49 protein-coding genes and 3 tRNA genes (1 of these 52 running past the window's edge) are annotated in these 53,158 nt (G+C 51.6%); 6 read left to right on the top strand and 46 right to left on the bottom strand.

Annotated features, from left to right (window positions below; translation table 11 throughout):
• Window positions 1–171: 171 nt before the first annotated feature.
• The 6 genes from ICT70_RS05355 to ICT70_RS05330 form a co-directional block, all read right to left on the bottom strand.
• Window positions 172–248: transfer RNA gene (locus ICT70_RS05355), tRNA-Arg, on the bottom strand.
• A gap of 97 nt (window positions 249–345) precedes the next feature.
• A tRNA-Ser gene (locus ICT70_RS05350) sits at window positions 346–437 on the bottom strand.
• Window positions 438–691: 254 nt separating this feature from the next.
• Window positions 692–777: transfer RNA gene (locus ICT70_RS05345), tRNA-Ser, on the bottom strand.
• A gap of 99 nt (window positions 778–876) precedes the next feature.
• Window positions 877–2,154, bottom strand: coding sequence for a serine--tRNA ligase (gene serS, locus ICT70_RS05340; RefSeq protein ID WP_191154359.1), 1,278 nt, complete (start codon window positions 2,152–2,154; stop codon window positions 877–879).
• Window positions 2,155–2,237: 83 nt separating this feature from the next.
• Entirely contained in the window at window positions 2,238–2,816 is a 579-nt protein-coding gene (locus tag ICT70_RS05335; RefSeq protein ID WP_191154358.1) for an HD domain-containing protein, read from the bottom strand.
• A 71-nt stretch (window positions 2,817–2,887) separates the two neighbouring features.
• Entirely contained in the window at window positions 2,888–3,757 is an 870-nt protein-coding gene (locus tag ICT70_RS05330) for an EamA family transporter (protein ID WP_191154357.1), read from the bottom strand.
• A gap of 118 nt (window positions 3,758–3,875) precedes the next feature.
• On the opposite strand from ICT70_RS05330, the gene ICT70_RS05325 reads away from it, so the two are divergent.
• Window positions 3,876–5,264, top strand: a complete 1,389-nt coding sequence (locus tag ICT70_RS05325; protein WP_191154356.1) for a class II fumarate hydratase — start codon at window positions 3,876–3,878, stop codon at window positions 5,262–5,264.
• 137 nt (window positions 5,265–5,401) lie between these two features.
• On the opposite strand, the gene ICT70_RS05320 is transcribed toward ICT70_RS05325, so the two are convergent.
• The 8 genes from ICT70_RS05320 to ICT70_RS05285 form a co-directional block, all read right to left on the bottom strand.
• Window positions 5,402–6,529, bottom strand: coding sequence for a ribonuclease D (locus tag ICT70_RS05320; protein WP_191154355.1), 1,128 nt, complete (start codon window positions 6,527–6,529; stop codon window positions 5,402–5,404).
• An 11-nt stretch (window positions 6,530–6,540) separates the two neighbouring features.
• The gene (mutY, locus tag ICT70_RS05315) at window positions 6,541–7,635 is read right to left on the bottom strand and encodes an A/G-specific adenine glycosylase (RefSeq protein WP_191154354.1); all 1,095 of its coding nucleotides are present in this window, start codon (window positions 7,633–7,635) and stop codon (window positions 6,541–6,543) included.
• The gene (hisC, locus tag ICT70_RS05310; RefSeq protein WP_191154353.1) at window positions 7,628–8,674 is read right to left on the bottom strand and encodes a histidinol-phosphate transaminase; all 1,047 of its coding nucleotides are present in this window, start codon (window positions 8,672–8,674) and stop codon (window positions 7,628–7,630) included. Before hisC ends, mutY begins: the two co-directional genes overlap by 8 nt.
• 4 nt (window positions 8,675–8,678) lie before the next feature.
• A complete protein-coding gene (mqnC, locus tag ICT70_RS05305; RefSeq protein WP_191154352.1) occupies window positions 8,679–9,731 on the bottom strand; it encodes a cyclic dehypoxanthinyl futalosine synthase in 1,053 nt (350 codons plus the stop codon).
• Window positions 9,728–11,983: a hypothetical protein gene (locus ICT70_RS05300; protein WP_191154351.1), complete on the bottom strand. Its 2,256-nt coding sequence runs from the start codon at window positions 11,981–11,983 to the stop codon at window positions 9,728–9,730. Before ICT70_RS05300 ends, mqnC begins: the two co-directional genes overlap by 4 nt.
• A 4-nt stretch (window positions 11,984–11,987) precedes the next feature.
• Complete coding sequence (gene mqnE / locus ICT70_RS05295) at window positions 11,988–13,055, bottom strand: aminofutalosine synthase MqnE (protein WP_224746829.1); 1,068 nt, start codon at window positions 13,053–13,055, stop codon at window positions 11,988–11,990.
• A 24-nt stretch (window positions 13,056–13,079) separates the two neighbouring features.
• Entirely contained in the window at window positions 13,080–13,682 is a 603-nt protein-coding gene (locus ICT70_RS05290) for a UbiX family flavin prenyltransferase (RefSeq protein ID WP_191154349.1), read from the bottom strand.
• Window positions 13,683–14,026: 344 nt separating this feature from the next.
• Window positions 14,027–14,908: a UbiA-like polyprenyltransferase gene (locus ICT70_RS05285; RefSeq protein ID WP_191154348.1), complete on the bottom strand. Its 882-nt coding sequence runs from the start codon at window positions 14,906–14,908 to the stop codon at window positions 14,027–14,029.
• Window positions 14,909–15,039: 131 nt separating this feature from the next.
• Between ICT70_RS05285 and ICT70_RS05280 the strand changes: the two genes are divergently transcribed.
• The 3 genes from ICT70_RS05280 (at window position 15,040) to ICT70_RS05270 (ending at window position 17,944) form a co-directional block, all read left to right on the top strand.
• A complete protein-coding gene (locus ICT70_RS05280) occupies window positions 15,040–15,495 on the top strand; it encodes a YqaA family protein (RefSeq protein WP_191154347.1) in 456 nt (151 codons plus the stop codon).
• Window positions 15,496–15,629: 134 nt separating this feature from the next.
• Complete coding sequence (locus ICT70_RS05275) at window positions 15,630–17,240, top strand: sensor histidine kinase (protein ID WP_224746828.1); 1,611 nt, start codon at window positions 15,630–15,632, stop codon at window positions 17,238–17,240.
• A gap of 8 nt (window positions 17,241–17,248) precedes the next feature.
• Window positions 17,249–17,944 (top strand): response regulator, encoded by a 696-nt coding sequence (locus tag ICT70_RS05270; protein WP_191154345.1) that lies wholly within the window; start codon window positions 17,249–17,251, stop codon window positions 17,942–17,944.
• Window positions 17,945–18,019: 75 nt separating this feature from the next.
• On the opposite strand, the gene ICT70_RS05265 is transcribed toward ICT70_RS05270, so the two are convergent.
• Window positions 18,020–18,490: a NapC/NirT family cytochrome c gene (locus ICT70_RS05265; protein ID WP_191154344.1), complete on the bottom strand. Its 471-nt coding sequence runs from the start codon at window positions 18,488–18,490 to the stop codon at window positions 18,020–18,022.
• A 75-nt stretch (window positions 18,491–18,565) separates the two neighbouring features.
• On the bottom strand, window positions 18,566–20,083 hold the full coding sequence (locus tag ICT70_RS05260; RefSeq protein WP_191154343.1) for an ammonia-forming cytochrome c nitrite reductase subunit c552: 1,518 nt from the start codon (window positions 20,081–20,083) through the stop codon (window positions 18,566–18,568).
• A 228-nt stretch (window positions 20,084–20,311) separates the two neighbouring features.
• Between ICT70_RS05260 and ICT70_RS05255 the strand changes: the two genes are divergently transcribed.
• A complete protein-coding gene (locus ICT70_RS05255; RefSeq protein ID WP_191154374.1) occupies window positions 20,312–20,512 on the top strand; it encodes a hypothetical protein in 201 nt (66 codons plus the stop codon).
• 131 nt (window positions 20,513–20,643) lie between these two features.
• Here ICT70_RS05255 and ICT70_RS05250 read toward each other — a convergent pair whose 3' ends face one another.
• The 30 genes from ICT70_RS05250 to ICT70_RS05110 all read right to left on the bottom strand — a co-directional run bounded on the left by ICT70_RS05250 (window position 20,644) and on the right by ICT70_RS05110 (window position 52,323).
• Window positions 20,644–21,675: an ABC transporter permease gene (locus ICT70_RS05250; protein WP_191154342.1), complete on the bottom strand. Its 1,032-nt coding sequence runs from the start codon at window positions 21,673–21,675 to the stop codon at window positions 20,644–20,646.
• Window positions 21,672–22,355 (bottom strand): ABC transporter ATP-binding protein, encoded by a 684-nt coding sequence (locus tag ICT70_RS05245; protein WP_191154341.1) that lies wholly within the window; start codon window positions 22,353–22,355, stop codon window positions 21,672–21,674. Before ICT70_RS05245 ends, ICT70_RS05250 begins: the two co-directional genes overlap by 4 nt.
• Window positions 22,356–23,138: 783 nt before the next feature.
• A complete protein-coding gene (locus tag ICT70_RS05240; RefSeq protein WP_191154340.1) occupies window positions 23,139–23,516 on the bottom strand; it encodes an SRPBCC family protein in 378 nt (125 codons plus the stop codon).
• Between the two features lie 275 nt (window positions 23,517–23,791).
• Complete coding sequence (xthA, locus tag ICT70_RS05235; RefSeq protein WP_191154339.1) at window positions 23,792–24,622, bottom strand: exodeoxyribonuclease III; 831 nt, start codon at window positions 24,620–24,622, stop codon at window positions 23,792–23,794.
• Between the two features lie 21 nt (window positions 24,623–24,643).
• On the bottom strand, window positions 24,644–26,461 hold the full coding sequence (gene recQ / locus ICT70_RS05230; protein ID WP_191154338.1) for a DNA helicase RecQ: 1,818 nt from the start codon (window positions 26,459–26,461) through the stop codon (window positions 24,644–24,646).
• The gene (locus ICT70_RS05225; protein WP_191154337.1) at window positions 26,458–27,810 is read right to left on the bottom strand and encodes a UbiD family decarboxylase; all 1,353 of its coding nucleotides are present in this window, start codon (window positions 27,808–27,810) and stop codon (window positions 26,458–26,460) included. The genes recQ and ICT70_RS05225 overlap by 4 nt, the downstream gene beginning before the upstream one ends.
• 95 nt (window positions 27,811–27,905) lie before the next feature.
• Window positions 27,906–29,366, bottom strand: a complete 1,461-nt coding sequence (locus tag ICT70_RS05220; protein WP_191154336.1) for an NADH-quinone oxidoreductase subunit N — start codon at window positions 29,364–29,366, stop codon at window positions 27,906–27,908.
• A gap of 39 nt (window positions 29,367–29,405) precedes the next feature.
• Window positions 29,406–30,965 carry an NADH-quinone oxidoreductase subunit M gene (locus ICT70_RS05215; protein ID WP_191154335.1) on the bottom strand — a complete coding sequence of 520 codons (1,560 nt, stop codon included), beginning with the start codon at window positions 30,963–30,965 and terminating at the stop codon, window positions 29,406–29,408.
• A gap of 49 nt (window positions 30,966–31,014) precedes the next feature.
• Entirely contained in the window at window positions 31,015–32,979 is a 1,965-nt protein-coding gene (gene nuoL, locus ICT70_RS05210; protein WP_191154334.1) for an NADH-quinone oxidoreductase subunit L, read from the bottom strand.
• A 43-nt stretch (window positions 32,980–33,022) separates the two neighbouring features.
• The gene (gene nuoK, locus ICT70_RS05205; protein WP_191154333.1) at window positions 33,023–33,325 is read right to left on the bottom strand and encodes an NADH-quinone oxidoreductase subunit NuoK; all 303 of its coding nucleotides are present in this window, start codon (window positions 33,323–33,325) and stop codon (window positions 33,023–33,025) included.
• A gap of 25 nt (window positions 33,326–33,350) precedes the next feature.
• Window positions 33,351–33,854 carry an NADH-quinone oxidoreductase subunit J gene (locus ICT70_RS05200; RefSeq protein WP_191154332.1) on the bottom strand — a complete coding sequence of 168 codons (504 nt, stop codon included), beginning with the start codon at window positions 33,852–33,854 and terminating at the stop codon, window positions 33,351–33,353.
• Between the two features lie 18 nt (window positions 33,855–33,872).
• Window positions 33,873–34,271, bottom strand: a complete 399-nt coding sequence (locus ICT70_RS05195; RefSeq protein WP_191154331.1) for a NuoI/complex I 23 kDa subunit family protein — start codon at window positions 34,269–34,271, stop codon at window positions 33,873–33,875.
• A gap of 24 nt (window positions 34,272–34,295) precedes the next feature.
• Window positions 34,296–35,357 carry an NADH-quinone oxidoreductase subunit NuoH gene (gene nuoH / locus ICT70_RS05190; RefSeq protein WP_191154330.1) on the bottom strand — a complete coding sequence of 354 codons (1,062 nt, stop codon included), beginning with the start codon at window positions 35,355–35,357 and terminating at the stop codon, window positions 34,296–34,298.
• A gap of 89 nt (window positions 35,358–35,446) precedes the next feature.
• The gene (gene nuoG / locus ICT70_RS05185; RefSeq protein ID WP_191154329.1) at window positions 35,447–37,918 is read right to left on the bottom strand and encodes an NADH-quinone oxidoreductase subunit NuoG; all 2,472 of its coding nucleotides are present in this window, start codon (window positions 37,916–37,918) and stop codon (window positions 35,447–35,449) included.
• A gap of 33 nt (window positions 37,919–37,951) precedes the next feature.
• On the bottom strand, window positions 37,952–39,733 hold the full coding sequence (nuoF, locus tag ICT70_RS05180; RefSeq protein ID WP_191154328.1) for an NADH-quinone oxidoreductase subunit NuoF: 1,782 nt from the start codon (window positions 39,731–39,733) through the stop codon (window positions 37,952–37,954).
• A 40-nt stretch (window positions 39,734–39,773) separates the two neighbouring features.
• Entirely contained in the window at window positions 39,774–40,286 is a 513-nt protein-coding gene (gene nuoE, locus ICT70_RS05175) for an NADH-quinone oxidoreductase subunit NuoE (RefSeq protein ID WP_191154327.1), read from the bottom strand.
• 27 nt (window positions 40,287–40,313) lie between these two features.
• Window positions 40,314–41,492 (bottom strand): NADH dehydrogenase (quinone) subunit D, encoded by a 1,179-nt coding sequence (gene nuoD / locus ICT70_RS05170; RefSeq protein WP_191154373.1) that lies wholly within the window; start codon window positions 41,490–41,492, stop codon window positions 40,314–40,316.
• A gap of 48 nt (window positions 41,493–41,540) precedes the next feature.
• Window positions 41,541–42,023, bottom strand: a complete 483-nt coding sequence (locus tag ICT70_RS05165; protein ID WP_191154326.1) for an NADH-quinone oxidoreductase subunit C — start codon at window positions 42,021–42,023, stop codon at window positions 41,541–41,543.
• Between the two features lie 36 nt (window positions 42,024–42,059).
• Window positions 42,060–42,572, bottom strand: coding sequence for an NADH-quinone oxidoreductase subunit B (locus tag ICT70_RS05160; protein ID WP_191154325.1), 513 nt, complete (start codon window positions 42,570–42,572; stop codon window positions 42,060–42,062).
• Entirely contained in the window at window positions 42,563–42,919 is a 357-nt protein-coding gene (locus ICT70_RS05155) for an NADH-quinone oxidoreductase subunit A (RefSeq protein ID WP_191154324.1), read from the bottom strand. Before ICT70_RS05155 ends, ICT70_RS05160 begins: the two co-directional genes overlap by 10 nt.
• Window positions 42,920–43,291: 372 nt before the next feature.
• The gene (hslO, locus tag ICT70_RS05150) at window positions 43,292–44,191 is read right to left on the bottom strand and encodes an Hsp33 family molecular chaperone HslO (protein WP_224746826.1); all 900 of its coding nucleotides are present in this window, start codon (window positions 44,189–44,191) and stop codon (window positions 43,292–43,294) included.
• Between the two features lie 70 nt (window positions 44,192–44,261).
• The gene (locus ICT70_RS05145; protein WP_191154323.1) at window positions 44,262–45,050 is read right to left on the bottom strand and encodes an ABC transporter permease; all 789 of its coding nucleotides are present in this window, start codon (window positions 45,048–45,050) and stop codon (window positions 44,262–44,264) included.
• Window positions 45,034–45,966, bottom strand: a complete 933-nt coding sequence (locus ICT70_RS05140) for an ABC transporter ATP-binding protein (RefSeq protein WP_191154322.1) — start codon at window positions 45,964–45,966, stop codon at window positions 45,034–45,036. Before ICT70_RS05140 ends, ICT70_RS05145 begins: the two co-directional genes overlap by 17 nt.
• Window positions 45,967–46,110: 144 nt before the next feature.
• On the bottom strand, window positions 46,111–46,782 hold the full coding sequence (locus tag ICT70_RS14875) for a rhodanese-like domain-containing protein (protein WP_224746845.1): 672 nt from the start codon (window positions 46,780–46,782) through the stop codon (window positions 46,111–46,113).
• 132 nt (window positions 46,783–46,914) lie between these two features.
• Window positions 46,915–47,295: a rhodanese-like domain-containing protein gene (locus ICT70_RS14870; RefSeq protein ID WP_224746825.1), complete on the bottom strand. Its 381-nt coding sequence runs from the start codon at window positions 47,293–47,295 to the stop codon at window positions 46,915–46,917.
• Window positions 47,296–47,435: 140 nt separating this feature from the next.
• Window positions 47,436–48,611: an NrfD/PsrC family molybdoenzyme membrane anchor subunit gene (nrfD, locus tag ICT70_RS05130; RefSeq protein WP_191154320.1), complete on the bottom strand. Its 1,176-nt coding sequence runs from the start codon at window positions 48,609–48,611 to the stop codon at window positions 47,436–47,438.
• A gap of 10 nt (window positions 48,612–48,621) precedes the next feature.
• The gene (locus ICT70_RS05125) at window positions 48,622–49,191 is read right to left on the bottom strand and encodes a 4Fe-4S dicluster domain-containing protein (RefSeq protein ID WP_191154319.1); all 570 of its coding nucleotides are present in this window, start codon (window positions 49,189–49,191) and stop codon (window positions 48,622–48,624) included.
• Between the two features lie 3 nt (window positions 49,192–49,194).
• Window positions 49,195–51,399: a molybdopterin-dependent oxidoreductase gene (locus ICT70_RS05120; RefSeq protein WP_191154318.1), complete on the bottom strand. Its 2,205-nt coding sequence runs from the start codon at window positions 51,397–51,399 to the stop codon at window positions 49,195–49,197.
• A 99-nt stretch (window positions 51,400–51,498) separates the two neighbouring features.
• Complete coding sequence (locus ICT70_RS05115; RefSeq protein ID WP_191154317.1) at window positions 51,499–51,981, bottom strand: molecular chaperone TorD family protein; 483 nt, start codon at window positions 51,979–51,981, stop codon at window positions 51,499–51,501.
• A gap of 9 nt (window positions 51,982–51,990) precedes the next feature.
• Window positions 51,991–52,323, bottom strand: coding sequence for a hypothetical protein (locus ICT70_RS05110; RefSeq protein WP_191154316.1), 333 nt, complete (start codon window positions 52,321–52,323; stop codon window positions 51,991–51,993).
• Window positions 52,324–52,636: 313 nt separating this feature from the next.
• Here ICT70_RS05110 and ICT70_RS05105 point away from each other — a divergent pair, with 313 nt between their 5' ends.
• On the top strand, window positions 52,637–53,158 hold the 5' portion of the coding sequence (locus tag ICT70_RS05105) for a UbiD family decarboxylase (RefSeq protein ID WP_191154315.1). The gene runs 1,320 nt beyond the window's last position; the window shows 522 of its 1,842 coding nt (coding positions 1–522); its start codon is at window positions 52,637–52,639; the stop codon falls past the right edge of the window.

The following is a 53,158-nucleotide window of genomic DNA, read 5'->3' as shown; positions in this document are numbered from 1 at the left end:
CACCCTTGCCGTTCGGCTAGCGGTTCCCGTCATCAGGGTCCGCAGAGGACTTTCACCTCCAAGTCACCATTTGGTCACCACAGCCAAATGGATGGTGCTTGAGCACCACGCGCCCTGCCGGGCGCACATAAAAAAAGGACCTAGCCAAAACAGCTAAGCCCTTGATTTTATTGGCGCGCCTCGAGAGATTCGAACTCCCGGCCTTCTGATCCGTAGTCAGACGCTCTATCCAGCTGAGCTAGAGGCGCAAAGAAGTGAGTTTATCGCCCAGAATTGAAAATTTGTCAATAGTTAAGTCAGCGCTCGCTACGCTTCGAATCCTGTCGAACTACTGTGCTAAATAACTGGCGGAGAGGGAGGGATTCGAACCCTCGGTCCCGGTTTCCCAGAACACTCGCTTAGCAGGCGAGCACCTTCGGCCTCTCGGTCACCTCTCCGCAAATCGTAAAATTTTTGAACTTCGCTCTTCTGACATTCAGTCAGATCGCTAAAGCTTCGAATCCTATTCAACTTTTTTGTGCTAAACAATTGGCGGAGGAGGTAGGATTCGCCCACTTTGTCACCGCCATCACGGCGGTTCCTGCGTCGGCTCCCCTGCGCTCGCTGGCGCGGCCATCCTGGCCGCTCTTCTGACATTCAGTCAGCGCTCGCTCCGCTTCGAATCCTATTCAACTTTTTTGTGCTAAACAATTGGCGGAGGAGGTAGGATTCGAACCCACGGAACTTTCGTTCAACGGTTTTCAAGACCGCCGCCTTAAGCCACTCGGCCACTCCTCCGTTTAATCGCTGACGTCTTGCGAAAAACTCTGGAACAGTAACCAACCTTGGCATAAAAAGCAAGCACAAACAGCCCCTCATTCTAACCAGGTAAGAAGCTTACACCGGCGCGACAATCTTCTGCAATCCCCCCATATAGGGCACCAGAACTTCAGGAATGGTTACTGAGCCATCTTCCTGCTGATAATTTTCCAGAACCGCTACCAGGGTACGACCTACGGCAAGTCCGGAGCCGTTGAGGGTATGGACCAGTTCCGGTTTTTTTGCCCCTTCACGGCGAAAACGGATGGCGGCGCGGCGAGCCTGAAAGTCGCGGAAATTCGAACAGGAAGAAATCTCGCGATAGCTATCCTGCCCCGGCAACCAGACTTCGATATCAAAGGTCCGCGCTGCAGAAAATCCGATATCCCCGGTACAGAGATCGATCACCCGATAGGGTAACTTCAATAGCTGCAACACCTTTTCGGCATGCTGCAGCAAGGTTTCCAGTTCAGCATCGGAATCCTCCGGGCGGGTAAACTTGACCAGTTCCACTTTGTTGAACTGATGCTGGCGGATCAAACCACGGGTGTCGCGTCCGTGGGCTCCAGCCTCCTTGCGAAAACAGGGGGTATAGGCGGTGTAACAGAGGGGCAGATCCTTTTCACTGAGGATTTCGTCACGGTGGATGTTGGTCACCGGCACTTCCGCTGTCGGGATCAGGAACAGATCGACATCTTCAGTATGGAACAAATCGGCCTCAAACTTGGGCAACTGACCGGTGCCGGTCATGGAGGCTCGATTGACCAGAAACGGCGGCAGGGTTTCGGTATAACCGTGCTGGTCTGTGTGCAGATCGAGCATGAAATTGATCAGCGCCCGCTCCAGCCGCGCGCCGGCGCCGGTGGACAGACAGAAGCGCGCGCCGGATATTTTGCCGGCGCGTTCAAAGTCAAGAATGCCAAGGTCAGGACCAAGATCCCAATGCGCCTTGACAGTAAAATTGAATTGCGGCTTGTCACCCCAAGTGCGCACCACCGGGTTATCCTCTTCCGACACACCAACCGGCGCCAGTTCATGGGGAATATTCGGCACCCCCATCAGCAATTCATTTAGGCTTTCCTCTACCTGCGCCAGCTGATCATCCAGCTCCTTGATGCGGGCCGAGACCTCCTTCATCCGGGCAATCTCACCCTGCACCTGGCTCTTATCCTTAGTGCGCCCGATGACTTCGGACACCTTATTCTTCTCCGCCTTCAACCCTTCCGACTCGCCGAGCAGTTCGCGGCGCTGCCGATCAAGAGCCGAAAATCCTGACAGGTCAATATTTCCGCCTCGCTGTGCCAACGCCTGCTGTGCCGCCTCGAAATTTTCCCGTAAATATCTGACATCAAGCATTCTTTTCTCCTTGTGATCGATCCTGTTCAGTGCTCAAGGTCAATAGCATTTTGAAGTGTAAAAGGTCAAGATAACCCCACTCCCTATTTCCCGCTACGTCCATTGACCCACCACTGATGATCCTCATCAAACCACCACTTCGACGAATCGGTCTCCCAGATGGTTTCCGCCAACTCCTTGGCAATCTCGGTTTTTAAGCGCAAACGCGAAAAGGGGTACCACTCATCGGCGTAGCGATTGCCCAGATCCTTATGCTCCTTCAGGGACAGCACCATTTCGAGTTGATCAGCATCATGGGCCAGTTGCGCCTCGTAGCTTTCACGAGCAATAAATTCAACCAGGGTAGCTCGGTAATCCTCACCAAAAGGGAGCTCTCGGGCAAGATCCTCGACTGCTTTTTGCTCATCAACCTGAACGTATTTCTTGTTGACATAGTTCAAATCGCCGGTACGTGCTTCCGGAATGTCGTGAAACAGGCAGAGCTGCAACACCCGCGCGACATCGGCCTGGCCATCAAGCTGAGCCAGAGCATAACCGATCATCGCCGTGCGAAAACTGTGCTCCGCCACCGACTGGGCGCCCGATCCAAGAAACTGAAAGCCGGTGCGCGGCGTGCGCTTGAGCATCCCGACTTCAAATAAAAAATTAGCGATATTCTTCATAGATGTTCCTCCCTACTCCCAAGTACCTACTCCCCACTACCTACTCCCAAGTACCTACTTCCCACTCCCCATCACCCCTGCCAGACGCAAAATACTCCCGCCAATATCAACCCCACCGACGTCAGGCGAATCCGGCCGAATGACTCGCCGAGAAACAGCAGACCAATGAGGACACCGATCAACAGACTGATCTGCCGCACCGGTACGGCATAACTGACCGGCGCCAGCACCAGTCCGTAACGAAACGACAGAAACGACGCCAGAATCACCGGCCCGGACCAGATCAGCAGCCAGGGGCTCTCTTGGCGGCCCCCCAGAATCCGACCACGATAGCGCGGGCGCAAGAGGTTCAGGGTCATGTAAACAATCATAAAAAACACCAGCACGTAGGTAAAACCAAAAGGAGAATATCCATCAACTCCGGCTTTATCAATAATCACGCCGATGGAGTACACCAGCCCAGCCAACAGCGCAGCCTGTACCGATGGATTGCCGAGTTGGGTAAAGGGGTAGATAACATCCCGCAACCGTAAGCCCCGCAACTGAATACAGTAGGCCCCCAGGGCAATCAAGCCTATCCCGAGAATCCCCAGCGAACTCAGTTGTTCGCCGAGAAACAACACCCCCCAGATCGGCACATAGAACATGGCGGTCTGAGCCAGCGGGTAGGTGACTGATAAATCCCCCTGGCGATAGGCGAACCCACCAAGCCAGTGATATAAAACAAAACAGAAGGCGGCCAGCGCCGCCAGGGCAATCAAACGTGGCGTCAACACCGGAAACAGATCGAGGCTGATCATCAGCAGATTCATCAGCAGCCACGAGCAGAGGAACATCCACCAGATGAAAATAGTCTTGTCATGACTCTGCTTGACCATCAGGTTCCACAGGGCATGCATCAGGGCGGAGAACAGAATCAATAGTAGAGCGAGGGTTTCCATGGGCGGCATCATAGCCGATGCCCGAGGCGAAGAAAAGCGCCTTTGACTCTGACGACAAGTCGGTTATTCTTAACAGCGAGGGGGCTGATCAAATGTTTCATGATGAAAGGATAACGCCATGACCAGATACCGGACTGAGCAGGATTCATTAGGTGAGATGCAGGTCCCACAAGAGGCTCTATATGGCGCCCAAACAGCGCGTGCCATCGATAATTTTCCTATCTCCGGACAACCCCTCCCGGCGTCCCTGATCCGTGCCCTGGGGTTGATCAAGAAACATGCGGCAACAACCAATCATGGGTTGGGGCTGTTACCAAAGGAGGTTGCTGAGGCGATTCGTGATGCCGCGCACGAAATTGCCGCCGGTGGCCACCTTGAACAATTTCCCGTCGATATCTTCCAGACCGGATCAGGCACCAGCAGCAACATGAACGCTAATGAGGTCATCGCCCACCGTGCCGCCCAACTGCTGGGCAAAGCGATGGGGAGCAAAGCCGTTCACCCCAACGACCAGGTCAACATGGGGCAATCGAGCAACGATGTTTTCCCTAGCGCAATCCACATCGCCTGCGCCGAAGAGCTCCATCGTCACTTGTTGCCGGTACTCGATCAATTTTTTCAGCACTTGAGTGACAAGGCGGAAAAGTTCAACGACATTCTCAAGATCGGCCGCACCCACCTGCAGGATGCGACACCGATCCGCCTGGGGCAGGTCTTTTCCGGTTATGCCCGGCAGGTTGAATTGGCCCAGGAACGCCTGGCGGCGAGCTCCAGCGGCCTTTATGAACTGGCGCTGGGAGGCACCGCTGTCGGCACCGGCATCAACACCCATCCGCAGTTTGCCGCCACCACCGTCTCCGCCATTGCCCGCGAAACCTGCCTGCCGTTTCGTGAAGCGGGGAATCATTTTGAAGCGCAAGGCGCCAAGGATGCCCTGGTAGCGACCAGCAGCAGCCTGAAAGATTGCGCTGTCAGTCTGTTTAAGATCGCCAACGATATCCGTTTTCTTGCCAGCGGGCCGCGCTGTGGCATCGGTGAGCTGATTCTGCCGGCAGTGCAACCGGGCAGCTCGATCATGCCGGGAAAAATCAATCCGGTGATGGCGGAAAGCCTGATCCAGGTGTGTGCCCAGGTGATCGGTAACGACGCCACGGTGTCGCTCGGAGGGTTGTCGGGGAATTTTGAATTGAACGTGATGATGCCGGTGATGGGGTGGAATGTGCTGCAGAGCATCGAACTGCTCAGCAATGCCATTCGTGCCTTCGACGAAAAATGCCTGCAGGGGCTACAGGCCGATGAGCAACGCTGTGGCGATCTGCTCGAACAGAGTCTTGCCCTGGTCACCGCGCTGGTGCCGGAAATCGGTTACGACCGTTCCGCCGAACTGGCTAAAGAGGCACACAAAACCGGGCGGACATTGCGTGAACTGGCTCTGGAGGATGGGGTGGATGAAGAGGTTCTGGATCGCCTGCTTGATCCGGCCGGCATGACCAAACCGACGGCATAAAAACCACGACCGCAGGATCACGGATCACGGATCACGGATCACGGATCACGGATCACGGATCACGGATCACGGATCACGGCTCACGGCTCACGGCTCACGGATTACGGATTACGGATTACGGATTACTGTCCCAGCGATTAAGTCCGCTGCAAGGTCGCGATAATCCCCTTCGCCAACACCTGTTGCTGCCAGCGTTTCAACAGTTCAGCAATAGCCGGATCTTCAAAGCTGCGGGGGTTACGCAGCGCCAATTCTTCCAGCAGGGCATTATTGATCAATACGCCGGGATCAAGCTGTAACTCTGCTGCGATTTTGGTCCGCCACTTTTTCAGGGCGTTAAAACGACCTTCCACCGCCGGATCGACCTCTTTTCTGACGCTACGCGGATAGGTTGGCAATTGCTCTTCGGTCAGCTCCAGAGCGGCACCAATCTGCTGTAGAATAGTACCTCCATAGCGCCCCGCCATACGCGGTGGCAGGCCGTCAATCCCTTCCAGCTGGTTGCGCCCCTCGGGCAGCAACCTCGCCAGTTCGAGCAGCGGCTTGTTGCCCAGCACCTTGTAGTGGGGCGTGTTGCGCCGCCGTGCTTCATCATCGCGCCAGACCAGCATATGTTCCAGCGCCGCCAGCTGGCGCGGCTTAAGGGAACCGGCACCTTTGAAACGCAAAAACAAGGGCCCGTTCTGAGGAGAAAAGCGTACCTGCTCAAGCAGCTCACATTCCTCTTTTACCCACGCCAATCTGCCCTTTTCCACCAGCTTATCTTCAAGTAAACGGGCCAGATCATGGAGATGGCTGGTATCTTCAGCGGCATAGCGGATCATGTCGTCTGACAGGGGTCGCAACGACCAGTCGGCTCGCTGGAAACGTTTATTTAGTTCCACACCATAATATTTTTTTAACACATCGGCCAGGCCAAAACGCTCCTCGCCAAGGAACTGGCAACTGATCATGGTATCGAACAGACCCCTGACGCTAATCTCAAAGTCACGCCCCAAAGAGCGGATATCATAATCGGCGGCGTGAAAAATCTTGCGCTGGTCGGGGTTGGCAAACATCGATTTGAGTGAATCTAAATCAGGAATCGCCAAAGGATCGATCAATACGGTGCGCTGGGGGGTGGTAAATTGCAGCAGGCAGACCTTTTCCTGATAATTGTGCATGGAGTCCGCCTCGAGATCGACGGCGATAGTTTCATGCCCGGCAAGCTCGACGGCAAAATCGGCGACTTCTACGGCGGTTGTTAAAATTGTGGGTAATGACATTCTTGTTATCCTTATTGTTTATGATCTGCAGTCACATGAGGGGCATTTCTCACCTTTTCAAACACCTTCTTGTGCGCGCCATGCAGCGCCAACAGATCCAGTTCCTCTCGGGTTTTCCACTGATTTTGGGTTTCCGCAACCAGCAAATTATCGGCTAAATCCACCAGATACACCAGGGATTCAAGCTTGAAATGACTGTACCTATGGTAACTGATTCCCACCGGGACCGGATCACCGGTCAATCCCATCTGGGACAAAAAGCGATGCACCATAACTTCAGCAGCTGTCCCCTGCTCCAGATCAATGGTTGGAAACTCCCACAATCCACCGAGAAAACCTGCAACCGGTCGCCGACCGACCTGCAACCGCCCCTGCCGCTGCAGCACCACAACCGCCTGATAGCGGATAGGTAGTGAGCTTTTCTTTGTTTTGAGTGGAATATCCTGTTGCAATCCCTGCTTGTACGCCAGACAAAAAGAAGGTACCGGACAATCCTTGCACTGTGGCTTGGTCGGCAGGCAGATCATGGCCCCCAGATCCATCATTGCTTGCGTATAATCGTGAACCTCTTGTTCCGGTGTCAGCAGCTCTGCCCAGGTCCACAACTGTTTTTCTGCCGCGGCAGAACGCGGTGGCTGCTGCAGGGCAAACAGACGACAGAGAACCCGGCGCACATTGGCATCGAGAATCGGCGCGGGACGATCATAAGCAATAGCAACGATCGCCCCGGCAGTAGAACGGCCGATACCGGGAAGTTGCTGCAGGACATCAGGATCTGCCGGGAAAATGCCGCCATAGTCCGTTTGAATCCGACCGGCGGTAGCATGCAGGTTACGCGCCCGCGAGTAGTAACCAAGCCCCGCCCAGGCATCGATTACCTGTTCCACTGGTGCCGTTGCCAGATCAGCCAAGGCAGGAAATTGCTGAAGAAACAGATCATAACGCCCGAGCACTGTGGCCACCGTGGTCTGTTGCAGCATGATTTCGGAAACCCAGATGCGGTAGGGATCACGGATGTTGCGCCAGGGCAGATCCCGCCCCTGCTGCTGATACCAGCCGAGCAGGGTACGGGCAAAGTCAGCCGGATTGAAGGGGAGGTCAGACAAGGGTGGCCAGCACCTTCAGGGTTGCCGCCATCTCTTCCTCGGTTCCGATAGAGATGCGCACGCCATGACTTAAGCGCGGATCGGAGAAATAACGCACCAGGATTTTTTCGGCATAAAGGGCATCATAAATACGCTTGCCGTTGCCATCAGAGGGACTGACAAACAAATAGTTGGCCTGCGACGGGATCACCTGATAACCACAGCTGATCAGTTTATCGCGCATCTCATCACGGTTCCGGCAAATCCTTGCCACCGTGGTGCGCAGGTAGTCCTGATCCTGCAAGGCTGCGCTTGCCGCCACCAGGGCCAGGCGGTCAAGGTGATAGTGATCACGAATCTTGTCCAGCGCCGCCACCACTTCAGGGCGCGCCACCGCCAGCCCCAGACGCATCCCCGCCAGGCCGTAACTCTTTGAGAAGGTACGGGTAACGACCAGATTCTCAAATTGCTGGACCAGTTCCAGCGCTGACTCGCCGGCAAAATCGCCATAAGCTTCATCGACCACCAGCACCCCGCTGCAACGCCGCGCCAGATCAGCGATGGTGTCATTGTCAAAGGCGCAGCCCAACGGGGCATTGGGACTGGTGAAAAAAAACAGTTTGCCGTCATAACGTTCAGGAAAATCGATCCGGCCCTCATCGCTCAAGCTGAAGGTCCGCACGGTTGCCCCCTGGATCTCTGCCAGGGTGGCATAATAGGAATAGGATGGGTGGATATAGGCGATCTCCTCCCCTTCAGCGGCAAAGGCGCGAATCAGGTTATTGAGCAGTTCATCCGAGCCGTTGGCCATGATCACCCAGGACGGATCAACCCCGTACAGCTCTGCCGCAACCCTGCGCGCTTCCTTGCTGCCGGCATCCGGGTATTTACGTAATGCGCCACCATCATCACCCAGCTCCTCCCAGATTGCCGCAACCACCTGCGGCGATGGCGGATACGGGTTTTCATTGGTGTTCAGTTTGATCCAACCCTCGCCATCCGGCTGGAATCCGGGGACATACCCGGCCATTTCGGCGATATTTTTACGTAATGGCAGCATAGGCTTAATATTCCTCCAGAAGCTGATATTCCGTCGTTCGTCGGGCGGGGATAAAGCCGGCGCCGCGCGCCAGGTCGATAATCTCCTGCTGCGACATGCGAAAAGACACGCCGGCAGCGGCGACGACATTTTCTTCGAGCATGGTGCCGCCCAGATCATTGGCACCGAAAAACAGCGCCACCTGCGCCATTGCGGCCCCTTGAGTGACCCAACTGGCCTGAATGTTGTCGATGTTATCAAGAACAATGCGTGACAGCGCCAGCACCTTCAGATATTCGACGCCACCAGCCTTTTCGCCGCCCAATTCGGTGTTATCGGGCTGAAAGGTCCAGGGGATAAAAGCGGTAAAACCACCAGTACGCTCCTGGATCTCCCGCACCCGGAACAAATGTTCGACAATATCCTTGGGCTTTTCGCGGCTGCCGAACATCATGGTCGCGGTTGTTCGCATCCCTAAGCGATGGGCCTCTTCCATGACGCTTGCCCACTGGCGCCAGCCGATCTTGTCGGGGGAAATCTCCTGACGCACCTCATCCACCAGCACCTCGGCACCGCCACCGGGCACCGACGCCAACCCCGCTATCTGCAACCGCCGCAGGCAGTCTTCCATGCTGATGCCGGACAGCTTAGCGACATGGATTACTTCCGCCGGCGACAGGGAATGAATCTGCACCTGGGGGAAACGCTGCCGTAGCCGGCGAAACAGATCTTCAAACCAGTCGATGGTCAGGGTCGGGTGCAATCCTCCCTGCATCAACAGCTGGGTGCCGTCATGATCCACCAGCTCCTGCACCTTGGCAAAGATCGTTTCGTCATCAAGCAGATAGGCGTCAGCATCACCATCATTGCGGTAAAAAGCGCAGAAACGGCACTTTGACTCGCAGATATTGGAATAATTGACATTGCGATCAACGACAAAGGTCACGCGGTTGTGAGGATGTTTGCGCTTGCGGATGGCGTCAGCCAACTTCCCGACTTCCAGCAGATCGGCCTCGGTCAGCAAATAGAGGGCCTGTTCGCGAGTGATTTCTTTACCGCGTTCTCTGTCGAACATCATAAGTTGTCCCGCTTTCGTCCAAAAAAAGCTCCGATACTGTTATCGGCAATGGCTCGCATTAAAGGAATCTGCTTCAAGGGCACGGATCTGTCGGCCACAGTAACGGCAACATAATACATCTGCTCCCAGGAGATCGGCGACTTTAGCGCGGCCCTAAGCCAAAGAGTAGCAACCACCAACCGCTCCTGCCAATTCAGTCGCCGCGATTCCAATATCTTATCAACAACATGCGAAATGGCATACTCAGGATTTTTTGCGAAATTTTTATTGAAATACTTATTGAGCAAATCATCGACTTCGACATCATCCTCGAACCAGCTCGCGGCAAAATCTTGACGAGCCAACCACTGCGATGACTGCTGCAGTGCTTTCTGCTTGTTCATTTCCAGAACAGCAGGGCGTTTTTTCTGTTGCATTTCACGTGTAAGTTGCTGCAGTTCTTTTTCGCAATCTAAGGCCACAGCCTTCCATTGATCACTTCCCAGTTGCTCAGCAATGGCCAGCAACCAGTGGCTCGGCACCTTACCCGCTGCGGCACCATCAGCTAGAGCGTGACAAACACGCTGATTGAGGTAGGACCTTGAAATTTCTAAACTGCCCGTTTCTGCATTCATCACTTGCTTCAGTTCACGAAGATGAGCCTTATCTGCTAATGGCACAATAAAGGCATCAGCGACACCGTGCTGATTTTTCAGTAACAGGGAGCATCCTAAAAATCCCTTAGCTCGTGGAAGGACCACCATAAATGACTGCGCATTGGCGCCATCCATAATCGATGCGTACACCTGCACCTTGACCGGATTAGCCAAAGGTGCACATTCAACCCGTGCCCGTCGGGCATTACTAATTGACTGATCAAGTTTTTTGCGCATATTTTCCGGGAACCAATTGCGCGCAATAATCAAACGACGCAACATAACCGGTGAGAAATCGCCACCGCCGACATCGACAAGCAGCTCTGCGACCTCCTGCCTGACTCTGACATCAGGATGAAACAGCATCAGCACAGCTGCTTCGCGGGCCATATCATTTACTGAGTAAAACATCTGTGTGTAGAGATTGATCTGGACGTCCGGTTCACCTATGGCCATCATCTGCAACAACATATCAGCCATTTCAAACTCGGAAGAGACCCCCATTTTTTCAAACTCACTGAGTAACCCATTAAGAGCTACTTCTTGATCTGCTACTGCCAATTCATCCGGAGGAGAAAGTTCTGCCATTCTACGGCTATTGGCTTCATATAATGGCGGCAGAATGTCAACCCGTGCAGCAAGAAGAGCTTTAGTCACCTCCGCTCCAAGACCGGGGTCAACGTCCACCTGGAAAACCTGTTGTGCCAATGTTGTTTGCAGATGATTCATGGTAGCAGCAGCACCGGGACGTCTGCGCTCCATGTCGGTGCGCAATATGTCCAGCACATCATACAGCAGCTGAGAAATCCCCTGTAGACGGAGATCGTCTTCAGCGCGGTAGCTTTCAACCAGCGCAGAGACCAGTTCCTCAAGAGCATCATCCTGACGCATCAGGGTGCGCAGTTGAGCATCACACTTTTCTCCCAGGTCAAGCCCTGCACTTAGTCTGTTTGAATAAGTACTAATGAGATCAGAAAGCTGCACATCTTCCCTAGACGCAGGGAAAAGGTTGCCCTGACTATGTTCTGTTGTTGAATTTTTTGTTTTTGGTTGTTTTTTGGGACCCTTTTTATCTGCTTTAGTCAATCCGGCAATAAGGTCTTTCAAACCCGCAAAAAATTTCTCTTCATCAACGTCACCTTCATCTTCAAAGGGCTCAACCAATAGTTGAAGATATTTTGAACTGGGAAATCTCTCTCCCACATAGGGTTTCTCGTCCACTTTCTTACGCACAGCACGATAATTCTGACACATAGCCCGAAACCATTGTGGCTGCGCAACAAGGGTATTAACAAAAACTTCCAGCAGATCCTCTGCGGGACCTGTTTGTTTAATTTCTTCGTGAAGACGGGGTAGTGCGGAAAAAAGATCAATATCGAGGGGGAAAACGATCACTGCTAATTGCTTGCGCTGTTCATTCAAAACAACCAGAGTCACCTCCCGGCAGTCACAATCTTTTGTCGCGCAATAAAACTCAACAAACAGATATTCTCCCGTTTTAACCTTGCCAAATTTATGTTCCATTTTGACCTTAACGCCACCTTTTTGTGCCCGAGGGAAAAATGCAACATAAGGAAAAAAGCCCTTTTCAATAAGTTTTTTATCCATATCTTTCACGTTGTTAATACTCCCGGATTTCCCGATAAAGGGTATCGCGCTCCACCGGCTGGCGGCCGGCGTTGCGGATCAGGGTAATCAGTTGCTCACGGCTTAATACCTGGGGGGAATCAGCGCCGGCATCGTGACCGATTTTCTCTTCCACCACGGTACCATCGATGTCATTAACGCCAAAACACAGGGCGACCTGGGCAATCTTGAGGCCGAGCATTACCCAATAGGCTTTGATATGCTGGAAGTTATCCAGATAAAGACGGCTAATCGCAAGGGTTTTCAAGGCATCGACACCGCTCACGCCAACGGCTCCCGGCACCCGGGTATTGTCGGGTTGAAAGGCCAGGGGGATAAAGCTCTGGAAACCACCGGTACGATCCTGCAGTTCACGTAACAGGCGCAAGTGCTCAACCCGGTCGGAATAGGTCTCCAGATGGCCAAACAACATGGTGGCATTGGTACGCAAGCCGCAGTTGTGAACCGTCTCAGTAATTTCCAACCAGCGTTCACCGCTGATTTTTTCCGGACAGATTTTATCGCGCACCTGTTGTCCAAGGATCTCGGCGCCGCCACCGGGCATGGAACCAAGACCCGCCTCCTTGAGATCACGCACCACATCGATCAGGGTCTTGTCGCTGATGCGCGTAAAATAATCGATTTCTACGGCAGTAAAGGCCTTGATGTGCAAGGCCGGTGCTTCCGCTTTGATGGCGCGCAGCATCTCCAGATAAAAATCGAATGAGAGATCCGGGTGCAGGCCGCCAACAGAATGGATCTCGGTGGCTCCAGCGGCCAGCGCTTCGCGTACCTTGGCACGAATCTGATCCAGATCAAGGGTGTAGCCACGTTCATCGCCCTCTTCGCGGGCAAAGGCGCAAAAGGTGCACTGATTAACGCAGAGGTTGGTGTAGTTGATGTGACGATTGACGTTGAAATAAACCTTATTACTATTTTTTCTTCTGTTTACCTCAGCTGCCAGCTCACCTATCTCAAGCAGTTCAAAAGACTCAAATAACCTTAAGGCATCTTCATCACTGAGGCGTTGTCCGTTTTTGACCTTCTCTCTGATTTGCTTCATTACATTCCTCATCCATCCATTTAATTACACATCAGTACCCCAGGGTTGAAACAACTGGTGGGGAACACATAAGGTATCCAGTATCTTGCCAACAACAAACGTCACCAGATCTTCCAGCGTTTGCGGTTGATGGTAAAATCCCGGCATGGCGGGAAGAATCGTTCCTCCCGCCTGGGCCAGGCGCAGCAAATTTTCCAGATGAATCTGATTAAAGGGGGTTTCGCGTGGCACTACGATCAGTTGACGGCGCTCTTTCAAAGCGACATCGGCTGCGCGCTCAAGCAGATTATCCGACAGCCCCGAGGCAATGCGCCCGACCGTTCCCATGGAACAGGGGCAGATCACCACGGCATCTGGAGCGCTGGAGCCGCTGGCGACTGGAGCAAAAAAATCGTCGATGACAAAGTATTGCAAACGCGTTGTACAGTTGAAATATTCCCGCAACTGCGCCTGGCAATCCGCCGCTTCGTCAGCCAGATTCAACCCTGTTTCGAAGGCAGTCACCTGCCGCCCGGCATTGGTCAGCAGTACGCTGACCTGATGATCAGCAGCCAACAATTCCTCGATCAGACGCAAACCATAAATCGAGCCGGAAGCACCAGTGATACCAACAACGATTTTTTTCATAAGAAAAAACCTGTATCTGTTCAGCACCGGGTCGGGGATCCTGTGGCAAGGGTTTTTGTCGCCATGGACGGCGACAAAAAGCGGTCAGGGATGACGAAAAGCGTCCCTTGACATAGGATTCAAAGGCCCGGTGCAAGGATAGAGCTGAATAGTTACAAAAAACCCTTAACTTCCTTTTGCAGCGACCTTTACCCTAAAGCTTTTCTTGGAGTACTTAGAGTCTTGGTGGCTGAGTTAAACAGATTGAGACAAAGTTGCCACCAAGGCACGAAGTTCTCCAAGAGAGGAAAAAAGCTAGGTTAAAAAACGCTTCTCTTTCCACCTATGTGTTAATTTTTTGGCCATCATGCTAATGCGTCGATGAGGGTAAACACAAAAATCGTCACACTGATATAGCCGTTCATATTAAAAAATGCCGCATCCAGGCGTGATAGATCATCCGGTTTAACCAGGCTGTGCTCGTACACCAGCAATCCAGCAACCACCACCACGCCGGCGAAATAGATCCACCCCAGGCCACTGCCGGGCATGACCAGCAGCAGAAACAACAACATCAAGGCGTGGAAGATGCGTACCAGCGTGAAGGATTTTTCAATACCCAGGCGCGACGGCACCGAATGCAATCCGGCCTTGACATCATAGTCATAGTCCTGCAAGGCGTAGAAAATGTCAAAACCGGCGACCCAGAAAAGAACCGCCAGCCCCAGGGAAATGACCGGCCAGCCAATATCGCCGCGCAGAGCGATCCAGGCGCCGATGGGCGCGGCGGCCAGACACAACCCCAGCACCACATGGGCATAATGGGTGAAACGCTTGCAATAGGCGTAAAGCACAAACAGGGCAAGGGCAACCGGAGCCAGCTTGAAACACAGAGGATTGAGCATCCAGGCGGCTAAAAGAAAAATTGTCGTTGACCCCAGAATAAACAGCCAGGCCTCGAGATACGACACCTGACCGCTGGGGATGTGCCGCTCGGCGGTACGGGGATTGTCAGCATCAATCCGCGCATCAATCAGCCGATTCAGCCCCATGGCGGCGCTGCGCGCCCCAATCATCGCCACACAGATCCAAAAAACCTGTCCGACTCCAGGCGCACGGCCACTGGCCAATGACGCTAAAACAACACCCATCAGGGCAAAAGGAAAAGCAAAGACAGTGTGGGAGAACTTGATCATCTCCAACAGGCTTTTCATCTTGGCAAACGCCTGTTCTCTGGTCATCGTCATGATGTGGCCCTCACATAGGGTGCAACGGTTGCGGCAAAAAGGCTTGACACAATCTACACGTTCATGAAGGTAAGTCACAAGGGCTTTTCCACACTATGTTTTTCTCCGGCGGCTCTGCTATGATGCCGCCCATGCCCGATATTGCTTTCGAACATACCTATGTTGCCCTGTTGATCGTCAGTTTTCTCGCTGCCACGCTGCTGCCGTTAGGCTCCGAGTGGTTGCTGGTGGCGCTGCTGCTGGGGGGCAAATCGCCTTTTTTGGTGGTTGTCATTGCGACGATCGGCAACACCCTCGGTGGTGCTACCAACTACCTGCTCGGCCGCTGGGGCAGCACCTGGCTGATCCGTAAGGTACTGCGGATTACCCCCGAGCAGCAACACCGGGCGGAAAGCTGGTTTACGCGCTACGGCAGTCTGTCGCTGCTGCTATCCTGGTTGCCGGTGGTTGGCGACCCTTTGTGCCTGGTCGCCGGCACGTTACGCACCTCGCTATCCCGTTTTTTTATTCTGGTCACTACCGGCAAAGCGCTGCGTTACATCAGCCTGACCTGGTTGACGTTACGCGGTTCTGAGCTGCTTCTTTAGCAGGATATGATGAAACTCTACACCCCGGCCGTTGCCACCCTGTTTCACGACAAAAATCACTCTTTTTTGCTAGAATACTGTTCCATCTATCAAAAAACCATCACCAAAGCCTATACGGAATGAAGCCTATGCGCATGAGTCTAAGCTACAAACTGGTGATCGGCTGCAGTCTGATTCTGCTGGTTTCTTTGAGCAGTACTTTTTACATCATTAATGAACGTCAGCAACAATTGATCATCCGTCAGGCGGAAAATGAGGCGCGGGCGATTTTCCAGCAGATTGTCATCATGCGGCGCTGGATCGCCGATCATGGCGGCGTTTTTGTCGAACAGCTTCCCTGGGCCCAGGAAGGACCGCCGGCTCAGCCCGAAAGCGTCAGCTCCGAGGCACGGCGCTATGCCCGGAAAACCCCGGCCATGGTCACCAAGGAACTGGTCAGTTATGCCCGCGAAAAAGAGCTTTACTGGTTCCATATCACCAGTTTGCAACTGACCAATCCGGAGAACTTTCCCGACGAATTTGAACGTGCCGCACTATTGCGCTTTGAAGACGAACCGTTGCAGGAAATCATTGCCATGGAGGAAATGGACAGGGTTGCCTACCTGCGCTATATCTCACCGCTCTATGTCGAGGAGGCGTGCCTTTCCTGCCATAGCGGTTATGAGGTCGGCGGCGTTCGTGGTGCCATCAGCGTCACCTTGCCCCTGGGCAAGATCTTTGCCGAAGCCAAAGCCAATCGCAACCTGATGTTTGGTGTTATGCTGCTGCTGGTGATTTTTTTAAGCAGCACTCTGCTGTTTTTTTTGCGCCGCATGGTACTGATTCCGGTGGATGAGTTAACCACCTCGATCCGCCATTTTTCGGAAAAAGGACCGCCACCCGGAGCCATTGTTCGTAGCGGTGATGAATTCGAAGAGTTATCGCGCTCTTTTGAAGAAATGGCCGCCAGCCTGTCCGATTATCAACAGGGTCTTGAAGACAAGATCCGTAACGCCACGGCAGAATTGCAGCATCTCAATCAGCAGATTTACACCGCCAGTGAACGCAAATCAGAGTTTCTGGCCAGAGCCGCCCACGAACTGCGCACTCCTCTGACGTCGATCAAGGGGGCGATGGAATATATCACCGCGCGCTTGAAACAAAAAACAACAACCACCGCCTCCCCCCCTGACGATCTCCTGGAATTTTTTGAAATTGCCCAGAAAAATACCGATCGCTTGATCCGCATGGTGCAAACCATGCTTGATATTGAATATATCGAAACCGGAGCCGAGCGAGCCCTGAACCTGACCCAGGTCAATCTGGTTGACATCATCAACGAAAGTATCCAGTCTTTTACCTATGATGCCGCACATCACCGTCTTGACCTTTGTCCCCTTCCCCCTGATTTGCCCCACATTGAAGCCGACGAAGATCGGCTGCGCCAGGTGCTGACCAACCTGCTCGGTAACGCCGTCAAATTTGCCGGGGAAGGTACTGCCATCACCGTCTGTGCCGGAGCAAAAGAGGATGTCATTCAGGTGAAAGTGTGCAATCTGGGTAAAAGCATACCGATGGAACAACGAGAAAAAGTCTTTGAGCGATTCTACCGCTCCGGCGACAAGGGGGGAAGCGGCCTCGGGCTAGCCATCTGTCGCGCCATTATCAGCGCCCATGGCGGCACCATCGGCATTACTGACCCCGATGCAGGAAGCGGTGTTTGTGTCTACTTCACCCTGCCTCTTCATTCCCACAATAAGGAGTAGATGCCCTCGTGAGCAACAGCGAGAAAACAACCCTGCTGGCCGTTGATGATGATGCCGATATTCGCACCGTTCTAAAAGCGAACCTCGGATTGCACGGTTTCAATGTCATCACGGCCGCCGATCTGACGGCAGCCCGCAATATTATTAAAAGCACTGTTCCCGCCTTGATTATCCTCGATCTGACCCTGCCCGACGGTGACGGCCTGGATTATTGTGAGGAGGTCAAGGCGATCCATCCGCAGATACCGGTCATCATGTTGACCGCACGGGATAAGCTGCAGGACAAGATCATCGGACTGGAAACCGGGGCCGATGACTATGTCGTCAAACCCTTTGAAACCTGTGAACTGCTGGCCCGCATTCGCGCCCGCCTGCGACAGACTCCTGCGACAGAACCTGCGCGTACCATCTGTGCAGGCGATCTGCTGGTGGACATCGGTAATCACCAGGTCACCCTGCGCGGCGAGTCGGTCGCCCTGACCCCCAAGCAGTTTCAGCTGCTCACCTTTCTGGTCGAGAATCGCGGTCGTCTGGTAACCCGGGAAGAAATCCGACGTACCCTGTGGAAAGACTCGCCGATTTATTCCTGGAGTCGGGTCATTGATGTTCATATCCAGCATCTGCGGCAGAAGTTGGAAGATGATGCGGCCGCACCGAAATTTATTGTCACCGTACTGGGGCAGGGTTACCGCTTCGAAGGCTGACATGAAAAGAGCACAACGCCCCCGTTTCAACTGGAAACGGGGGCGTTGATACCTTGTATTTAATGGTAAAACAGATCAGATCCGCAAACGACTGCCTTCTTTACGCAGATCCTTGAGCTTGAGGGTGTGACCGGCATCATGGCATCCCATACAGGTCGGGGTGGCCTTGAGGTACTCATCGTGCCGCGCCTTGAAGTGTGGCAGCATCTCGACGATTTCTTCCGTCATATGACAGGCAACACAGTTCTCATGGGTTTTTTCCAGGTAACTGGGCAGATTGTCCCGGTGCGGATCAACCTGATCGGTCAGGGTCAGGTAGACTTTACGCATACCGGCGGTTTTATCCTTGATGATTCCTTTGCTGTGACAGGCAATACAGCCGATGTCAGGGTGCTGGCCATGATCCCAAGAAACCTTCTCGTAGGCATGGCAGGTTACACAAAAATTATCCGTTGACGTTTTCGCGGCCAAGCCCCAGGTTGCCAGCAGCACTACTGCCAGAACCACCACGACCACGATCCAGACGATTGAGCTTTTTTGTTTCATAAGTAACTCCCTTTCAGGGCAGAGGCGTGTCCGCCTCTGCCCCGACTGGTTAATCGATGTGGCGTTGGTTGCGGCCTATTTCACTCTCTCGTAGCCGTTCCAGATCAGCTCAGCTTCGGGCAACAGGGGCAGATATCCCAACCAGGGGTGGGAATCCAGGTGTGCCTGGCTCTGCTGCAGCTTGCGGCTGTGCTCCTTGATCGGTGGCACCAGCTCGTTGATCGGCTTATCGAGATCCTTGGCAATAGCGTAATCGGTGGCGCGAATCGCCAGCTGGGTTGCCTGATCACTGTACTGCTGTGACAACGCCAGAGTTTCCAGCGCTTTACTCGGATTATGGAAGCCGGCGGAGTTTTCTGCCGAGACATAATCCCAGAACCACTGCCCCTTACGTACCAGCTCCCGCGCTTCATTGATGATGGTCTCGTTGGGCAGCGCCAGGTTCGGATATTCCATCGCCAGACGTACGGCCTCATGAGCACGCACCGACTTTTCCTGAGCAATATTCAGCTGCTTCCAGACTTTTTCCTGATGGTATTCGACGCGCCCCTTCATGAACTCAGGGGTCTTGTCACCGTGGCAACCCATGCAGGCGCTCATGCCGACATCATCCTTAAGCGGTGAGGTCCAGTGGTGTGATGAGATGGTGGCCGGGCCGGATTTGATACGCGGCATGTGACAGTCGGCACAAGAAACACCATTAGCGCCATGAATACTATCCGAATACATCTCATATTCGGGATGCTGGGTTTTCAGCATCGGGGTCTTGGAAACAGCATGGGTCCAGTCAACAAAGGCACCCTTAAAACCATCAGGGGTGGGCTCGCCATTACTGTAAAATTCATACATATCGTCTGGGTTCATGCCATTATCCCAAGGGAAATGGGGCTTGGCGGCAACGCCGTGTACGCCGGTCTCAAAATAATATTCAACATGGCACTGGGCACAAACCAGGGACCGCATTTCATCACGGGAGGCTTCGCGCCAGTCTTTGCCCTGGCGCTTGAGAGCTTCGTCCAACGGAAAGCTGGTAATCGCCAGACGGAAGTTGTTTTCCTGGTCGTGACAGTTGGTACAACCAATGGAGTTCATCTTGCCGTCATGAGCTGGACGATAGTTGTGGAATTCAGAGGACCAGAAAGCATCCCCAAAAGCATTGACATAGTCGGGAATGGTGTTGGTTTTACAGTTGATACAGGTCGCCGGCAGACCGGCTTTTTCGCTGTAACGATTGATCCGGTCAATCTTGAAGACGTCATCAATAGCATAGGTATGGCCGCGGGCACGGTCATACTGATAGCTGAAGGGGTAGCCCAGCCACAGGTTTTTCAGGTAAGGCTGAGCGTGCCTGTAGCCCTTTGGCAGCGGGCTGAAGTCATCATGTTTGCGATGGGGCACAGAACCACCATACTCGGTCATCTGGGTATCTTCGTTATTTTTCTGGTAAGACTGGTACTGGGGCAGGTTTTTGAACTTGAGACTGCTCTGATGGCTCACATCAACCTTCTGAACCGCCTCATAAGTAACTTCGGCAAAAGCAACTGAGCCGGCAGCCAGCAGCAGCATGGCCATTAACGCGATAAGTTTTTTCATCGTTACCTCTCTTTAGAAGAATGGTCATTTAGTACGTGGCAGTAAGGGACGCCTTAGCTCAGCACGAAATCATCACCTCCTTGTCATGAATTTGTGCGTCCATTTTACTGATGATGGAATCCTGATCATCAGCATACCGATATCGATGTAAAGGTGATGTAAATGTTATCTTGAATTTTAACAGATCTTTCCTGTTTGTCTTTTTTTGCTTTTCTGGTAAAAAAAATTATGCGAATCCTGCTCATCAACCCACCCAACTGTGGCCGTAGTATCCCCGAAGAACGCTACGGCATCACCTCGATCAAAAAGATCTTCCGCAGTGAACCGTTGGCACTGGAAGCGTTGGCGGGGCCTTTTCTATGGGTTGCTTGTTTACGCAAACATGCTCAGGCAGGCCGTTATGGTAACAACCATGGCGACAGACGATGAATTTATAACTGACTGATTTAGTTAAGAAAACTATAAGTGAATGGAAGCAAGAGGGGGCAAGCCATCAGCTTTATCCGGCATATTCAGCAGAAATGTAAAATGTGACGAAACGATTTCTCAAACAAAAACTATTATTTCATCAACCAGCGCTTCTTCAGCAATATGCTGGAGAGGTAAAAGGCAAGCGCTCCCACCAGTAACAGATATCCCCATTCAAATGACAGGTTCGCTATTGTGCCTTCTTCCAGCAGGATGGTTTTAACTGGGCCGTAAAATTGATAGGACGGCAGCAAGGGGGCAATAGCAGATAATTGTTGCGAAAAATCGGACAGAGCGGAAGGCAACAGGTGTGGTAGATAAAAGACCACACCGAGGGTTCTGGCACTTGCCTGGTTGCGGCAGAGAAAACCCAGAAAAACCCCAAAAGCGCTGAAGCAAAACCCGCCGACAGCGATGAAAGCCATATAAGAAGGCACATGTACTACCCCGAAACCGCTTAAAATATGAAGGAGCAAGATTGCAACCAGGGTCAACAGCATACCCGTCAGCACTTTGGCTATCAGCCATTCAACTTCGCGGATCGGTGTCTGAAGGAGCGCCAGTATCAGCCTTTTTTCCTTTTCTTCAGCGACTTGAGCGGGAAGAATAATAAAGCCGATGAGCAGGACGAGCATCAAAATCCAGGTTGGCAACGCCTGCCTTTGGATGCCACCGTCGTAAAGTTCTTCAATGTCGGAGATCCAGGCGTCCCGATAACCTTCCGCTGCTTTCTGTAAAGCCAAAAATTTTTCTACAATAACAATGGTATGAAAAGATTCCTTTTTTAGAACCAGAAGTTTTAGGCTGTCGCGCTTATTTGTATTTCGGAGCAAAACCCCATCGATTTTTTTTTCTTTTAGTAGTTGAACTCCCTCCTGCAGATCTTGAACCCAGGTTACTTTAATGATCTGTCCGGCAGCCTTAACGGTTAGCATAATTTCAGGCGCATAGTTTTCATTTTGAATGAAACCTATTTTTACCGGAATTTCATCAATGCTGGGACTGTCTATGAGTTTTAAAGTAACAAAAACAAAGAAAGGAATGAAAATGATGAGGTATATAGACTTGTTCTTGATGGCGATAGCTAAATCGTTTAATGTCAGAATGAGAATATTTCTGATCATAGCGCATACAAATTTACATACACTTCAGATTGAAAGTAGTCCTTCGGAGATCCGTCGAAGATCAGACTGCCATCGTGCAAAACCATGATGCGGGTCGCCAGGGTTTTAATTTCTTCAGGCCGATGGGAGGTAAAAAATATGGTTTTCCCATCATCATGGATATTCTTTAATAACCGGTAGAGCTCTTTCGTCATTTCAAAATCGAGACCCGATGTCGGCTCGTCAAACAGCAGTACCGAAGGATTTGCCAACAGGGTCCGCCCAATATTGACCCTTTGTTTCAAGCCCTTTGACAGGGTCTGTATTTTGTTGTTTCGAAACGACAGCAAATTAAACTCCCTCAGAACCTCATCAACCCGCGAAAAGGGTGTTCGGAAGAGGTAAGCGAAGAGTTTAAGATTATATTCAACGGTGAAGAAATCAAAAAGATTAGGAATCTCTGGAACAAATCCGACCTTTTCAACAACCGCCATTCGATTTCTCAAGACGATACCGTCAATCGTTGCTTGTCCGTTGTCGGGCAAAATCCATCCCGCCAGCATTTTCATCAGGGTTGATTTGCCAGCGCCGTTGTGACCGACAACGGCGATCAATTCTCCCTTTTTGACGGAAAAGCTGGTAGGCTGGAGCCCCCTTTTCAGATCATAGAGTTTTGTCAATTCCTCAACTTCTATTTGCATAAACCCATACGCACCTGTTGATGCTTTCTGTTTGGAATAAATGCGCGACCTCTCAGCTCCGCAATACAGCTGAGAGATCGTCAACAAACTCCAAGACGGCGGGAAAGATCTTTCTCTAAGCACAAACTCGAGGACTGTCCAATCCTGCCCGATTAAATTATTCTCGCTACGACAATAACCAGAATCACGACGACTAAAACACCTATTACAAAACCCATGTCAGCTCCTTTTTCGATGGTTGTTAACATCTTTTTTTCACCTCACCGAACAACCCAAGATGCTACCCAGCGTGCGGCACTTTTTCTGCTCGGTAAACATACTAATATCGCAATGGACGTGCCGCCGCTACATGGTCGGCTCTGTTGGAGTAACTATTCGATTATTTGCGACAAAAAGAAATGTGGCAGAGGTGTTTGAAGGGAATTCCGTCAGAGGTATCCGTCTAACTTGACGCAACCGTCATATTTGGCGGCCACCCCCTTCCCTCAAGTACGTTTGATGGAAGCAGCGCAAAGAGGTGGCCATCGATCTGTTCTTTGACAATTCCGCTGACTTGAAGGAATTCATTCTGCTCCTTTTTGTTACAATAAAAGGCTTGTTTTTAATAGCGTGTTTTGGTAGGTAGGGTCTGTCCCAATTAGTCGAATTTTTAAGGGACAGGTGGAGTAGCGATTTTGGTAGACTGCAGAAACCGTCACTCTGCAAAAGAGGGTTGATTTGGGGGCACGCCCTACGATTTTAGACGGACATCTCCCTTTGCGATTTTGACGGGACGTCGATCCGTCAGGCGGCTTCTTTATGTTCCGTAGCTGTTTGCCGGTTTTGTACGGCGATGTGTGCCAACTTCCAGAGGTTGTGCGCCAGGATGCGCCATTCAATGCGGGTCTTGCGGTTTGCGAAGCCTTTGCTTCTCAGAGGCGTTCCAAGGTAGGCGTTTTTGAAAATGCTGATGCGAGCCTCGGAGCTGCCACGGCGCTGTTTTTCAGGGTAAGCGTCTTCTGCAGAGGTCAAATGGGCGACGAGCAGACGATGTTCGATGCCCGTAGCCGTAAGAAAATGATCGACCTCTTCGATCGTCTCGCGAAACTCACGATAATCTTTTGCACCGAAAACAACAGGAAGTTCTGGACGAAGTTCAGTTTGAAATGCGATAGTTTTCATAGGACGCCTTTGGTTTCGTTGTGGTGACAAAATTATAAGGCATCTGTTTCCACTATAGGAGGCAAAAATGCCTCCTATAGTGGATTATTTTATCCTGCTATCGCAGACGGACAGGGCGTTTGCGCTAAATGGGACAGGCTCTAGTTAGAGTATTCGTTTCTTTATCGTCGAATTTGACGATAAATCAGAACATTTCACCTGAACATAATGGTTACACGGAGGGAGATTGGTATGACGGAAAAGAGCCGTTTCCGAACAGAAACTTATTCTTTGTGCTATTCAACTTCTGTCGACAACGCAAATTCGGCCCAGATCGGGCAGTGGTCCGACGGTTTTTCCATACTGCGGAGTTCATAGTCAATACCAGCCGCGATACAGCGTTGCTGCAACTTGCTGGTCGCCAGGATCATATCGATCCTAAGGCCGCGCTTGGGCTCGGCTTCAAAGCCGCGGGAACGATAATCGAACCAACTGAATTGATCGCTCACCTCCGGGTGCAGTGTCCGCCAGGTATCCTGCAAACCCCAACGGTAAAGTTTTTCATACCAGCTGCGTTCTTCCGGCAGAAAGCTGCATTTTCCGGTACGTAGCCAGCGCTTGACATTCTCTTCTCCTATACCGATATCCGCATCTGTCGGTGCCACATTCAAATCCCCGAGAACCACCAACTGATCTTCCGGGTCAGCTTCATTGGTCAACCATTTATGCAGATTTTGGTAGTAGTCATGTTTATGGGGGAACTTCACCGGATGATGACGACTTTCCCCTTGCGGGAAGTAGCCGTTAACGATTGTTACGCAGGTGCCATCGGCCAGCTGATAGGCGGTGATCAGGGTTCGCCGTTGATGTTCCGGATCTTCATTGGGATATCCCTTCATCACCGACAGGGGCTGCCGGCGTGACAGGGTTGCCACCCCATAGTGCGCCTTCTGCCCATGATGGACAATATGATAACCCATGGCCGCCAACTGCTCGTGAGGAAATTCGCTGTCGTGAACCTTGGTCTCCTGCAGACCGATAATGTCGGGATCATGCTTATCGACCAGCGCCTGTAACTGATGGTAACGGGCCCGTAAGCCATTGATGTTAAATGAGATGATTTTCAAGATACCTCCCGGACGCTAAGGTTAACGGCAGAGAAAGCCGTTGATCGCCTGGATAAAATCATTACCGTAACGTTGTAGCTTCACCTGTCCAACACCATTGATCGCCATCAGTTCGCTCTGACTGGTCGGCAATGCAACTGCCATTTCCGCCAGACTCGCATCTCCAAATACCACATAGGGTGGAACGCCGTCACGGTCAGCTATCTGTTTACGTACCCTGCGTAGCTCTTCAAATAACGCCGGGTCGTAGTTCTGCCCCTTTATCTTGTGTTCTTTCTTTTTGCCCCGCTGAACCCTGGTTCGCGGCTTGCACAGCTTAAGTCGTTCTTCACCGCGCAGCAAGGGGCGTGCCTGCTCGGTCAGCTTCAGGATCGAGTAACGGGCGACATCCTGCTCCAGGTAGCCCAGCTGAATCAATTGACGCAGCAAGTGATTCCAGTCGTCCCGGCTGACATCCTGACCTATGCCATAGGTTGAGAGCCGATCATGTTTTATGGTTTTGATCCGTTGATTTTCCGCCCCCCGCAAGACATCGACCACATGTCCCATGCCAAAATTCTGGCCAACCCGGTAGACACAGGATAGCGCCTTGCGCGCATATTCAGTAGCGTCATATTGTTCGGGTGGATTCAGACAATTATCACAGTTACCGCAGTCCGCGTCGATCACCTCGCCAAAATAACCGAGCAGGACCCGCCGGCGGCAGATCCCCGCTTCGGCAAAAGCGACCATAGCATTGAGTTTATGCAACTCGGTGCGCAGCTTCTCCGGGTCGTTGTTTTTTTCCACGAAGCCACGCAACAATGCGATATCAGCGTAACCGAACAGCAGCAGAGCCTCTGCCGGCAAGCCGTCACGGCCGGCACGACCGGTTTCCTGATAGTAGCCTTCGATATTTTTCGGCAGGTCGTAATGAACGACAAAGCGCACATTAGGCTTGTCGATGCCCATGCCGAACGCCACGGTCGCGACAATAATCTGTACATCATCGCGCAGAAAATCCTCCTGCACCGACCGCCGTACCTCGGGGGCCAGACCGGCATGATAGGCAGCCGCCTGATAGCCGTCCCGGCTTAACTTATCGGCAACCTCCTCGACCCGCTTACGACTTAAACAATAAATAATTCCGGACTGCTCGCTATAGCGCAGGAGAAACTCACAGAGCTGCTGATAAGGCTTTACTTTATCGACCAGGCTATAATGGATATTGGGCCGATCAAATCCACAAACGACCCGATATGGATCCTTCAGCTGCAGGCAGTTGATGATATCTGCTCGCGTCTGTTTTTCAGCGGTTGCCGTCAGGGCCGCGATCGGCACGGCGGGGAAGAGGGAACGTAACTGGCCCAACCGAATATATTCCGGGCGGAAATCATGACCCCACTGGGAGATACAATGGGCCTCATCAATAGCAAACAGAGCCGGAGTTAACCCTCTCAAAAGGTTCAGAAAGTCATCACTCATCAAGCGCTCCGGGGCGACATAGAGCAGATCAAGCCGGCCCTGATGTAATTGATCCAGGACGTTTCGCCCTTCGCCCGCCGTCAGGCTCGAATTATAGCAGGCAGCGCGCACCCCCAAGGCAACCAGGTTGTCGACCTGATCTTTCATCAGAGCAATCAGGGGCGAAACCACGATCGTCACTCCCGACCTGATCAGGGCCGGGATCTGGAAACAAATCGACTTGCCACCGCCGGTCGGCATCAGGATAAAGGCATCACGTCCCCCAATCAAACTGACAATGACATCTTCCTGTTGGGCTCGGAAATTTTGATAACCGAACACCTGCTGCAGCGTCGACAATGCCAGTGCACGCTCATCATCACGGGAATCTATCATGGTTGTAAATTCTCCGGCGCTTCCTTCGAGATCTGATAGTGGCGATTTTCGACCAAAGCAGTCGTCGTCCGATCTTCCGTCACCAGTTGATCGCGGTCAATCCCTGTTGCGTTGATGATCAACCCCTTACCGGTGGTGATGACACGCTCCGGGGCCAGCATGTTAAGGGTACGCCACCAACTCAGGTTGAAGTCGTGAATATTGATATCATCATCCACCAGTATCAGCAGCCGGGATCGGTTGAGGCTGGACACCGTGCGCAACCGGCGAATCAGGTCCGTAACCGCCGTAGCGGAACAGGGTCTGACGGCAACAACCGCCACGCCATGAAATGCTGTCATTTTCGGCATAACCAGATCAGCAACCAGCGGAACGTCAAACAATAACATTTCGCGCAGCAGCAGTTCGTTGAGTTTTGCCAACTGAACATTCTCGCTCGGTGGAGGACCAACGACGGTGACCGGGAGGATGGGCTGATGTCGGTGGCGAATCGCTGTGACCTCCATCAGCGGACAATCTTCGCGCTCAACATACTGACCGGTATGGTTGCCGAAAGGACCTTCTTTGACCCTTGCCCCTGGTTTTATTTCGCCCTCTATGACGATTTCCGCATTTGCCGGAGCCACCAACGGTTGGGTTAAACAGGGCGAAAAGGTGAATGATCGGCCGGTTAACACTGCTGCGAAGCCATATTCGCTACAGCCGGTTGGCAAGGGGGCAGCTGCAGCCCAGAACAGGGCCGGATCCGCCCCAAGAATCAGGGCCACGGGCAGCGACTCATTCCGAAGTTCTGCAGTCTTTAGATGTTCAGCGATATCTGAGCAGGGAGCAAAATTCAGGGCGATTTTTCCTTCAGCTACCAGCGCTGCACGATAGAGCCCCAGGTTGCTGACCCCGGTGACCGGCGATACGCTGTGGGTCAGGGCCAGGGTCAAATAGCGGGTTCTTTCTCCCGGCCAACTACGCAATGCCGGGATATCGCCCAAGGTCAATTGTTCGTACTGATATTGCGGCTCGGAAAAATCCATTGAGCAGGCATTACAAGCATTGGTCAGGTTGGTTAACGCATCATGCTCCCCCGCTGCAATCAAGGTCCTGATCTTACGTGTCAAATCCTTTTCATTGAGCTCCAGCATGCTTAACAATCGGGCTTTTGAACCGAACAGATTAGCTGCAATTTGAACCGAAGTCCCCTTGACTTGCTCAAATAACAGCGCATCACCGCCTGAGGCAGAGAGGAATTCACGTCGGCAGACCGCCGCAAGCTCAAGGTCCGGGCTTACCTCCGTCGTAATTCTTTTGACTTGATTGTCAATCAGCAGCTGGCGCAGAAATGATCTTAACGTCATTTAAACCATCCATTGTAAAAAAGATCATCCAGTGTACCAAAAAAAAAGCCCCTCAGCGAACTGAAGGGCTTCATTTTGGGATTTTATACTACTACTCAGAAACCTGCCATACGCGCGAGCTGCATAATGGAACCGGGGACGATACCGAGGTACAGAACACCGATGACAGAAATCACAATTGACACAGCAGTGGCCGGGTAAATTTTCACCCAGGCGTAGTCTTCCTGCGGCTCTTTAAAGTACATAAAGATCATGATACGCAGATAGTAATAAAGGGATACCGCCGAATTGAGCACACCCAGCACCGCCAGCCAGATATAACCGGAGTTGATCGCTCCAGCAAAAATGTAGAACTTGCCGGTAAATCCTGCAGTTGGAGGAAGACCCATCAGCGCAAAGAGGAAGATGCTGAAAGCAATACCTAACATCGGCTTTTTATAACCCAGCCCGGTGACACCATCCAGGGTCAGATTTTCTTCACCACTGCGACCGATAAGAATCAGGATCGCGAAGGCGCCCATATTCATGAAGGTGTAAACAAGCATGTAGAAGAGAATACCGGCTGATCCGATCTCATTCCAGGCTACCAGGCCGACCATTGCGTAACCGGCGTGGGCGATGGAAGAGTAAGCGAGCATGCGCTTGAGATCTTTTTGATTCAACGCAATCAGGTTACCGACGGTCATGGTTAAAACAGCCAGGACCCAGAACACGGTGGTCAAATGATCCTGCATCCCTTCGAGACAAATGAACGTGACGCGAATCAGCGCGGCAAAGGCTGCGGCCTTTGGACCTGCACTCATAAAGGCAGTGATCGGTGTGGGTGCGCCCTGATACACATCGGGGGTCCACATATGGAATGGTGCAGCGGCAATCTTGAAGAAAAAGCCGGTCAGCATCAACAGACCGCCGGCAACAAACATGACATTGGTTGTTGTGTCCGGGTTAGCCTGAATATAGGCAGCGATATCATAAACCTTGGTTGTTCCACTGACTCCGTAAAGCAGGGCCATCCCATAGAGCAGGAAGCCGGTAGAAAAGGCTCCGAGGAAGAAGTACTTCAAGCCTGCCTCGTTACAGCGGACCTGATCACGGAAGAAGCCGGCCAGGATGTAAAGTGAAACTGAAAGAACCTCAAGACCAAGGAAGATGGTGATCAGGTCAGTACCTGAAACCATCCACATGGCACCTGCCGTGGTGATCAGAATCAACGGATAGTATTCGCCGACAGGGAAATTCTCGCGCTTGAGATATTCATCCGACATCAGGATGGCTAGCCCGGCAGCGATAATACAGATCATGCTGAAAAAGGCGGCAAAGTTGTCAAGCTGCACCGATCCGGCAAATCCATACTGGGTGTCATTCCACCCCATGATGGTAACGATGCCCGCAACAATCAACGAAGCAATGCTCAACCAGGCAATGTGTGCAGTTTTACCCCGTGGAGAAAAGACCGCAACCAGAAGTAGTGCCATCCCTGCCACTGAGAGTATCAGGGATGGCATGACGGCATGCAAGTTCACATTCTGGATGGCTTCTTGAACCAGATTTTCCATCGAACAGCTCCTCGGAACCAGTGTTTATTCAATCAACAATTATTTAGTATCAACTACATTTGCAACTACAGGCTGCACCACTTCAACGATGGCAACCTGCTGGTTGTTTATCTGCTGGAGCAATTGTTCAAGCGCGGGATTCATCTTGTCAAAGAAGGTATTGGGATAAATACCGATCCAGAAAACAAACAGTAACAGCGGTGCCATAATGACAATTTCACGCGCCGAAAGATCCTTGATATTCTCGTTGGCCGGATTGGTCACTTTGCCGAACATGATACGCTGATAAACCCACAGCATGTAGACTGCGGCAAGAATAACACCGGTGGTAGCAAAAACAGCGTACCAGCGCAGATCACTCTCAAAAGCTCCCATCAGCGCCAGAAACTCGCCAACAAAACCGTTGGTGCCGGGCAGACCGATGGATGAGAAGGTAATGATCAGAAAGATGGTCGCAAAGATCGGCATCTTGCCGGCCAGTCCACCAAACTCAGAGATCTGGCGGGTATGGCGGCGCTCATAGAGAAAGCCGACAATAAGGAACAGTGCGCCGGTTGAGATACCGTGGTTGATCATCTGAATCATACCGCCGGCCATCCCCTGCATATTCAGGGCAAACAGACCGAGCATAACGAAACCCAGGTGAGCAACCGACGAGTAAGCAACCAGCTTTTTCACATCATCCTGCATCATAGCGACTAATGAGCCATAGATAATACCGACAACAGAGAGGAAGGCCAAAAAGGGAATGAAGGTCTGCAGGGCCTCAGGGAACAAGGGCATGGCAAAACGGACATAACCGTAAGTACCCATCTTCAATAGTACAGCGGCCAGAATAACCGAACCGGCAGTCGGTGCCTCGGTATGGGCATCCGGCAACCAGGTATGCAGAGGAAACATAGGTACTTTGATCGCAAAGCTGAAACCAAAGGCCAGGAACAACCAGAATTGTGCGCCATAAGGGATATCCAGTTGGTAGAATTCCTGAATCCCAAAGCCGTTGACCGGTGAACCTGACTGGATAGCGTAGTAGTAGACAAAGATGATGCCGACCAACATCAGCAATGAACCGACAGCAGTATAGATGAAAAACTTTACCGCCGCGTAAATACGGTTAGAGCCACCCCAGATCCCGATCAGGAAATACATCGGAATCAGCATCAGTTCCCAGAAAATGTAGAAAAGGAAAAGATCAAGGGAGATAAAGGCGCCTAGCATTCCGGTCTGCAGCAACAGCAGCATCGCCATAAAGCCCTTGGTATTTTTCTTGACAGCATTCCAGGTGGACAGAATAGCAATCGGCATAATGAAGGTCGTCAACATCACCAGCCACAGGCTGATGCCGTCAACCCCAACGTTGTAATTCATCTGGAAAAATTCACCAACATGGATCCACTCATAGAATTCACGGTAGTGCATCCCGCCCGATGTTTTGAAGACATTGTCAAAAGCCAGAGGAAGGCTGATTAAGAATGTAATCAAAGATACAGCCAAAGCAAAGCTCTTGAGCATTGCGTCATTGTCCCGTGGGATAAACAGGAGGGCAATCATACCCACCAACGGGAAGAAAGTCATAATACTGAGAAGGTTGTCAGCCATGTGGAAACGCTCCTTGTAGCTTTATCGTATTCGCGGGCAGAATTAACAATTAACCAAAGACATAAAAGCCGACGATCACGACTACGCCGACCACCATGGCCACTGCGTAGTTATACATGTAACCCGTCTGGGTGTAACGCAAACCGGCCCCGACTCCTTTAACCACCCAGGCACAACCATTGACGATACCGTCGACCAGACGAACATCAAAGATTTTCCACAGGAAGGTACCAAAGCGCTTGCAGGGGTTAACAAAAACAAAATCGTACAGTTCGTCGATGTACCACTTATTGAAAACAAAGCGATAGACGCCGGCAAACTTCGCAGTAAACTGGGCAGGAAGCGCTGGATTCTTCATGTACATCAACCAGGCCATGTAGATACCGAACAGGGCAATACAGACCGACAGCGCGATCAGAGTATATTCGAGGGCATGCGAACCGTGGGCATTCAGGTTATGCAGTTCCTGGGCGGGACCAAAAACCGGTGCCAGGAAGTTACCAAAATGATTACCACCACCGAGGATTTTCGGAACCCCGACATAACCACCAACCACCGCCAGGAAAGCCAAAACCATCAACGGGACCGTAATAGTCCAGGGGGATTCAGGGATATGATCCTTAGCACGGGGGTCAGTGCGCTGAGCACCGAAGAAGGTCATGAACACCAGACGGAACATGTAGAAGGCAGTCATACCGGCGACACAGACGGCGATAATCCAGAAGATCGGATGACCGGCGGTGGAACCGAAGGACCACCAGAGAATCTCATCCTTGGAGAAGAAGCCGGAGAAGAGTGGGACACCGGCAATAGCAATCGTCGACAACAGGAAGGTCCAGAAGGTGATCGGCATTTTCGAGCGCAGACCACCCATGTTGCGCATATCCTGTGGATCATCATGGAGATGGGCGTGGTGGTAAGCATGATGCATGGCATGAATCACCGAACCGGAACCGAGGAACAGACAGGCCTTGAAGAAGGCGTGGGTCATCAGATGGAAGATACCGGCCGAGAAGGCGCCAACCCCCATAGCCAGGAACATGTAGCCCAACTGAGAAACCGTTGAATACGCCAGGACGCGCTTGATATCGTTCTGGGCGAAACCGATAGAGGCGGCAAGAAATGCTGTTGCTGCTCCGATAATAGCGATGGTCATCATGGTTGATGGAGCCATGGCGAACAGGATGTTCATCCGGCCGATCATATAGATACCGGCGGTAACCATGGTGGCTGCATGGATCAGAGCAGAAACCGGAGTTGGCCCTTCCATCGCATCCGGGAGCCAGGTAAAGAGGGGGATCTGAGCGGATTTACCGGTAGCGCCGAGAAAGAATGCCAGGGTGATAATAGTGATCAGCGCCCCGCCGGCTTCAAGCAGATGAGCATTGGCAGCAATTTCTACAAAGTTGATGGTCCAGACACCATGACCGGCGAGGGCCCAGAACAGTATGAACAGTCCACAGAGAAATCCGAAGTCACCAATACGGTTAACAACGAAAGCCTTTTTGGCGGCATCGCTGGCACTTTTCTTCTCGTAGTAGTAGCCGATCAGCAGATAGGAGCAGAGGCCAACACCCTCCCAGCCGATAAACATGACCAGAGCATTGCCGCCCAGAACCAGCATCAGCATGGAGAAGGCGAATAGATTCAGATAACTGAAGAATCTGTAGTAGCCGGTCTCTCCATGCATATAGCCGATGGAGTACAGATGGATCAAGGTACCAACCCCGGTAACCACCAGAATCATCACGGCAGAAAGAGGGTCAAGCAACAATTCCCAGTTGACCTGGAGGTTGCCGACCGTCATCCAGGAAGCAAGGACGATTTCATGGACTTTTTCGGTATCCCCGATCAGTCTGAAGAAATTCTGTACCGCTACCAGGAATGAAAGGAAGATCATCAGGGTACCGATACCGCCAATGACCGCTTCATTCTTGATCTTCTTGCCGAACAGGCCATTAATTATCGCCCCAAGAAGCGGGAAGAATGGGATGAGCCACAGATTACCGTACATCAAACTCTCCTATTAGCTGAAACACCCGTAAATGTGGTAGGGATCACCACTTGAGCATATTAAAATCGTCGACGTCGAGAGTCTCTTTATTGCGGTAAAAAGCAATAAGCAACGCCAGACCTACAGCCGCTTCAGCAGCAGCAACCGTCATGACAAAAAATACGAAGATCTGACCATCCAAGTTGCCGACATGTCGTGACAGGGCGATAAAGGTCAGGTTTACCGCGTTGAGCATGACCTCGATACACATAAAAACGACAATGGCATTTTTACGTGTGAGGACTCCAAGGGTACCTATTGCGAACAGAATGGCGCTCAACATTAGGTAGTGAGTGACAGTAATCATGGTTTATCTCCCAGGTCGTTCTCTGTTAGACTTTTTGTTTGGCAATTATCAACGCGCCGACAATGGCGATCAGCAACAATACCCCGGCAATTTCAAAGGGCAGGACAAAATCAAGGAACAGTGCCCGTCCGATCAGCTCAGTGTGACCAACCTCAGCAATCATGGCACTGGTCACCGGTCCGCCGGTTCCCGTCGCATCACCGCTACGCACCAGCTGGGTGGCTACCAACATCAGCAGCACAGAGACCAGTCCACCCGCTGCGATACCATGGGTATAGCGCCCTTTGATCGTTTGCCCGAAGTTGAGCAGCATGATCACGAAGATGATCAACACCATAATGGCACCGGCGTAAACGATAATCTGAATAGCTGCCATAAAAGGTGACTCGAGCATAACGTAGAAAACTGCCAGACAAATAAAGGTCGTCACCAGATTCAGAGCGCTGTTAATCGGATTACGGCATTTGACAACAAAAAATGCCGATACAATCGCGACCCCTGCAACAAGATAAAAGAATAGAATTTCCATTGGGTACGCAGCTCCTTGTTACGACTTGAGAAGACGTGCTTTGTCATACATAAAATCACCACGCTTGAAGTTGGCCAGTTCATAAGCGCTCGTCATTTCGATAGCTTCAACCGGACAAGCCTCTACGCAGTAGCCACAGAAAATGCACCGCAGCAGATCGATTTCGTAGACTCTTGGATATTTTTCGCCCTTTTCGTTCTCTTCCGATTCCACCGTAATGCATTTAGCCGGGCAGACAGTGGGACACAGATAACAGGCGACACATTTTTCACGGTCCTGAGCAGGCACCAGACGATGCAGGCCACGAAAGCGCGGGGCGATCTCCAGTCTCTGCTTGGGATATTCCACGGTCGTGGAATGCCCGGGCAGCAGATGCTTCAGCGTGATACTCAGGCCTTTGGCAAACTCTTTAAACATATCTATCCTCTACGCAACTTGTGGTTATTGCCAGAGCAGTACTGCAATACCGGTAATTACGATATTTGCAAGCGCCAGGGGGAGCATAACTTTCCAACCCATATGCATCAGTTGATCATAACGCAGACGTGGGAAGGTCGCCCGAATCCAGATAAAGAAGAACATGAACGCAAAGACCTTGATCAGGAAGTTCATCCAACCATAGAAGGGTCCGCTCCAGCCACCGAGGAACAGGGTTGCGGTGATGGCTGAAATAGTAATCATGTTGGCATACTCGGCCATGAAAAACAGGGCATACTTCATCGACGAATATTCCGTACAGAACCCGGAAACCAGCTCAGTCTCTGCTTCGGGAAGGTCAAATGGGGTCCGGTTGATCTCTGCCATCGAGGCAACAAGAAACAGACCGAAAGCCAGTGGCTGGCTAAAAATATACCAGTTGGGAATATACTTCAGGGCTTCTATACCCCAGAGAGGTCCCTGCTGCGCCAGCACGATGCCGCGCAGGCTCAAGGTTTCCGACAGCATGAAGACGGCGACAATGGAAAGTCCGGCCGCCAGTTCGTAGGAAATCATCTGGGCGGTCGAACGAATGCCGCCCAGCAAGGCATACTTACTATTGGATGCCAGACCTGCCAGAACGATTCCGTAGACCCCCAAGCCGGCCATCGCAAGGATAAACAGCACACCAAAGTTCAGATCGGTGATCTGCATCGGCACAACATACTGGATACCATCGTAGGTAAAGTGGAGATCGCTGCCGAAAGGAATAACAGCAATTGCGACGAAAGACGGGGCCAGAAGCATCATCGGTGCCAGGGAAAAGGCAAAAGGATGCGCCTGAGAAGGGATCATGTCCTCTTTAAAAAAGAGTTTCAACCCGTCGGCAATCGGTTGCAGCAAACCTTTCGGCCCGGTCATTGTCGGTCCCATGCGGGTTTGCATACGTCCGATGATTTTACGCTCGGCGTAGGTCGCATAAGCAACAATTAAAATCATGACCACAAAGGCCACCGCGATTTTAAGCAGCATCGCAACGGTAAATAGAACCGGTGTGTTCGAGAGTGTCAGAACTTCTGGCGTCATGACCATCCTCTTCCTTCTTCAGCTATGGCATTGCTGCCGATTTTAAGTCGATAGAAGCTATCAACGGTACAATGTTGTATTTTCTCTGTTCAGAGCTTTGATGGCTCAACTGCGATCACAGACTGACCAGTGTAGATCCTGTTCAAACCCAGACCAGCAAAGTGGTAGGGAGCGAAAATGACACCTTTTGGTAAGCGGTTATCAACCTTGGCCTTGGACTGAATAGTCACGCCGGCAGCTTTGAGTTGAATCATGTCGCCGGTTTTTACATTCAATGTTACTGCGTCGTCTCGGCCTAGCTCAATGTAAGGTTCCGGACAAACGGACATGGGACCCTTTGAGCGCGTCGAAACCGAACCGCTGTGGTACAGCGCGCTGCCAACGAGCAATTGATACTCAGCCTGCAGAGGTTCATTGCCGGCAACCGGGATAAGAACTTTTTTGAGCGGAGCCAGGGTCTCTCCACCCCAGACCTCACCTTGAGGACCGATCTGTTCATAGACGATACCGGCATAGCCGGCAACCTCTCCAGTCAGTTCACCAAAGGCTGCAGCCGGGGCTGCTGGAGCGGTTTTTTGCAACTTATTGAGCAGGGATTGAAATACAACAAAGTCAGATTTAGCTTCGCCTGGTGATTTTATACCGGCTCTCAGTCGTTGAATGCGCCGTTCAGCGTTGGTAAAGGTACCATCTTTTTCGGTAAAGGAAGCAGCCGGCAGGACGACATCAGCATATTTGGCTGAATCGGTCAGGAACAGATCCTGTACCACCAGGAACGATTTCTCCAGGGCCTTTTTGACCAGTCCCTGATCAGGGTAGGTAACAACGGGATCTTCACCAACCAGATAAAGCACCGGCAGCCTCCCTTCAGCTGCACTGTTGAGCATTTGCTGTGCACCCAGTCCCGCAGGCCCTGGGGTAATCTGCAGATCTATAGCTCCCTGGCTGTTAGCCTTTTCACCACACAGGTATAATCCTGAGCCCTCGCGTCCAGCTATGCCAGTCAGCAGGGCCAGGTTTGAAGCTGCAATGGCGATTTCCTTGCTGTGTGCGGTATAGGGCAAGCCATACGCAACAACGATCGCCGCATTTTTAGCGCCGGCCAGTTCGCGTGCGGTTTTTTTGATCGCTTCGGCGTCCGCACCGACCATCTTGGCAACAGTTTCAGGAGTATAGTCCGCCAGCGCCTTGGTCAGTTCAGCCAATCCTTGCAGATCATCTGTTTTTGCCAACCCTTCCGCAATGATGACCTGGCACAGGGCATTGATCATATTGATTTCGCAGCCCGGCTTATGCATCAGGGTGCGGGCATTGGGGAGTTTGCTTAACTTGCCACGTTTGTCAGCAATCACTGACAATTGTGCATCATTCAGGCGAATGGCCTGATTTATGACCATACCGAATACCGGATGGGTCTCGTAAAAATCAGAACGGATAGCCAGAATGGCGTTACACTTTTCAACCTGTGGGAAGGTGCCGGTTGAAGCGCTGATGCCCATGGTCTCATTCAAACCGGCTGTGAGCCCCTGGTAGCACTCGCCCCCGGAGTGATCAAGGTGATGGGTACCAAGCGCTGAACTGATCCGTTTGAGCAACAGCAGTTCTTCGTTGGTCAGGCGTGCACCACTGATAATACCGAGGTCCTTGCCGGCCGCTTTGAACTTTTCAGCGATAGTGACCAGGGCTTCATCCCAACTCGCCTCTCTCAGTTCACCGCCCTTGCGAATCAACGGCTTAGTGAGGCGTGTGGCGTCATTAACGTAGGAATAACCAAAACGACCGCGGACACACAGGTTGCCATGATTAACGCCGGTATCTTCGTTGAAGCGGATGGTTTGAACCTGATTGTCCTTGACGCCCAGCGTCACAGTACAACCGTTGCCACAATAGCCACACACCGTATCGACATCTTTAAGCTGCCAAGGGCGGGCTTTAAATTTGAAGGGGCGCGGCAAAATCGCGCCGACGGGGCACATGGACACACACTGTCCGCAGAACTCGCAGTTCAAGCCGCGATCAAAAGCGGTGGCAATCTTGGTTTCAAAACCACGGTTGATGAAAGAGTAAGAGCCGTAGCCAACCACTTCGTCACAGACCCGCACACATTTACCGCACAGTACACAGCGGTTCATGTTGCGCTCAATCAGGGGATTGACCTCATCGGTGGGCAGATCAAACTTTTCCCCCTGAAAGCGGTTGGTAACTACTTCATATTCGTAGGTCAGATCCTGCAGATCACATTCGCCACCCTTGTCGCACACCGGGCAATCAACAACATGATTGACTAGAAGAAACTCAAGAACGGTTTTGCGAACCTTGTTAATCTCATCAGACGTGGTCGTAACGACCATTCCCTCGGTGACCGGGGTAGTACAGGAGGGAATCAGCCGCCCCTTCATCTGCTCGACTTCGACCAAACAGATACGACAGGCGCCATAAGGAAGAAGTTTTTTGGCATAACAGAGCACCGGTATATAGATACCGTTCTCTTTGGCCGCCTCGTAGATTGTCGACGTTTTGGCGGTTGTGATCTGTTTTCCGTCAATCGTTAGATTAACCATCTTGACCTCTTATATTTCAAGCTGTGAACGCGATCAATCAATCGCCATGAAACGGCAAGCATCGTAACAGGAGGTACACCGGGTACATTTATCCAGGTTGATATAGGCGACTTTGCCCTTTTCCCACTCAATTGCATCCACCGGACATACGCGGGGGCAAATACCACACTTCTTGCATTTGTCTTCGATTACGCGGAAGTGCAACAGTTCCTTACAGCTGTGAGATGGGCACTCCTTATCCTTGATATGGGTCTCATACTCGTTCCGGAAATAACGAATGGTTGATAAAACTGGATTCGGAGCGGTCTGGCCCAGACCACAGAGCGAGCTCTTCTTGATATCGTAGGCCATATCCTCAAGCATTTCGATATCGCCCTCCTGTCCTTTGCCCTGGGTAATCCGCTCGAGAATTTCAAGCATAATCTTCAGGCCAATGCGACAGGGGATACATTTACCGCATGACTCAACCCGGGTGAAATTGAGGAAGAAGCGTGCAATATCAACCATACAGGTGGTCTCGTCCATCACCACCAGACCACCGGAACCCATCATGGCACCGGCTTTGATCAGCGAATCGTAATCAACCTCGGCATCCAGGGCTTCGGCCGGCAGACAACCACCGGAAGGACCGCCAGCCTGTACTGCCTTGAATTTACGATTATTGAGAATACCGCCACAAACGTCGTAGATAACCTCTTTCATGGTGGTTCCAGCCGGAACCTCAACCAGACCGGTGTGCTTTACTTTGCCGGTCAAAGCAAAAATCTTGGTTCCCTTGGTGCCTTCGGTACCGATAGACGAAAACCAATCAGCGCCGTTATAGAAGATGTAAGCGACGTTGGCGAAGGTCTCAACATTATTGATGTTGGTCGGATAGCCCCACAAGCCGCGCACCGCTGGAAATGGTGGACGGGGACGGGACATACCGCGCTGTCCCTCGATCGATGCCATCAACGCCGTTTCTTCGCCACAGACAAAAGCTCCGGCACCGGCCTTGATGCGCATATCAAGATCAAAACCTAAGCCCATACAGTTCTTACCAAGAAATCCTTTTTCGTAACAGGTATCAATGGCAAGCTGCAAGCGCTTGATCGCCAAGGGATACTCCGCTCGCACATAGACATAGGCAAATTTACAGCCGATAGCATAGGCGCCGATCATCAAACCCTCGATCAGACCATAGGGGTCGCCTTCAAGCACTGAACGGTCCATAAAGGCCCCGGGATCACCCTCGTCCGCATTACAGATCAGATACTTGGTATCGCCCGGAGATCCTTTGGCAAAGGACCATTTCAGACCGGTCGGGAAGCCACCACCGCCACGGCCACGCAGACCGGATTTCTTAACCTCGTTAATGACCTCGTCCTGGCTCATGGTGACGGCTTTTTGGATTCCGGTAAATCCGCGATGAGCAAGAAAATCATCAAGACTTTCAGCGTCGATAGTGCCGCAGCGGGAGAAGATAATGCGTTGCTGCTTTTCGAGGAATTGGTGGTAATAAGGGCCTGCCACCTTTTTTTCGACCGGGTTGCCACCCAGGACATGTTCGTCAACGATCTGGGGAACCAGGTCAGGGGTCACAAAATCGTAGGTGACCGGCTCTTCCCCCGGCTTGCAGATGTCAACCAGAACATCATTAGCACAGAGGCCGCGACAGCCGGTGGAGTTGACATCACAGGCACTGCCGATCTTGGCGGCAACACCCTTTTTTTCAAACTCCGCCTCAAAGGCTGCGACGACAGATGCAGCGCCGGAGGCTAGCCCACCTGTTCCTGTACAAATAAGGACCTTCAGATTTTCAGCAGTTTCGGACATAGAATCTTTCCTCGATACCAAAAGCGGTGTCTTTTTTGAGTCAGTCCATTGCCTTGTATTTTTCAATAACTTCGGCAGTTTTCTGGACAGTAATGCTTCCGTAGGTCGCATCATTGACCATAATGACGGGGGCCATTCCACAAGCGCCGATACAGGCGACATACTCCGCTGTAAATTTCAGATCCTCAGTGGTTTCCGCGTGACTGATTCCCAGCCTCTCAACAATCGCGTCGCCGATACGACCGGCCCCCTTAACGTGGCAGGCAGTCCCCATGCAGACACGAATAATGTACTTACCCCGCGGCTTGAGATGAAACTGGGCATAAAAGGTCAATACTCCGTAGATCTGACTGGCATAGACATTGAGCCTCTCGGCAGCCAGATGAACCGTTGCTTCCGGGATATAACCATAAGCTTCCTGGATCCCCTGCAAGACCGGCATCAGATTGCCATGAATATCGATATACTTGTCGATCACCTCATTTGCTGCGGTCAGATCAATTTCTTCCAGTTCTTCGACCTGTTCCTCAGCTTGCTGCACGTTTTCTGTCATAGCATCCTCATAGTACAAGCGGGTAGATTAACGGTCGATTTCACCAAGAACGATGTCAAGGGTTCCAATAACGGCAATAACATCCGCCAGCAGGCGGCCCTCCACCATTTGAGGCAATCCCTGAAGATTGATAAAGGACGGTGGTCGCACCTTCATGCGATAAGGATGGGCACTGCCATCAGATACCAGGTAGAAGCCCAGCTCGCCCTTCGGCGCTTCGATCCCCTGATAAACCTCCCCAGCTTCCGGCTTGAACCCTTCAGTGATGATTTTGAAGTGATGAATCAAACCTTCGATGGTATTCACCACATCCTGCTTTGGCGGCAGCACAACTTTCGGACAATCGGCCAGGATTGGGCCCGGCTTGAGCTTATCTAGGGCCTGGAGAATGATCAGACTGGATTGACGCATCTCATCGAGGCGCACCTTGTAACGGGCGAAGGTATCTCCTTCCTGACGAACGGGAACCTCAAATTGATAGTCTTCATAGCCACTGTAAGGGTTATCACGACGCAGATCCCAGTCAACGCCGGAAGCGCGCAGGCCCGGCCCGGTAATCCCGATATCGATGGCTGCCTCGGCGGTGATGGTGCCGACGCCGATAGTTCGCTTCTGCCAGATCCGGTTGCCGGTGAGCAGCCCTTCATATTCATCAATATGAGCAGGCATCCCTTCCGCATACTCACGCATTTCCTGCTCAACACCGGCGGGAAGGTCAGCAGAGAGACCTCCTACCCGGAAGTAGTTAGAGGTCATCCGGGCGCCGGAAATCTTTTCGTACAGGTCGGTAATCACCTCGCGCTCACGAAAGCAGTAGAGGAAGACGGTCATCGCACCAATATCCAGGGCGTGGGTCGCCAGCCAGACCAGGTGGCTTTTAAGCCGTGTCAACTCGGTCAGCAATACCCTGACAACCTTGGCCCGCTCAGGAATCTGATCCGTGATGCCAAGCAACTTCTCAACCGCCAGGACATAGCCCAGATTGTTGCTCATGGGGGCCAGATAATCGAGCCGGTCGGTCAACGGAATAACCTGGTGGTAGGTGCGATGCTCGGAGAGCTTCTCAACACCGCGGTGCAGATAACCGATGTGCGGAGTTGCCTTGCGGACAATTTCACCATCAAGTTCCAGAATCAACTGCAACACCCCGTGGGTTGACGGGTGCTGAGGTCCCATATTGATGGTCATTAGTTCGTTGCTTTTCACTGCCATTGTATGCCTCGCCCAGTTGTGGTTATGCCTGTCACCTGCAGATTAAGAAAGCCGTCCCTGATAGGGTTCACGATCCGGACCCTGAACAGGATAATCCTTACGCAGCGGATGACCGACCCAGTCTGCAGGCATCAGAATCCGGCGCGGGTCAGGGTGACCAACAAAAGTGATCCCCATCAGATCCCAGCATTCCCGCTCCATCCAGTTGGCGGTACCCCAGACAGTACTCACCGTAGCAATCTGTGCGTCCTGCTCTTCAACCGGTGCCTTGAGGCGAATACGTTCCTTGGTGGTAATGTTATAGAGGTTGTAAACGACCATATAACGAGGAGCCTGACCAAGATAGTCAACGCTGCACAGATCACAAAGAAGGTTGTAGCCGCCGCTATCTCGCATAAAGGTGCAGATATCGACAATGTTTTCCTTGTTGACGGTAACCGTCGTTTCTCCGCGAAACTCAACGACATCAAGGATTTCGGAAGAAAATTTCGCCTTGAGTTTTTCTACAATTGCTAGATCGCTCATCGATTTATTCCTATCATGAACAGTCGGCCGTCAAGCCTAACTGCGAATTACTTCACCAATGCCGATAGCCGCACCGAAGGTATTACGCTCCGCGCGGATTTTTTCCTGCAGTTTCATCAACCCATAGAGCAATCCCTCGGGGCGGGGCGGACACCCGGGGATGTAAACATCAACCGGGATATGCTCGTCGATCCCCTGAACCGTGCTGTAAGTATCGAAAATACCACCGGACGATGCACAGGCCCCCATAGCAATAACGTAGCGTGGTTCAGGCATCTGCTCATAAACCGTCTTGATGACCGGGAGCATTTTCTTGGTCACGGTGCCTGCGACAATCAACACATCGGCCTGACGTGGCGAAGCACGAAACAGGATACCCATGCGGTCAAGGTCAAAACGCGCGGCACCGGTGGCCATCATCTCTATGGCGCAACAGGCAAGACCGAAGGTCATGGGCCACATGGAACTTGCACGTGACCAGTTAACCAGTTTGTCAAGGCTCGTTGTGATGAAGCCGCTACCTAATGTTGTGGGCTGCCCTACTCCCATTCCAGAGCTCCTTTTTTCCAGTCATAGATAAAACCGATAACCAGCACGAAAATGAAAATCCCCATAGTGATGGCACCATACCAGCCCAGTTGCTTGAACATAATGGCCCAGGGGTAGAGAAAGGCGACCTCAACGTCAAAAACGATGAACGCTACGGCAACCAGATAGAACTTGACGGAAAAGCGCTCATTGGCATTGCCGATCGGCGGAACACCACACTCATACGGAGACATTTTCAGTTCGCTGTAGCGCTTAACGCCAACGAGTCGCGAAAAGACAACCGAACCGATGGCAAAAGCGAACGCGATGCCGATGACAACAATTATCGGCAAATAAAGATCCAACATAGGAAACGCTCCTTCCTCAGAAGACATTGAAGACGTGTTGTGTTTTTCGTCAAAACACGTTTTAACGCCACAGTGTGACGAAAATTAAGACAGTTGATGCGGCCCTGTCAAGCAAAAAATACAGTATACTGTATGCAATTGGTCTGACCTGTGCCGCTTTTTTTATCTTGAAATTACAATAGTTTTTGCTTTTTAACAAAAATTATGGTGTTTTACAACGACTCTCATGGCTGGTCGCTTGCCGGTGTCTTGGAATCCATAAGTTTTAAAGCGAACAGATTTCGGCGTCTCCTCAACAACTTTCATTTCTCGACACATTTAATCATGTTTTATTGTTGCCCGGACAAGCGATTTGGTCAGAATTTGCTCTGGTTATTGCTCCCCCATTCTTTTCAGATCAGCTGCGCTAAACAGATATTCTGCACAACAGTATTCACAACGAACACAGGTTGTTGATTGCTGTTGTGCCGTACTCAATAATTCCTCCGGGCCAAGGCCAATAAGCATCTGCTCTGTCTGCTCGCGACTGCAGGGGCAGAAAAAACTCAAAGGAATCGTTTCACTGATAGCGAAGCTGTCGTCTCCGAAGATTCGTGCCAGAATCTCTTTCGGGTGCATTTTATCCCGCAGCATACTGGTGAGCGGCGGCAAATCTGTAATGCGACCAACCAGTGTATCAATTTTTTCCGGCAGCTCCGGCGGCAGGGTTTGAATCAGAAAACCCCCGGCGGCGGCAACCGCACCAGTGCTGTTAAATTCAACCCCAAGGCCCAGGCTGGACGGAACCTGCTCCGAACTGCTCAGGTACCAAGCCAGATCCTCGCCAATCTCGCTGGTCTGTAATTGCACCATGCTTTGATAGGGTTTTTTCAGCCCCAGATCTTTAATTACCGTCAAAAAACCGGCCCGGCCTATGGCACCCGCCACATCAAATTTGTCGGCGCGAGGGGGCAAACCAGGCAGTGGATTGCGGATGGTGCCACGCAAACGCCCCTGGGCATCAGCTTCAACCGCCATTCGTCCAATCGGGCCATTACCTTCAACCGCCAGGGACAAGCGTTGACGCCCCTTCAATAGTCCCGCCATCAGCGCACCACCGGCGATCAGGCGCCCCAAGGCAACCGTGGCGGTCAGATCGGTCTGCTGTTTGGCACAGATTTCACGCACCGTCTGCGTGGTGACCGCTACCAATCCGCGAAAACACTTATCCGCACTGACAACCCGCCACAGGATATCTTGCGACGGTGCCATGGGCTCACTCGCTTCCTTCATCAGCTATTTCCTTGTTTTTAGTACATTTGATTTTTGCTGTAGCGCGGCACTGGAATCAAACCTGACAGGATTATGAACGCAGTCGATAGCCCTTACCGATCAACCACGCGGCCCAGGCAAAAAGGATGGCAGCTATCGTCGCACTGACACCAAAAGCAATGGCAAAGCTGGTGTCACCGACTCCAATGATCGCATGTCGAAAACCATCAATCAGATAAAACAGAGGATTTAAATAGGAGAGCGAAGACCAAGGGGCCGGCAGAATGGAAATAGGATAAAACACCCCCCCCAGATAGATCAGGGGCAGAATCATGAAATTGGTGTAGACCGACAGAGTATCAAAATTATGGGCATAGATTGCCGCGATCAGGCCAAACTGGGCAAACAGAAAACTGGCGATCATCGCCATCAGGGCTGCCAGTAATGGGTATTCCCACGGCAGGGTGGCGAACAAAAAGGAGATCAGCAACACCACCGAGCCAACCAACAGGCCGCGCAGCATCGCCGCCAGGGTATAAGCCATGATGAATTGCGGTGGCGTGACCGGTGTTACCAGCAGATCGACAATCCCGCCAAGATAGCGCGACATAAACAGGGATGAAGAGGTATTGGCAAAGGAGTTGTTAATCACCCCCATGATAATCAGACCCGGAATAACAAATTGGGCATAGCTGAACCCCTCCAGCACCGTTAAGCGATTACCCAGGGTGGCGCCGAAGACAAACAAATACAAGGAAGCGGTAACAATTGGCGCCAACAGGGTCTGGGTCGAAACCCGCCGAAAACGTAGAATTTCTTTACGCAGCAGGGTGACGAAGGGCAGCCAGGCATAAAAACGATTATCAGGCTGTGGTACCATTTTTGCCTCCGCCCATGCCGGTTAATTGAATAAAAACCTCTTCCAGTCCGCTCTGATCGGTTTCAAAATCGCGGATATTCAGCCCTGACCGGCACAAGTGTTTAAGCATAATGCCGGCACTGCCCCCGACAGGGAGGTTCAGCACCAGCACTGTCCCACCATGTTCAACGCTAGGGGCATACTCTTCCAACCCTGGCGGTAGGCCAGCCAGCGGCTCTTCAAGCCATAACTTGAGGCGTCGATTAGAGAGCTTGCGTACCAGATCATGGGTCGGCTCAAGGGCGATCATTTCCCCATGATGCATGATACCGATCCGATCACACATCTGTTCAGCTTCTTCAAGATAATGGGTGGTCAGCAAAATCGTCGTACCCTTTTTATTCATCTCTCTGACAAAATCCCATAAACCATGACGCAGCTCAACATCGACCCCGGCGGTCGGCTCATCCAATATGAGCAAACGCGGACGATGGATCAATGCTTTGGCAATCATAAAACGCCGCTTCATGCCACCGGAGAGCTTGATCATGATCTTGCCCAGATGAGGCCGCAAGCCCAGTCGATCAATGAGCAGATTACGCCAGGCCGGATCATCCTTGACCCCGTAGTAACCTGAGTGAATTTCAAGCGCCTGCTCAATGGTGAAAAAGTTATCGATGACAATTTCCTGATGAACAACCCCGAGCAAGCGCCGGGTATGGCGATAGTCTTTCTGGTTGTCATAGCCAAAAGCCTGCACCTGCCCCTGACCGATCTTGACCACACCGGCAACCATATTGATGGTCGTACTCTTACCGGCACCGTTGGGACCAAGCAGACCGAAGATTTCCCCCTCAGGGATGGCAAAACTTAACCCCTTGACCGCAGGCACGCCGGCGAACTCTTTATATAGATCTGTTATTTCGAGTGCATTCATGGTGCGACTATAACGGTCGTCACAACCTTATGCAACTGCAATAGAAACTCTTGCTTCATTGATTCTCCTATTGCCATTAAAAAAGGCAGCCCACAAGAGGGAGCTGCCTTTTTATCATTGTTCACTATCTGAATACGGCTCTATTTATTTGATTTCAAAGGTTCCGTCGGCCTTGCAATCCACGTTGTAAGGCAGATAGACAACACCTTTTTCGTTTTTGTAGTTGCCATCTTCGATCTCTTCCTGCAATGCGAAGAAAGCACCACCGGAACGGGCACCGGTTGCACAAACAAAAACAACCTTCTTATCGGTCGGCAGCTGCTTGAGCACGCCTTCCATGTTGTTATAGAATTCGCCATCGGGAATCAGCACGGCACCGGGTATATGACCGGCATTGAACTCACGCTCGCTGCGCACATCGACGATGAACAGGCTGCCGTCGGCGATGCCTTTGAGCAGATCTTCTGCACTAATGGTGGGGGAGGGGCCTTTAGGTGCTTCGACGATGCCGCTGGCATCATTACCCCAGGTACCATGGCCGGCTTTTTTCCAGGCCGGGATACCTTCGGCGTAAACACGAACTTTTTTATAGCCCATAGCCAATGCGGCATTGGCACTCTTATGACTCAAGTCACAGTGATGACCGCCGCAGTAGAAGATCAACAGGGTATCTTTATCCGCCGGCAACAGGCCTTTTTTCTGCTCCCACAGAACCCAGGGGATAGAGATGGAACCGGGGATATGCTCTTTCTGGCTGACCAGATGAGGACGTGAATCGATCAGAGCAAATCCACCCTTGGTGCTGTCATCGACCAGCGCTTTTACCGGACCAGTTTGGATAATGGTGTAATTTCCTGCTGCCGTCCAGCCAGGCTCACCTTCGTACCAGGCTTTGATGTTGGTTAAACCATTTTTTTGAGCGACGACCGCCGCTTGAGAGGTGAAAGGTCAGGCCAATCCTCCACAATAGAAGATAATGGCCTTATCCCTGGACAACTTGGGAATGTCACTCTCAAACTTCGGAGTCGGAATATGGATGGAGCCCGGAACCGTATCAGCCGAGAAACGGGTGATTGGACGGGTATCCACCAGTACAAACTTGTCGTTCTTGTCCAGGGTTTCCTGGATTAGCGGTGCATCGCCGTATACTTCATTGAACAGGGCCTTAACCTCACTGGTGGTGATGGCAATTGTGGGATCCTGCTCCACCAGTTGGGTGTGCCCCTGCGCCGACGGCGTTACCGCCGCTGTCGGTGCTGTTGTCGCGCAACCCGCGGCAAACAGCAGCAATGCAACAAGTGGCAGCAATTTGACTCGCAAAAATCGCATCCTTGACTCCTTTCTTTCTCGTTACGGGGTTATGACATACAATGCAGCTAATTTCTTTATGAAATCAGCGCATTAGGATAATCCGTTCCCTAGATCCTGTGATCATTAAAGCGGGCAACGACTAGTGCTGTAACCTGCCGTTAATGATGCTTGTCAGCGTCCAGATTAAAAATCATATTGGCCGCAATATACATCAGCAGACACAGGCCGATGCCTCCCAAAACAATTCCAATCTCGGTCATTGACGGTGCATAACTGACCAAGCCACTGGCATTAACAACCTCCGGGTCGTAGCGCATCGGCTTGAGCTGACCGGCAACAACAAGGTTATAACGCATGAAGAAAATCCCGATCATACTGCTGGCAGCGGCAAAGACCGCAACACCCAAATGTTTACCTTTAGTTGCCAAAATCAACACAAAGGGTAACACCATCCCCAGAAACACTTCGAAACCCCAGTAGCTGATCCAAAGCGGTCCATTGATCAGGGCCATCATTGCCTCGTATTTTCCTGGAGCTCCGGCATAAAGTGAAGAGAACAACTTCCAGATACCGAAGAAAATAAGCACGCCGAGAAGGAAACAAAAAAGCTTGCTGATGGTTAACATGGTGTCACGCACATTATCGGGCATCTTCTCCTTCATATAACGTACGGCAAATAGCAGCAGGACAATGGCACAGCCGGTAACTGCTGCCGAAAGGATAAAATAGATCGGCAAAAAGGGACCACTCCACCACTTCCGCGCGTCAAGCAGTCCGAAAACGGCACCGAGATTAGAGTGTGCGGCAATCCCTGCGACAAAGGCCGCCAACCCGGCATAGCCGGCATATTTGTGGTTGACCTTCATCATAAATCCGAATTCCAGCAGGATAAACAACAGATACAGGCCATACAGCGTCCCCATCCACCAGATTGCTGCCGTAAAATTTGGTGAAATAAAATTATAGATCAGCATGCGGAAAGGATAGCCGATTTCTGTTGCAATAACCGCAAAACCGGCAAGAATGGTGGCAATTGCCATGACAATGGCGCGCTTACCGATCACCTCAAATTGCTTGAAACCAAAAACGTGGCCCAAGGATGAGACCAGACACAGCCCGGTACTGGACACCACAAAAAAGACATAGGTCGAGATCAAAATACCCCATGGTACCTGACGCGACGTGCCGTAGGCATCATGACCATTGATAAGATAATTTACCAACGCAGCCAGACCAATAATAACAAGAACCCCTGCCCACAATGCCCAGGCCGCGCCGCGGGGGGAAAAAGAACTTTTCGCGTTCTGTATCGCACTGCCAATAAGTGTACTCATGTCTGTCACCTCACGTCAGGTAGTAGAGATTTGGTTTGGTTCCGGCTTCCGGCTTGATCACAAAATAGTGTCGACTTGCCAGAAGCTTTGAAACTTCGCTCTCGGGATCATTCAAATCGCCAAACACTCTGACCTTCGTCGGACAGGTATCAACACAGGCAGGCAATTTGCCGATATAGATACGATGTGCACAGAACGTGCACTTATCTATGGCCTTTTTCTGCTTGGATACATAACGAGCATCATAGGGACAAGCGGCAATACAGGTTGAGCAAACGATACAGCGCTTGTAGTCCATCATGATCAGTCCATCCTCATTTTTATAGGTCGCACTGGTCGGACAGACTTTATAACATGGGGTATTAGCACAATGGTGACACTGACTTGGCTCAAAGCGCTGCTTAAGATTCGGGTACGTCCCCTCAACCCCTTTTGACGTAATCCAGTTACGGTAGACTTCGCGACTCCCGTTGGCTTCGATACCATTCTCATGCTTACAAGCAACATCACAAGCCTTACAGTCGATGCATTTTGCTGAGTCGATCACCATCGCCCAATGTTTATTTTTCACGTTGGCCATAAATTAAACCCTCCTTATTTCTACAATCGTTTCATGCATCAACGCGTTGCCGGAGATCGGTTCAAAGTGTGATTCCAGTATCTGAGACTGGGATGCGCCCTTGCCATAGACCAGCGGCTGTCCCTTGGACAGACTCCCGTAACCGTTGGCATAATACACACAGTCGGGACGAATCCCTTCAGTAACCTGTGCCTTGATCTGCACCTCACCCCCGGTACGGTTTTTCAGTTGCACCATATCCCCTGACTTGATTCCCATTGTCTTGGCTTTGGCGCTGTTGATCCAGACCGTGTTTTCCGGCATATGCCAGTTGAGTTCCGGAAAATTGGCCGTCATTGACTGGGTATGGATAGCGTGGCGACCGACAACAAAGCGGAACTTGTCGGCTCCGATGTCTGCCGGCCGTTTATAGGTCGGCATCGGATCAAGACCACGACTCTCGAAATCGTCACTGTAAAGTTCGAGCTTCTTCGTCGGCGTATTGATGGCCTTTTTACCGTTTAGATAGTCACCAATTGGCGATGCTTTGCCTTCAGAAAAAAAGGCTTTTTCCTTCAGCGTCTCAAATGCGCCGGGAAACTCTGCAACAGCGTCCCTGGTATGGGACTCAACATCACCCTCAAAATATTCATCGAGAGTGGCGCCGTCATCATCTTCAAAATACTTGGCCAACCCAACGACAATATCAAACCCTGAGCGGGTATCGTACATGGGCTGGATTAACGGCTGACGAATGGTCACAGTCGGCAGTTCGACGCAGTTAAGACCATAGGTGTTGGGTGGATCCAGTCGTTCAAGATAGTTGCTTTCAGGCAACACCACATCCGCATACCAGGCGGTATCACTCATGAAGGTGTCGACACAGACGATAATGTCCAGCTTGTCAAACAACTCCATGGTCTTATTGCGATCCGGGACAGAGGCAACAACATTTTGTTTATAGATGTACAACCCGCGGATGGCATAGGGGTCACCTTTGATGGCGCGGTCACGCCAGGCCACCCATGAACCGTCACGCGGACTGAGGAAGGTCACGTCGGCCTCTTCAAGACGCGGACGAGTCTTGGAGTACCAGGCCGGCTCGTAGAAATATTTGGCCAAAGGAATCGTCACGTTCGGAATCAGACCACCTTTGCGATCAAAACTACCGACAATGACGTTGACCATAGCAATGGCACGACGGGTCTCCACATCGTCCCCTTGAAAGGAGGAGCGCCGTCCCGGATAAAATACGGCACCCGGAGTCCTGGCGAACTCACGTGCGATGTCACGAATACCCTGGGCCGGGATATCTGTTTCTTTTTCCGCCCATTCGGGGGTGTACTGCTTGACATGCTGCGCCAACTGGTTAAAACCATAGGCATATTTATCAACATAAGCTTTATCGTGAAGTCCTTCGCCGATAATCACGTTCATCATCGCGAGGGCGAAGGCCATATCGGTGCCCGGCTTGATCGGATACCATTTGGTTGCCTTGGCTGCCGTTTTGGTAAAACGCGGATCGAGGCAGATGACCTTCTTAGTGGGATCACTGAATATATCCATGGTGTCGGGGGTATAAAACGACTCCGCCCGATTGGCACCGGCAAGAATAATAAAGGGTGAATTAATGACATCGGCATTGGGGTAAGTTCCGACCACCGCCATAAATCCGCGGATATTCGAGCTTAAGCACAAGGTCGTATGGCGAACTGAGTTAGGTGAGCCAAACACTTCGCGGAACTGGTTCCAGTAATGCTCGTGATAGGTCCCTTCCGAAGAAGCAAAACCGATACAGGAACGGTGGCCGCCTTCTTCCTCAACCACTTTGTTGGTTTTTTCGGCAATGTAGGCGTAAGCCTCATCCCAAGAAGCCTTTTTCCACTTGCCTTCGCCGCGCTTCCCGGTACGGATCATCGGATATTTAACGCGATTGGGGTCGTAAGGGGTCCATGCCCCGGCATTGCCACGAGCGCACATCATGCCACGACTTTTAGCAAACTCCGGATGCGGCTCCAGACGTCTGATCACGCCATTAACCACCTGACCACGAAATACACATTTGTTAGTACAAATGGCGCAGCTTGACGCAACATATTTGACCTGCTGTTCTGCCAGCTCCTTTGCGTGGGCCTTGCTCACATAGCGAAATCCAGCTATGGACGACATGCCCAGACATCCAAGCCCGGCAGCCGTGCCCTTGAGAAAGTTCCTGCGAGTGATACTCATAATAATCTTCTCCGCCTATTTAGTTTACGGATGGACTCTAAGTTACTGTTTCAGCCATCACGTCATTACGCTTAGCTACGCTAGCGAATTGGTCGTGGTCTATTTTTCTGCAACTTCTTGCAGAAGACGACAAAACTCTTCAGCAACGGTTACGTATATTCCGATGTCGTCACTTTGCTTGAGTGTAGCGGCAAAGGCTTCGGGCCACTGTTGATAATAGCTCGTAATCAACAGTTGAGGGATCTCTGGCCTATCATTACCACTCAGAAGCATAGCGAGCACTTCCACCATCATCGGTATATAGTCTGGAGGCTGAGCAGGATCCAACGCAAGGCCGTGCTTGAGACAAAATCCACTGAATTCAGACATGAACTTCAACCGATCGCTACCAACTAGGTAACAACCGGCATAAGGCGGAGCGGCTACCCCACCCAGGTCATTGACAAACAGACGAACATAACGGCTCTCGAGGTCTTCCAGCTCGAGGTCACAGCGCTCTGCGACCTCGGGCGTCGGGTATTCCAGCAAAGCAACCAATTCCTTTAGCCGCTCTGCAACCTCTTTTTTATCCTCAGATATCACTTTCAGTGATTAACCGCAGGACTCGGGCTTCTGGTTCATCGGATCATCTGAATCAGAGGCATGGGAGTCAAGAAACAGGTAAATATGCTTGATCGTGCGCTGACTCAGGCCGGCACCGTCACAAGGAAGACCACTACCGGAGGTCAACATTTGTTCCCACTCAGCACGGGTTTTTGAGCCTGGGACAGGAATCGTTTGATCACATTTTTGTGCTTGTCCGGTAAACCAGGCCCACTGACCACGATCCTTATTGGCGCTTTCCCAACCGCTGATATCAAAAGAAAAGGCCATGCCTGGAGCCATCAGAGCAAGACAGGCGATCAGAACAACAATTTTCTTCATTTTACTACTCCTTCCGTGGTTGATAGAATGTTCGTTCATCAAGGTTGACACTTATAACCATTGGCCAAGCATCAACCGCCTACATCCAGACAGCCACATTTCAGTGGTTCTGCCGGAGCTATCTGTAGCCTTTATAAAGAGTATACAGTGTGTGACATGTCGGAACATTATGATAATTTATCCCATGTGTCAACGAAAAACGCCACCTAATTATCGTAGAACATGACTGCTTCAGTTGCCGAGAGAATTGCCTTTTGTCATCATCTGCAGTATATATCCAGCGATACGTTCAACCCCTCTTAAGGATTGTCTTTTGGGATACAAAACCTTACGCCAAGCTGTTAATGACCTGGAATCCAGTGGCCAACTGATCCGCATCAATCGCCCCATTGATCCCGATCTTCTTGCCGGGTCCATCCAGCGCCGGGTCTACCAGCATCAGGGGCCGGCGTTGCTGTTCACCAACCTGAGCGGCTGTCGTTTTCCGGCGGTTGCCAATCTGTTCGGCACCCTGGAGCGCACCCGCTTTTTGTTTCGCGACACCCTGCGGCGGATCGATACCCTGGTCAAGCTCAAGCTCGATCCAAAACATCTGCTCCGTTCTCCTGCAGCTCTGTTCAACGCACCGCGTGGAGCCTTCCATCTGCTACCGCGCAACGTCAGCAACGGACCCATTCTCACCGGGCAAACTACCTTGAGCGCCCTGCCCCAGATCAAAAGCTGGCCGGATGATGGGGGGGCCTTTATCACCTTGCCCCAGGTTTACAGTGAAAGTGCCAACAATCCCGGACTGCGACGTGCCAACCTGGGGATGTATCGAGTCCAGATTTCCGGC

The sequence above is a fragment of the Pelovirga terrestris genome (assembly GCF_014773365.1).
Classification (GTDB): domain Bacteria; phylum Desulfobacterota; class Desulfuromonadia; order Desulfuromonadales; family Geopsychrobacteraceae; genus Pelovirga; species Pelovirga terrestris.
This window is presented reverse-complemented; position numbering and strand designations above follow the sequence as displayed.

What these genes read in the sequence shown, in the direction of transcription:
- serS (WP_191154359.1), bottom strand. Translation starts at nt 2,154, where the DNA reads ATGCTTGATGTCAGATATTTACGGGAAAATTTCGAGGCGGCACAGCAG.
- ICT70_RS05335 (WP_191154358.1), bottom strand. Translation starts at nt 2,816, where the DNA reads ATGAAGAATATCGCTAATTTTTTATTTGAAGTCGGGATGCTCAAGCGC.
- ICT70_RS05330 (WP_191154357.1), bottom strand. Translation starts at nt 3,757, where the DNA reads ATGGAAACCCTCGCTCTACTATTGATTCTGTTCTCCGCCCTGATGCAT.
- ICT70_RS05325 (WP_191154356.1), top strand. Translation starts at nt 3,876, where the DNA reads ATGACCAGATACCGGACTGAGCAGGATTCATTAGGTGAGATGCAGGTC.
- ICT70_RS05320 (WP_191154355.1), bottom strand. Translation starts at nt 6,529, where the DNA reads ATGTCATTACCCACAATTTTAACAACCGCCGTAGAAGTCGCCGATTTT.
- hisC (WP_191154353.1), bottom strand. Translation starts at nt 8,674, where the DNA reads ATGCTGCCATTACGTAAAAATATCGCCGAAATGGCCGGGTATGTCCCC.
- mqnC (WP_191154352.1), bottom strand. Translation starts at nt 9,731, where the DNA reads ATGATGTTCGACAGAGAACGCGGTAAAGAAATCACTCGCGAACAGGCC.
- mqnE (WP_224746829.1), bottom strand. Translation starts at nt 13,055, where the DNA reads ATGAAGCAAATCAGAGAGAAGGTCAAAAACGGACAACGCCTCAGTGAT.
- ICT70_RS05290 (WP_191154349.1), bottom strand. Translation starts at nt 13,682, where the DNA reads ATGAAAAAAATCGTTGTTGGTATCACTGGTGCTTCCGGCTCGATTTAT.
- ICT70_RS05285 (WP_191154348.1), bottom strand. Translation starts at nt 14,908, where the DNA reads ATGACGATGACCAGAGAACAGGCGTTTGCCAAGATGAAAAGCCTGTTG.
- ICT70_RS05280 (WP_191154347.1), top strand. Translation starts at nt 15,040, where the DNA reads ATGCCCGATATTGCTTTCGAACATACCTATGTTGCCCTGTTGATCGTC.
- ICT70_RS05275 (WP_224746828.1), top strand. Translation starts at nt 15,630, where the DNA reads ATGAGTCTAAGCTACAAACTGGTGATCGGCTGCAGTCTGATTCTGCTG.
- ICT70_RS05265 (WP_191154344.1), bottom strand. Translation starts at nt 18,490, where the DNA reads ATGAAACAAAAAAGCTCAATCGTCTGGATCGTGGTCGTGGTGGTTCTG.
- ICT70_RS05260 (WP_191154343.1), bottom strand. Translation starts at nt 20,083, where the DNA reads ATGAAAAAACTTATCGCGTTAATGGCCATGCTGCTGCTGGCTGCCGGC.
- ICT70_RS05255 (WP_191154374.1), top strand. Translation starts at nt 20,312, where the DNA reads ATGCGAATCCTGCTCATCAACCCACCCAACTGTGGCCGTAGTATCCCC.
- ICT70_RS05250 (WP_191154342.1), bottom strand. Translation starts at nt 21,675, where the DNA reads ATGATCAGAAATATTCTCATTCTGACATTAAACGATTTAGCTATCGCC.
- ICT70_RS05245 (WP_191154341.1), bottom strand. Translation starts at nt 22,355, where the DNA reads ATGCAAATAGAAGTTGAGGAATTGACAAAACTCTATGATCTGAAAAGG.
- ICT70_RS05240 (WP_191154340.1), bottom strand. Translation starts at nt 23,516, where the DNA reads ATGAAAACTATCGCATTTCAAACTGAACTTCGTCCAGAACTTCCTGTT.
- recQ (WP_191154338.1), bottom strand. Translation starts at nt 26,461, where the DNA reads ATGATAGATTCCCGTGATGATGAGCGTGCACTGGCATTGTCGACGCTG.
- ICT70_RS05225 (WP_191154337.1), bottom strand. Translation starts at nt 27,810, where the DNA reads ATGACGTTAAGATCATTTCTGCGCCAGCTGCTGATTGACAATCAAGTC.
- ICT70_RS05220 (WP_191154336.1), bottom strand. Translation starts at nt 29,366, where the DNA reads ATGGAAAATCTGGTTCAAGAAGCCATCCAGAATGTGAACTTGCATGCC.
- ICT70_RS05215 (WP_191154335.1), bottom strand. Translation starts at nt 30,965, where the DNA reads ATGGCTGACAACCTTCTCAGTATTATGACTTTCTTCCCGTTGGTGGGT.
- nuoL (WP_191154334.1), bottom strand. Translation starts at nt 32,979, where the DNA reads ATGTACGGTAATCTGTGGCTCATCCCATTCTTCCCGCTTCTTGGGGCG.
- nuoK (WP_191154333.1), bottom strand. Translation starts at nt 33,325, where the DNA reads ATGATTACTGTCACTCACTACCTAATGTTGAGCGCCATTCTGTTCGCA.
- ICT70_RS05200 (WP_191154332.1), bottom strand. Translation starts at nt 33,854, where the DNA reads ATGGAAATTCTATTCTTTTATCTTGTTGCAGGGGTCGCGATTGTATCG.
- ICT70_RS05195 (WP_191154331.1), bottom strand. Translation starts at nt 34,271, where the DNA reads ATGTTTAAAGAGTTTGCCAAAGGCCTGAGTATCACGCTGAAGCATCTG.
- nuoH (WP_191154330.1), bottom strand. Translation starts at nt 35,357, where the DNA reads ATGACGCCAGAAGTTCTGACACTCTCGAACACACCGGTTCTATTTACC.
- nuoG (WP_191154329.1), bottom strand. Translation starts at nt 37,918, where the DNA reads ATGGTTAATCTAACGATTGACGGAAAACAGATCACAACCGCCAAAACG.
- nuoF (WP_191154328.1), bottom strand. Translation starts at nt 39,733, where the DNA reads ATGTCCGAAACTGCTGAAAATCTGAAGGTCCTTATTTGTACAGGAACA.
- nuoE (WP_191154327.1), bottom strand. Translation starts at nt 40,286, where the DNA reads ATGACAGAAAACGTGCAGCAAGCTGAGGAACAGGTCGAAGAACTGGAA.
- ICT70_RS05165 (WP_191154326.1), bottom strand. Translation starts at nt 42,023, where the DNA reads ATGAGCGATCTAGCAATTGTAGAAAAACTCAAGGCGAAATTTTCTTCC.
- ICT70_RS05160 (WP_191154325.1), bottom strand. Translation starts at nt 42,572, where the DNA reads ATGGGAGTAGGGCAGCCCACAACATTAGGTAGCGGCTTCATCACAACG.
- ICT70_RS05155 (WP_191154324.1), bottom strand. Translation starts at nt 42,919, where the DNA reads ATGTTGGATCTTTATTTGCCGATAATTGTTGTCATCGGCATCGCGTTC.
- hslO (WP_224746826.1), bottom strand. Translation starts at nt 44,191, where the DNA reads ATGAAGGAAGCGAGTGAGCCCATGGCACCGTCGCAAGATATCCTGTGG.
- ICT70_RS05145 (WP_191154323.1), bottom strand. Translation starts at nt 45,050, where the DNA reads ATGGTACCACAGCCTGATAATCGTTTTTATGCCTGGCTGCCCTTCGTC.
- ICT70_RS05140 (WP_191154322.1), bottom strand. Translation starts at nt 45,966, where the DNA reads ATGAATGCACTCGAAATAACAGATCTATATAAAGAGTTCGCCGGCGTG.
- ICT70_RS14870 (WP_224746825.1), bottom strand. Translation starts at nt 47,295, where the DNA reads ATGCGATTTTTGCGAGTCAAATTGCTGCCACTTGTTGCATTGCTGCTG.
- nrfD (WP_191154320.1), bottom strand. Translation starts at nt 48,611, where the DNA reads ATGAGTACACTTATTGGCAGTGCGATACAGAACGCGAAAAGTTCTTTT.
- ICT70_RS05125 (WP_191154319.1), bottom strand. Translation starts at nt 49,191, where the DNA reads ATGGCCAACGTGAAAAATAAACATTGGGCGATGGTGATCGACTCAGCA.
- ICT70_RS05120 (WP_191154318.1), bottom strand. Translation starts at nt 51,399, where the DNA reads ATGAGTATCACTCGCAGGAACTTTCTCAAGGGCACGGCTGCCGGGCTT.
- ICT70_RS05110 (WP_191154316.1), bottom strand. Translation starts at nt 52,323, where the DNA reads ATGAAGAAAATTGTTGTTCTGATCGCCTGTCTTGCTCTGATGGCTCCA.